The 57,671-nt window shown below is 64.7% G+C and carries 49 protein-coding genes and 1 tRNA gene (2 of these 50 running past the window's edge); 14 read left to right on the top strand and 36 right to left on the bottom strand.

The window, feature by feature from the left end; genetic code table 11:
- The 15 genes from D0T21_RS23555 to D0T21_RS23485 all read right to left on the bottom strand — a co-directional run.
- Positions 1-401, bottom strand: partial view of an ATP-binding cassette domain-containing protein gene (locus tag D0T21_RS23555; protein ID WP_116992944.1) — the 5' end (the start) only. It extends 1,507 nt beyond the left edge of the window; the window shows 401 of its 1,908 coding nt (coding positions 1-401); the start codon lies at positions 399-401; the stop codon falls past the left edge of the window.
- 139 nt (positions 402-540) lie between these two features.
- A tRNA-Arg gene (locus D0T21_RS23550) sits at positions 541-615 on the bottom strand.
- 66 nt (positions 616-681) lie between these two features.
- Positions 682-1,395, bottom strand: coding sequence for a PEP_CTERM-anchored TLD domain-containing protein (locus tag D0T21_RS23545; protein ID WP_116992943.1), 714 nt, complete (start codon positions 1,393-1,395; stop codon positions 682-684).
- Positions 1,396-1,516: 121 nt separating this feature from the next.
- Positions 1,517-1,906, bottom strand: a complete 390-nt coding sequence (locus tag D0T21_RS23540; RefSeq protein WP_116992942.1) for a RidA family protein — start codon at positions 1,904-1,906, stop codon at positions 1,517-1,519.
- Positions 1,906-3,075: an acyl-CoA dehydrogenase family protein gene (locus tag D0T21_RS23535; RefSeq protein WP_116992941.1), complete on the bottom strand. Its 1,170-nt coding sequence runs from the start codon at positions 3,073-3,075 to the stop codon at positions 1,906-1,908. Before D0T21_RS23535 ends, D0T21_RS23540 begins: the two co-directional genes overlap by 1 nt.
- A complete protein-coding gene (locus D0T21_RS23530) occupies positions 3,075-3,929 on the bottom strand; it encodes an enoyl-CoA hydratase family protein (RefSeq protein ID WP_116992940.1) in 855 nt (284 codons plus the stop codon). The genes D0T21_RS23535 and D0T21_RS23530 overlap by 1 nt, the downstream gene beginning before the upstream one ends.
- Before the next feature lie 11 nt (positions 3,930-3,940).
- Entirely contained in the window at positions 3,941-4,474 is a 534-nt protein-coding gene (locus tag D0T21_RS23525; protein ID WP_116993071.1) for a MarR family winged helix-turn-helix transcriptional regulator, read from the bottom strand.
- A 14-nt stretch (positions 4,475-4,488) separates the two neighbouring features.
- Entirely contained in the window at positions 4,489-5,388 is a 900-nt protein-coding gene (locus D0T21_RS23520) for an SDR family NAD(P)-dependent oxidoreductase (RefSeq protein ID WP_229211615.1), read from the bottom strand.
- Between the two features lie 4 nt (positions 5,389-5,392).
- The gene (locus tag D0T21_RS23515) at positions 5,393-7,765 is read right to left on the bottom strand and encodes a bifunctional salicylyl-CoA 5-hydroxylase/oxidoreductase (RefSeq protein WP_116992939.1); all 2,373 of its coding nucleotides are present in this window, start codon (positions 7,763-7,765) and stop codon (positions 5,393-5,395) included.
- A 10-nt stretch (positions 7,766-7,775) separates the two neighbouring features.
- Positions 7,776-9,425, bottom strand: a complete 1,650-nt coding sequence (locus D0T21_RS23510; RefSeq protein WP_116992938.1) for an AMP-binding protein — start codon at positions 9,423-9,425, stop codon at positions 7,776-7,778.
- 90 nt (positions 9,426-9,515) lie between these two features.
- Positions 9,516-10,232 (bottom strand): response regulator, encoded by a 717-nt coding sequence (locus D0T21_RS23505; protein ID WP_116992937.1) that lies wholly within the window; start codon positions 10,230-10,232, stop codon positions 9,516-9,518.
- Between the two features lie 125 nt (positions 10,233-10,357).
- Complete coding sequence (locus D0T21_RS23500) at positions 10,358-15,313, bottom strand: two-component regulator propeller domain-containing protein (protein ID WP_229211614.1); 4,956 nt, start codon at positions 15,311-15,313, stop codon at positions 10,358-10,360.
- A 42-nt stretch (positions 15,314-15,355) separates the two neighbouring features.
- Positions 15,356-16,528, bottom strand: a complete 1,173-nt coding sequence (locus tag D0T21_RS23495) for a patatin-like phospholipase family protein (RefSeq protein ID WP_116992936.1) — start codon at positions 16,526-16,528, stop codon at positions 15,356-15,358.
- A 70-nt stretch (positions 16,529-16,598) separates the two neighbouring features.
- Positions 16,599-18,389, bottom strand: coding sequence for a gamma-glutamyltransferase (gene ggt / locus D0T21_RS23490; protein ID WP_116992935.1), 1,791 nt, complete (start codon positions 18,387-18,389; stop codon positions 16,599-16,601).
- An 81-nt stretch (positions 18,390-18,470) separates the two neighbouring features.
- Positions 18,471-19,229 (bottom strand): 3-hydroxyacyl-CoA dehydrogenase, encoded by a 759-nt coding sequence (locus D0T21_RS23485; RefSeq protein ID WP_116992934.1) that lies wholly within the window; start codon positions 19,227-19,229, stop codon positions 18,471-18,473.
- Here D0T21_RS23485 and D0T21_RS23480 point away from each other — a divergent pair.
- Positions 19,228-20,343: an acyltransferase gene (locus D0T21_RS23480; RefSeq protein ID WP_116992933.1), complete on the top strand. Its 1,116-nt coding sequence runs from the start codon at positions 19,228-19,230 to the stop codon at positions 20,341-20,343. The genes D0T21_RS23485 and D0T21_RS23480 overlap by 2 nt on opposite strands.
- A gap of 86 nt (positions 20,344-20,429) precedes the next feature.
- Here the strand turns inward: D0T21_RS23480 and D0T21_RS31820 are convergent, their stop codons facing one another.
- From D0T21_RS31820 to D0T21_RS23410, 13 genes are all read right to left on the bottom strand, one after another.
- Positions 20,430-21,482: a S41 family peptidase gene (locus D0T21_RS31820; protein WP_158568042.1), complete on the bottom strand. Its 1,053-nt coding sequence runs from the start codon at positions 21,480-21,482 to the stop codon at positions 20,430-20,432.
- 61 nt (positions 21,483-21,543) lie between these two features.
- A complete protein-coding gene (locus tag D0T21_RS23465; RefSeq protein ID WP_229211613.1) occupies positions 21,544-22,281 on the bottom strand; it encodes a LytTR family DNA-binding domain-containing protein in 738 nt (245 codons plus the stop codon).
- 11 nt (positions 22,282-22,292) lie between these two features.
- Positions 22,293-23,327, bottom strand: coding sequence for a sensor histidine kinase (locus tag D0T21_RS23460; RefSeq protein WP_229211612.1), 1,035 nt, complete (start codon positions 23,325-23,327; stop codon positions 22,293-22,295).
- A 367-nt stretch (positions 23,328-23,694) separates the two neighbouring features.
- Complete coding sequence (locus tag D0T21_RS23455; protein ID WP_116994546.1) at positions 23,695-24,192, bottom strand: hypothetical protein; 498 nt, start codon at positions 24,190-24,192, stop codon at positions 23,695-23,697.
- Between the two features lie 90 nt (positions 24,193-24,282).
- Positions 24,283-24,765, bottom strand: a complete 483-nt coding sequence (locus tag D0T21_RS23450) for a hypothetical protein (RefSeq protein ID WP_229211611.1) — start codon at positions 24,763-24,765, stop codon at positions 24,283-24,285.
- Positions 24,726-25,130: a hypothetical protein gene (locus D0T21_RS23445; protein WP_116992928.1), complete on the bottom strand. Its 405-nt coding sequence runs from the start codon at positions 25,128-25,130 to the stop codon at positions 24,726-24,728. The genes D0T21_RS23450 and D0T21_RS23445 overlap by 40 nt, the downstream gene beginning before the upstream one ends.
- An 81-nt stretch (positions 25,131-25,211) precedes the next feature.
- Positions 25,212-27,449 carry a sodium-translocating pyrophosphatase gene (locus D0T21_RS23440; RefSeq protein ID WP_116992927.1) on the bottom strand — a complete coding sequence of 746 codons (2,238 nt, stop codon included), beginning with the start codon at positions 27,447-27,449 and terminating at the stop codon, positions 25,212-25,214.
- Positions 27,450-27,629: 180 nt separating this feature from the next.
- Complete coding sequence (adk, locus tag D0T21_RS23435; protein ID WP_116992926.1) at positions 27,630-28,286, bottom strand: adenylate kinase; 657 nt, start codon at positions 28,284-28,286, stop codon at positions 27,630-27,632.
- A gap of 215 nt (positions 28,287-28,501) precedes the next feature.
- Positions 28,502-29,248 (bottom strand): 3-deoxy-manno-octulosonate cytidylyltransferase, encoded by a 747-nt coding sequence (gene kdsB / locus D0T21_RS23430; protein ID WP_116992925.1) that lies wholly within the window; start codon positions 29,246-29,248, stop codon positions 28,502-28,504.
- 3 nt (positions 29,249-29,251) lie between these two features.
- Entirely contained in the window at positions 29,252-29,428 is a 177-nt protein-coding gene (locus D0T21_RS23425) for a Trm112 family protein (RefSeq protein WP_081632595.1), read from the bottom strand.
- Positions 29,409-30,482 carry a tetraacyldisaccharide 4'-kinase gene (gene lpxK / locus D0T21_RS23420; protein ID WP_116992924.1) on the bottom strand — a complete coding sequence of 358 codons (1,074 nt, stop codon included), beginning with the start codon at positions 30,480-30,482 and terminating at the stop codon, positions 29,409-29,411. The genes D0T21_RS23425 and lpxK overlap by 20 nt, the downstream gene beginning before the upstream one ends.
- Positions 30,483-30,917 carry a biopolymer transporter ExbD gene (locus tag D0T21_RS23415; protein WP_116992923.1) on the bottom strand — a complete coding sequence of 145 codons (435 nt, stop codon included), beginning with the start codon at positions 30,915-30,917 and terminating at the stop codon, positions 30,483-30,485.
- Positions 30,918-30,926: 9 nt separating this feature from the next.
- Positions 30,927-31,532: a MotA/TolQ/ExbB proton channel family protein gene (locus D0T21_RS23410; RefSeq protein WP_116992922.1), complete on the bottom strand. Its 606-nt coding sequence runs from the start codon at positions 31,530-31,532 to the stop codon at positions 30,927-30,929.
- Positions 31,533-32,891: 1,359 nt separating this feature from the next.
- On the opposite strand from D0T21_RS23410, the gene xseA reads away from it, so the two are divergent.
- The 4 genes from xseA to D0T21_RS31815 all read left to right on the top strand — a co-directional run bounded on the left by xseA (position 32,892) and on the right by D0T21_RS31815 (position 36,929).
- Complete coding sequence (gene xseA, locus D0T21_RS23405; protein ID WP_116992921.1) at positions 32,892-34,253, top strand: exodeoxyribonuclease VII large subunit; 1,362 nt, start codon at positions 32,892-32,894, stop codon at positions 34,251-34,253.
- A gap of 83 nt (positions 34,254-34,336) precedes the next feature.
- Positions 34,337-35,962 carry a hypothetical protein gene (locus D0T21_RS23400; RefSeq protein WP_116992920.1) on the top strand — a complete coding sequence of 542 codons (1,626 nt, stop codon included), beginning with the start codon at positions 34,337-34,339 and terminating at the stop codon, positions 35,960-35,962.
- Positions 35,959-36,555, top strand: coding sequence for a CPBP family intramembrane glutamic endopeptidase (locus D0T21_RS23395; protein WP_116992919.1), 597 nt, complete (start codon positions 35,959-35,961; stop codon positions 36,553-36,555). The genes D0T21_RS23400 and D0T21_RS23395 overlap by 4 nt, the downstream gene beginning before the upstream one ends.
- A gap of 5 nt (positions 36,556-36,560) precedes the next feature.
- Entirely contained in the window at positions 36,561-36,929 is a 369-nt protein-coding gene (locus D0T21_RS31815; RefSeq protein ID WP_147328161.1) for a hypothetical protein, read from the top strand.
- Positions 36,930-36,931: 2 nt separating this feature from the next.
- Here D0T21_RS31815 and D0T21_RS23390 read toward each other — a convergent pair whose 3' ends face one another.
- The 3 genes from D0T21_RS23390 to D0T21_RS23380 all read right to left on the bottom strand — a co-directional run bounded on the left by D0T21_RS23390 (position 36,932) and on the right by D0T21_RS23380 (position 43,205).
- Entirely contained in the window at positions 36,932-39,148 is a 2,217-nt protein-coding gene (locus D0T21_RS23390; protein WP_229211610.1) for a glycoside hydrolase family 3 C-terminal domain-containing protein, read from the bottom strand.
- Between the two features lie 58 nt (positions 39,149-39,206).
- Positions 39,207-41,855, bottom strand: a complete 2,649-nt coding sequence (locus D0T21_RS23385) for a TonB-dependent receptor (protein WP_116994544.1) — start codon at positions 41,853-41,855, stop codon at positions 39,207-39,209.
- A 123-nt stretch (positions 41,856-41,978) separates the two neighbouring features.
- Complete coding sequence (locus tag D0T21_RS23380) at positions 41,979-43,205, bottom strand: RICIN domain-containing protein (protein ID WP_116994543.1); 1,227 nt, start codon at positions 43,203-43,205, stop codon at positions 41,979-41,981.
- A 246-nt stretch (positions 43,206-43,451) separates the two neighbouring features.
- Between D0T21_RS23380 and D0T21_RS23375 the strand changes: the two genes are divergently transcribed.
- Positions 43,452-44,318, top strand: a complete 867-nt coding sequence (locus D0T21_RS23375; protein WP_116992915.1) for a GyrI-like domain-containing protein — start codon at positions 43,452-43,454, stop codon at positions 44,316-44,318.
- Here the strand turns inward: D0T21_RS23375 and D0T21_RS23370 are convergent, their stop codons facing one another.
- Positions 44,319-45,311, bottom strand: coding sequence for a glucokinase (locus tag D0T21_RS23370; RefSeq protein ID WP_229211609.1), 993 nt, complete (start codon positions 45,309-45,311; stop codon positions 44,319-44,321). It lies immediately after the preceding gene.
- 233 nt (positions 45,312-45,544) lie between these two features.
- On the opposite strand from D0T21_RS23370, the gene D0T21_RS23365 reads away from it, so the two are divergent.
- Positions 45,545-46,525 carry a LacI family DNA-binding transcriptional regulator gene (locus tag D0T21_RS23365; RefSeq protein ID WP_116992913.1) on the top strand — a complete coding sequence of 327 codons (981 nt, stop codon included), beginning with the start codon at positions 45,545-45,547 and terminating at the stop codon, positions 46,523-46,525.
- Between the two features lie 126 nt (positions 46,526-46,651).
- Positions 46,652-47,230 (top strand): superoxide dismutase [Fe], encoded by a 579-nt coding sequence (gene sodB, locus D0T21_RS23360; protein WP_116992912.1) that lies wholly within the window; start codon positions 46,652-46,654, stop codon positions 47,228-47,230.
- 102 nt (positions 47,231-47,332) lie between these two features.
- Here sodB and D0T21_RS23355 read toward each other — a convergent pair whose 3' ends face one another.
- From D0T21_RS23355 to D0T21_RS23345, 3 genes are read right to left on the bottom strand one after another with little or no spacing between them, the layout of a single operon-like run.
- The gene (locus D0T21_RS23355; protein WP_199538589.1) at positions 47,333-48,088 is read right to left on the bottom strand and encodes a hypothetical protein; all 756 of its coding nucleotides are present in this window, start codon (positions 48,086-48,088) and stop codon (positions 47,333-47,335) included.
- Positions 48,089-48,101: 13 nt separating this feature from the next.
- Complete coding sequence (locus tag D0T21_RS23350) at positions 48,102-48,803, bottom strand: ABC transporter ATP-binding protein (RefSeq protein WP_116992910.1); 702 nt, start codon at positions 48,801-48,803, stop codon at positions 48,102-48,104.
- Positions 48,804-48,811: 8 nt separating this feature from the next.
- Positions 48,812-51,295, bottom strand: a complete 2,484-nt coding sequence (locus tag D0T21_RS23345; protein ID WP_199538588.1) for an ABC transporter permease — start codon at positions 51,293-51,295, stop codon at positions 48,812-48,814.
- 181 nt (positions 51,296-51,476) lie between these two features.
- On the opposite strand from D0T21_RS23345, the gene mgrA reads away from it, so the two are divergent.
- Entirely contained in the window at positions 51,477-52,514 is a 1,038-nt protein-coding gene (mgrA, locus tag D0T21_RS23340) for an L-glyceraldehyde 3-phosphate reductase (RefSeq protein WP_116992908.1), read from the top strand.
- Between the two features lie 3 nt (positions 52,515-52,517).
- Here the strand turns inward: mgrA and D0T21_RS23335 are convergent, their stop codons facing one another.
- Entirely contained in the window at positions 52,518-52,841 is a 324-nt protein-coding gene (locus D0T21_RS23335) for a hypothetical protein (protein WP_116992907.1), read from the bottom strand.
- Between the two features lie 166 nt (positions 52,842-53,007).
- Here D0T21_RS23335 and D0T21_RS23330 point away from each other — a divergent pair, with 166 nt between their 5' ends.
- The 5 genes in view from D0T21_RS23330 to D0T21_RS23310 are tightly spaced (at most 51 nt apart) and all read left to right on the top strand, a layout consistent with a single transcriptional unit that may run on beyond the window.
- Entirely contained in the window at positions 53,008-53,328 is a 321-nt protein-coding gene (locus tag D0T21_RS23330) for a DUF4148 domain-containing protein (RefSeq protein WP_116992906.1), read from the top strand.
- 15 nt (positions 53,329-53,343) lie between these two features.
- Positions 53,344-54,786, top strand: a complete 1,443-nt coding sequence (locus tag D0T21_RS23325) for an efflux transporter outer membrane subunit (protein ID WP_116992905.1) — start codon at positions 53,344-53,346, stop codon at positions 54,784-54,786.
- A 51-nt stretch (positions 54,787-54,837) separates the two neighbouring features.
- Positions 54,838-55,335 (top strand): MarR family winged helix-turn-helix transcriptional regulator, encoded by a 498-nt coding sequence (locus D0T21_RS23320; protein ID WP_116992904.1) that lies wholly within the window; start codon positions 54,838-54,840, stop codon positions 55,333-55,335.
- A gap of 14 nt (positions 55,336-55,349) precedes the next feature.
- Positions 55,350-57,509, top strand: coding sequence for an FUSC family protein (locus D0T21_RS23315; protein ID WP_116992903.1), 2,160 nt, complete (start codon positions 55,350-55,352; stop codon positions 57,507-57,509).
- Positions 57,499-57,671 carry the 5' portion of a DUF1656 domain-containing protein gene (locus tag D0T21_RS23310; RefSeq protein ID WP_116992902.1) on the top strand. The gene runs 28 nt beyond the window's last position, so only the first 173 of its 201 coding nucleotides appear in the window; the start codon lies at positions 57,499-57,501; its stop codon lies off the right edge, out of view. Before D0T21_RS23315 ends, D0T21_RS23310 begins: the two co-directional genes overlap by 11 nt.

The raw sequence follows: 57,671 nt of genomic DNA, 5'->3' as shown, positions 1-57,671 counted from the left end.
CTCCAGGCATCGGCCGCATCCAGCTTGACCTGGATGTCGTGCATGCGCTCCATGACCGCGTCGTCATCGCCCTGGCCAAACTGGCCGGTCAGCGCATCGTATTCCTTCAGCAAGTCCTGCAGGTCGCCCATGCCGGAGGCCACGGCGTCGAACACGCTCATTTCCGGATCGAACACCGGCTCCTGCTCCACATAGGCGATTTTCAGCCCCTGCTGCATGACCAGCAAGCCGTCGTCGAGCTTGAAGCGGCCGGAAATAATTTTCAGCAAGGACGACTTGCCGGTGCCGTTGCGACCGATCAGGCCGACGCGCTCCCCCGTTTCCAGGGAAAACTCTGCATGATCGAGGAGCGCGACGTGGCCAAACGCCAGTTGCGCGGAAGAAAGGGAGATGACTGCCATAATGGATACGCCGGTACCGGCAGTGCGCAGTTTGAAAACGCGCCACGGCCGCTGAGATGAAAGAAGCCGGTATTGTACCGACTGTCGCCGCGTCCGTACGATATTTGTACGGGCGGGCCGGCGCAAAACGCCGCACGACTGGTGTCGCCAACAGGAATCGAACCTGTATCTGATTCTTAGGAGGAACCTGTTCTATCCGTTGAACTATGGCGACACGCTTAACGCAGCGCCATTGTACAGGCTAACAAATGGCAAGAACAGGGGCAATGCCCTGTCCTGTTCAAGCACGCCGGCGACGACGAACCAGCGCGATCCCGGCCAGGCCGGCCAGCAGCATCGCCGCGGAACCCGGTTCGGGCACGGCGGTGATGCTGTACACCTGCATCGCGCCGTAGGTCACGTTGGCGCGCACATAGTGCGAGCCGTCCAGCAAACTGGTATAGGCATTGGAACCGGTATCGTCGACATAGGAATACATCAGCGATTCGCCATGGGTCAGATCGGCGCCGACATACAAATCATTACCGTAGCCAAACGTCGGCCCGTAATGGATGTCGTTGTAGGTCTGATAGGAGCCGACGCTGTCGAGCGCGTAATTCTTCGGGGTCTGCAGGTGCATCACGCCACTCGTCAGATTAAACAGGAAGGCCGTGCGGTCAGCCTGCGGCACCGTCACATTGTAGTCGCCCTTGACCGACCAGCTTTGCGGGTTATAGCCACCGACCAGCCAGGTCTGCCCACTGGCGTTGTGCGCCTCCATCACGGCGAAGGTACGGCCCTTGCCATCAACCGCTGCATGGAAATTCGCCGACGTGTCGCCCGCGCCCTTGGTATAGATGCTGGTCAACTTGATCTGGCCCTGGCCCAGCCAGGCAGCCAATTGTGCCTTGTCGCTTGCATTGAGCAATGAGGTATCGGCATGAGCCGACGTGCTCAAGCCCACCGATGCCATCGCCAGCGCGGCCAGGACACTGCGATTGATGTATTTCCCCATGATTTCCTCGGCAGATGTATAAATTAAAATCTTGTACTATGTGATTGTTAAATATAGCACAAATCATCGCGAGGCTTTATTTTTGGTGCTTTTTAATTTATTTTGTGCATTTCCTAATACATTACGGCACTACGGCGGTCACCTCGATTTCCACCCGCGCCCGGTCCTCGACCAGCCCGGCCACCTGCACCGCCGTCATGGCCGGGAAATGCAGGCCGATGATCTCGCGATAGGCCGCGCCGACCTCCTTGTAGGCGCCGACGTACTCCTTTTTGTCCAGCACATACCAGGTCATGCGCACGATGTGCTCGGGCCGCGCGCCGGCCTCGGCCAGCACCTCGACCGCGTTGCGCAGCGCCTGGCGCACCTGGCCGGCGAAGTCGTCGGTGTGGAACACGCCCTGCCCGTCCCACCCTATCATGCCGCTGACGCACACCGTGCGCCCGCTGGCGGCCACGCCGTTCGAATAGCCACGCGGCCGCGCCCATCCCGGCGGTTGAAGAAATTCCATCATTGTTCCTTGGTGTTTGCCGCGCGCAGCAGTTCGCGCGCGATGATCAGTTGCTGTACTTCGGTGGCGCCCTCGTAGATGCGCAGCGCGCGGATCTCGCGGTACAGCCGTTCGACCGGCTGCTCGCTGACCACGCCCAGGCCGCCGAACATCTGCAGCGCGGCGTCGATCACCTGTTGCGCCGTTTCGGTGGCGGTCAGCTTGGCCATCGCCGCCTCCTTGGTCACATTGCGGCCCTGGTCGCGCTGCCAGGCGGCGCGGTAGGTCAGCAGCGCGGCGGCGTCGATGCCGGTCGCCATCTGCGCCAGCTTCGCCTGCGTCATCTGGAAGTCCGACAGCATCTGGCCGAACATCTTGCGCTGCATGGCGTGCGCCAGCGCCTCGTCCAGCGCGCGCCGCGCGAAGCCCAGCGCCGCCGCCGCCACCGAGGTGCGGAACAGGTCCAGCGTGGACATCGCCACCTTGAAGCCCTGCCCCGCAACGCCGATGCGCTGCGTGGCCGGTACGCGGCAATCGCGGAACACCAGCCGCGCCAGCGGATGCGGGGCGATCACCTGGATGCGCTCGGCGATCTCGAAACCCGGCGTATCGGCATCGACGATGAAGGCGCTGATGCCGCGCGCGCCCGGCTGTTCACCGGTGCGGGCGAACACCACGTAGAAATCGGCGATGCCGCCGTTGGATATCCAGGTCTTCTCGCCGTTGAGCACATAGTGGCCACCTTGCTGATCCTGGACCGCCGCGCACTGCATGGCGGCGACGTCGGAGCCGGCCTGCGGCTCGGACAGCGCGAAGGCGGCAATCGCCTCGCCGCGCGCCACCCGCGGCAGGTACGCCTCGCGCTGGGCCGGCGTGCCGTGCAGGCTGATGGCGCCCGAACCCAGGCCCTGCATGGCGAAGGCGAAATCGGCCAGGCCATTGTGGCGCGCCAGCGTTTCGCGGATCAGGCAGATGGCGCGGGTATCGATGCTCTCGCCCGCCGCGCCGGCGATCGCGTGCTGGAGCCAGCCGGCGTCACCCAGCTGGCGCACCAGCCGGCGGCAGGCGGCATCGACGTCGGTCTCGTGATGCTGGGCGATGTGCTGCGCGGCCCAGGCATCGAGCTCGCGCTCCAGCACAGCATGGCGCGGCTCGAAGAACGGCCATTCCAGATAGGTTTTATCGCTCATCAGTCGCCTTCGAATTCAGGTTTTTGCTTGGCCACGAAGGCGTGGTAGGCGCGGTGAAAATCGTTGGTCGCCATGCAGATCGCCTGCGCCTGCGCTTCCGCCTCGATGGCCTCGTCGACGCCCATATTCCACTCCTGCTGCAGCATCTTCTTGGTCATGCCGTGGGCGAAGGTCGGGCCGTCGGCCAGGCCTTGCGCGAACGCGCGCGCGGCGGCCAGCAGCGCTTCCGGTTCCTGCAGGCTGTTGAAGTAGCCCCAGCGTTCGGCCTCCGCGCCGGACATCGAACGTCCGGTGTACAGCAGCTCGGCCGCGCGGCCCTGCCCGATCACGCGCGGCAGCAAGGCGCAGGCGCCCATGTCGCAGCCGGCCAGGCCCACCCGCGTGAACAGGAAGGCGGTCTTGCTGCGCGCGGTGCCGAGGCGGATGTCCGAGGCCAGTGCCAGGATCGCGCCGGCGCCGGCGCAGATGCCGTCGACCGCCGCCACGATGGGCTGAGGACAGGCGCGGATGGCTTTCACCAGGTCGCCCGTCATGCGCGTGAACGCCAGCAGGCCGGGCATATCCAGCTTGGTCAGCGGGCCGATGATGTCGTGCACGTCGCCGCCGGAGCAGAAGTTTTCGCCGGCGCCGGTGATGACCACGGCCTTGACGTCGTCCGCATAGGCCAGCGCGCGGAACAGGTCGCGCAGCTCGGCGTAGGAGTCGAAGGTCAGCGGATTTTTACGCTCGGGACGATTCAGCGTCAGCGTGGCGACGCCGCCGCTGACTTCAAACAGAAAATGGCTGGCCTGGTAATCGGCCAGCGCGGCGCGGTTGCCTGGTAGTTGCTGGGCTTCGCCGGGAAGATATCGCATGGTGGGGTTCCTTATTTTTCGTCCGAGGCGTTCAGGTGCTGCTTCATCTGCGACAGCAGGTCGATCAGCTGGGTCTTGTCGGCGCCGGACATGTCCTGCAACAGCTCCGCGATCCAGCCTTCGTGTTCGGCGGCCATGGTGGCGAAGGCCTTGCGGCCGGCCGTCGTCAGCTTGACGCTGTAGGCGCGGCCGTCCTTCGGGTCCGGCACGCGCACCACCAGCTTCTCCTGCTCCAGCTGGTCGGTGATGCCGGTGATGTTCCCTCCGGTGACCATCATGCGCTTGGACAGCTCGCCCATGCGCAGGCCTTGCGGATAGCGCTCCAGCTGCGCCATCAGGTCGAAGCGCGGCAAGGTGATGCCGAAGCTGGCGCGCAGCCGGCTGCGGATTTCGTTCTCGATCCTGACGGTGCAGGACAGCATGCGCAGCCACAGCTTGAGCGACTGGTGATGGTCCTGCGTCAGGCGGCTGGCCAGGTCCAGCACCGGCGCATCGTCGTCATCGACCGGGTTTGGTTCGTTATCGTTGTCTGAAAATGGTGGCATAGTTTCCTCGTACTTCACATTACTTCGCCGCCGGCGACGGCGACGGATTGTCCATTCATGGCGCCTGCTTCGGGCAGGCAAAGCCAGGCCACGGCGCTGGCGACTTCCTCGCTTTGCACCAGCCGCTTCTGCGGATTGCCGGCGGCCAGTTCGGCGCGCGCCTCGTCCTCGCTGCGGCCGGTCCTGGCGACGATGTTGGCGACCGCCTCGCGCACGATGTCGGTTTCGGTGTAGCCGGGGCAGACGGCGTTGACCGTCACGCCCTTGGTCGCCACTTCCAGCGCCAGCGCGCGCGTCAGGCCGATCACGCCGTGCTTGGCCGCGACGTAGGCCGACACATAACGATAACCGACCAGCCCCGCCGTCGACGCCACGTTGACGATGCGGCCCCACTTCGCCTCCAGCATGCCGGGCAGCGCGGCCTGGGTGCAGTGGAAGGTGCCGGTCAGGTTCACGTCCAGCATGCGCTGCCACAGCGCGGCGTCGGTCTTGCCGAACGGCGCGGGCGCGGCCTGGCCGGCGTTGTTGACCAGGATGTCGATGCGGCCAAAGCATGCGGCGGCGGCGGCAAAGCCGCTGCGCACCGATGCTTCATCGGTCACGTCCAGCACCTGCATGGCGACCGCGCCGCCCAGCGGCTGGGCGATGGCGCTCATGGATTCGACGGCGGCCAGCAGCGCCTGCGCATCGCGGCCCGCCAGCGTGACGCGCGCGCCGCGCAGCAGCAAGGCCTGCGCGCAGGCGGCGCCAATGCCGCGCGCGCCGCCCGTCACCAGCGCATGCTTGCCTGACAGCGGCAGGCCGCCGACACCTGCACCGCCCCCCGTGATCGTGCCCGCCCCTGCACTGCCGGCCGAGGCGGAACCCGGCGCCAGATAGGCGTCGCGCGCCGCGGCCTTGTTTATCTCGCTCATACGTTCATCCTTCCAGCAACTTGGCCGCAACCTGCTGCGGCGTCAGGCCGGTATTGGCCGCCGCCAGCTGGCGTTCGCGTTCGAGATTGCGTTCCAGCTGCTGCTTGGCCGGCACATACTGCTTGGGCCAGGCGATGGCGGAATAGCCGATCTTCGCAGCCTCCGCCAGCGTCCACGCCGGATTAGCCAGGTGCGGGCGGCCGACGGCGCACAGGTCGGCGCGGCCGGCGGCGATGATGCCGTTGGCGTGGTCGGCCTCGAAGATCGAGCCGACCGCGATCGCGGCTATGCCCGCCTCGTTGCGGATGCGGTCCGCGAACGGCGTCTGGAACATGCGGCCGTAGACCGGCTTTTCCAGCTTGCTGACCTGGCCCGACGAGCAGTCGATCATGTCGGCGCCAGCGGCCTTGAACAGACGGGCGATGTGCACCGCGTCGTCCGGCGTGATGCCGCCTTCGACCCAGTCATGTGCGGAAATGCGCACGCTCATCGGCTTGTGCTGCGGCCAGGCGGCGCGCATCGCGGCGAACACGCGCAGCGGATAGCGGCAGCGGTTTTCAAGACTGCCGCCGTATTCGTCGCCGCGCTCATTCGTCAGCGGCGAGATGAAGGACGACAGCAGGTAGCCGTGGGCGCAGTGCAGTTCCAGCCAGTCGAAGCCCGCCGCATCGGCCGCCTGCGTGGCGCGCACGAAGTCGGCTTCGATGCGATCCATGTCGGCCAGCGTCATCGCGCGCGCGGTCTGCGATACGCCGGCCAGGTACTGCTGCGGCGAGGCGGAGACCAGCGGCCAGTTGTCCTGGCTGCCCGGCAGCGGCTGGTCGATGCCATCCCACATGGCGCGGGTCGAACCCTTGGCGCCGGCGTGGCCCAGCTGCAGCGCGATCTTGGCGTCGCTGTGCTGGTGGACAAAATCGACGATGCGCTTCCAAGCCTGCGTGTGCTCCGGCGCATACATGCCGGGACAGGCTGGCGTGATGCGCGCGTCGGCCGACACGCAGGTCATTTCGGCGAACACCATCGCCGCGCCGCCCAGCGCGCGCGCGCCGAGATGGGCCAGGTGATAGTCGCCGACGACGCCGTCCACCGCGCTGTATTGCGCCATCGGCGAGACGACGATGCGGTTTTTCAGAACGACGTCGCGTACCTTGAAGGGCGTGAACATCGGCGGCGCAGCCTTCGCTGGCGCCAGGCCGGCCTGCTCGCCGGCGCGGGCGGCGAACCAGCGCTCGTAGTCCGCCACATAGGCCGCATCGCGCAGGCGCAGGTTCTCGTGCGACAGGCGCTGGCTGCGGGTCAGCATCGAATAGGCGAACTGCGGCGCTTCCATCGCCGTGTAACGGTCGACGTTCTCGAACCATTCCATCGAGTTGCGCGCCGCGCTTTGCAGCTTGATGACTTCCACCGCCCGCGCCGACTGGTACGCCGCCAGCGCAGCCTTGGCATCCTTATGCTGGCCGAAGCAGCGCGCCAGTTCGATCGCGTCCTCCAGCGCCAGCTTGGTGCCGGAGCCGATAGAGTAATGCGCCGAATGTGCGGCGTCGCCCATCAGCACCACCGGCACGTCGCCATTCCAATGCACCCACTGGCCGCAGACGATGCGCGGGAACTTGATCCACATGCCGGAGCCGCGCAGATGCGCCGAATTGGACATCAACTCGTGCCCGTCCAGCTGCTCCGCGAACAGCTGCTCGCAATAGGCGATCGACTGCTCGGCGCTCATGTCCTCCAGCCCCGCCGCGCGCCACACCGATTCCGGCGTCTCGACGATGAAGGTCGAGGTGTCGCCATCGTACTGGTAGATGTGCGCCTGGAACCAGCCGTGCTCCGTCTGTTTGAAGGCGAAGGTGAAGGCGTCGAACTTCTTGCGCGTACCCAGCCACACGAAGCGGCACTGGCGCGCTTCGATCTGCGGCTGGTAGCTATCGGCGTAACGTGTACGCGTGCGGCTGTTCAAGCCATCGGACGCGATCACCAGCTGCGTGTTGTAGCGGGCGGCGATCTCCTGGTCGTCCATCACCTCGGTCTCGAACACCAGCGACACGCCCAGCTCCTCGCAGCGCTGCTGCAGGATGTTGAGCAGGCGCTTACGGCCGATGCCACAGAAACCGTGGCCGCCGGACGTGACCTTCTCGCCCTTGAAGAAGACGTCGATATCATCCCAGTGGTTGAACGATTGCAGGATCGCGCGCGCGGTCGCCTCGTCGGAGTTCATCAGGTTGCCCAGCGTCTGGTCGGAGAACACCACGCCCCAGCCGAAGGTATCGTAGGGACGATTGCGCTCCACCACCGTGATCTGGTGGGACGGATCCTGCTTCTTCATCAACAGGCTGAAATACAGGCCGGCGGGGCCGCCGCCTATGCAAACAATATTCATGCGATTCTCTTTATTCGGTACGTAGCTTGAAGCGCTGCAGTTTTCCGGTTTCGGTGCGCGGCAGCGCGGTCAGGTAGCGGATCGCGCGCGGATACTTGTACGGCGCGATCTGACCTTTGACGAACTCCTGCAACTGCGCCGTCAGCTCCGGCGAAGCCTCGTGGCCCGGCTTGAGCACCACGTGCGCTTCGACGATCTGCCCGCGCTCCTCGTCCGCCCGGCCGATCACACCGCATTCGGCCACGGCGGGATGGCGCAGCAGCGCGTCCTCCACTTCCGGCCCGGCGATGTTGTAGCCGGCCGAGATGATCATGTCGTCGGTGCGCGAGCGGTAGTAGAAGTAGCCGTCGGCGTCCATCTCGTAGGCGTCGCCGGTCAGGTTCCAGCCATTGAGCACGTAGTCGCGCTGGCGTTCGTCCGCCAGGTAGCGGCAGCCGGTCGGACCTTTCACCGCCAGCCGGCCGATCACGCCCGGCCCGACCGGATTGCCGTCGTAGTCGAGGATGCAGGCCTGGTAGCCCGGCACCGGCTTGCCGGTGGCGCCGGGCCGTATCTGCTCGCCCGCCGCCGAGATGAAAATGTGCAGCAGCTCGGTGGCGCCTATGCCGTCTATCATCGCCAGCCCGGTGGCCTGGCGCCAGCTCTCGCGCGTCGCCAACGGCAGCGCCTCGCCGGCGGAGACAGTCTTGAGCAGGCTGCCGATGTCGTACTTGTCGGCCAGCGGCGCCATTTGCCGGTAGAAGGTGGGCGCCGTGAAGCACACCGTGGCCCGGTATTGTTCGATCGCCTTGAGCAGGGTTTCCGGCGTCAGTTTTTCCAGCAGCACGGCGGTCGCGCCGACCCGCAGCGGGAACAGCAACAAGCCACCCAGGCCGAAGGTAAAGGCCAGCGGCGGCGTGCCGATGAAAACGTCGCTGCGCTGCGAAGCCAGCACCGAACGCGGGAAGCAGTCGCAGATCGCCATCACGTCGCGATGGAAATGCATCGTGCCCTTGGGGATGCCCGTGGTGCCGGAGGTGAAGCTGATCAGGCACACGTCGTCGGCCGCCGTGTCCACCGCGTCGAAGCTGGCCGGCTGCTGCGCCATCAATGCTTCCAAGGTGCCGTCGGCGCCGCCGAACCACAGCGTCTTCGCCCGCACGGCGGCGGGCAAATCCACCGCTTCCATTTCCGCGCGCAGGCCGTCGGCGCACAGCACGGCGTTGATCTCGGCCTTGCCGGCGATCGCGCCCAGCTCGCGCGCGCGCAGCAGCGGCATGGTCGGCACCGCGATGCAGCCGGCCTTCAGCACCGCCAGCACGCAGGCCGCCATCATCGGGTTGTTCGCGCCGCGCAGCAGCACGCGGTTGCCTGCCTCCAGCCCCAGCGGGCCGCGCAGCACGTGGGCGATGCGGTCGATCTGTTCCAGCAGTTGCGCATAGGTCCAGCTGAGGTGTTCGCCGCGCACCGCGACGCGTTCGCCGGCGCCTCCAGCCAGCGCGCCGTCGAACAGCTCCGCCACGCAATTGAGGCGCGGCGGGTATTGAAGCTCGGGCAGGTCGAAGCGCAACTCCGGCCACTGTTCCGGCGGCGGCAAGTGCTCGCGCGCGAAGCGGTCGGTATGCGCGCTGTCGCCGTTGGCAACGGAAGCGCTGGCAGAACTGGCTGTCGGTCTGGTCATGGTCGCCCTGAAGTTGAAGGTCGTTCGGTATCCCCTGCTCGCCCAGCAGATACTTTAAACCTAAACTATCTCAACATCAAGTGCTATCGCTCAGGCGGAGACGCCCTGCCGTACCAGGCCGGATTGATGGATCACGGCGCGCACCACGTCGGCCAGTACCGCTTGCACGGCCTCGTTGGACAGGCCGCCCGGATCGAAGCCCTTCAGCGCAACGGCCGCGCCGTCCAGCCCAAGCGTGACGCAACCGGCGTGCAGACGGTCGATGCGCGCCTGCGCCTCCTGCTGCTGGGCCCTGGCCAGCAAGACCTCCAGGTCGCCGCTGGCGGCGGTCAGCTGGTTCTGGAAGCCGCTCAGGTAGACCAATAGTCGCTCGGCGTTGATGCCCAGGCGGCGCATGGTGGTGGCGGGATCTTCGGCGTGGTGGTCGTAGCCGCTGGCCGCCTGGTCGAGGAACCCCACCAGGTGCACGCGCACCTGCTCGGCCTGGAATGGCTTGACGATATAACCGGCCGCGCCGGAATTGGTGGCCTCCTGCACGGTATCCTTGTCGTTGGCCGACGTCACCAGCACGAAGGGCATGGTGTTGATTTCCGCATGCCCCTTCACGCGCTGGAGCAGCTCCATGCCGGACAGGCGCGGCATGCGCAGGTCGCAGAAGCAGATCGCAGGACGCAAGCCAGCTTCCAGCTGCTGCCAGGCGTCGGCGCCGTCTTCCGCTTCGACGATATCGAACTTGCCACAGCTGTCGATCAGGTGCATCAACACCATGCGCGAGACGACATCGTCGTCGACTACCAGAACTTTCATGAGACTCCCTGTGCCCTTAACAACTACTTTAGTGTGACCTCAGTACGGCACTTTCCAACGATATTACATGAAAAACCGGGCTTGTACGTCCTGGACAGATAAGGATTTATACGAATTGCCGCAGCTTACAAAGTGCTAGCCGCGCCGGCCCGCAGCAGCAACGCGCGCAGCTGGGGCATGGCTTCGACAATGCGCGGCCAGTTGCCATGATCCGCATCGAGCTCCAGTTCCCCGCACAGCGCCTGCAGTTCCTGCTCCTCCAGATAGCCGGCGCTGCCCTTCATGCCGTGCAGCAGGCGGCTGGCGACTTCGGCGTCGCTCTGCTCGACGGCGCGTTCCAGCTCCGCCAGGCGCAGCGGCGCATCCTGGTGGAAGGCGCTACGCAGGCGCAGCCTCAAATCGCTTCCGCCGCTGTGCTGCGCCAGCCGGGCCGGCTCCTCGGCGGCCGGCGCCACGCCGAACAGCGAGTCCAGTTCCGGCGTGCCCAGCGCCGGGTTGTGGCGCGGCTCCATGCGCGGCAGCTGGAAGCCCCGTTGCAGCTGGCGTTCGATCGCGCGGCTAAGCTGGAAGTGCAGCTTGTCCTCATCGATCGGCTTGGTCAGGAAATCGTCCATGCCGGCGGCCAGGTAGCGGCTGCGGTCTTCCTCGCTGGCGTTGGCGGTCAGCGCGATGATCATCAGTTCCTGGTCGCGCACCGGCGCCGCTTCGGTGCCGCCCGACCGTATCATGCGGGTGGCGCTGGCGCCGTCCATTTCCGGCATGCGGCCGTCCATCAGGATCAGGTCATAGCGCGTCAGCGAGCAGGCCTTGACCGCCAGCGCGCCGTTGGCCGCGATGTCGACCTTGTGACCCAGGTCTTCCAGCATCATGCGGATGATGATCTGGTTGGTCGGGAAGTCTTCCGCGCACAGCACCTTGAGCTGGTGGCTGTGCGGCTCGCGCGGCACGTGCGGCACCATCGGCGGCGGCACGCCGTTCGCCAGCGGCAGCTCGAAGGAGAAGGTGCTGCCCTCGCCCGGTGTGCTGACGGCGTTGATGCCGCCGCCCATCAGCTCGACCAGCTGGCGGCAAATCGCCAGTCCCAGGCCGGTGCCGCCGTAGCGGCGCGTGGTGGAGGCGTCGGCCTGCTCGAACTGCTGGAACAGGCGCGGTATCGCCGCCGCCTCGATGCCGATGCCGGTGTCGGAGACGCTGAAGCGGATGCGGTTGAGCGCTCCCTTGAAACCGGCGCGGGCCCGTTCGTCGTCCTCCTGCGGCACTCGTTCGACGCGCATCCGCACCGACCCGTGCTCGGTGAACTTGAAGGCGTTGCCGACCAGGTTGACCAGCACCTGGCGCAGCCGGGTCGGATCGCCGACGACGAACTGCGGCAGGCCCTCGCCGAACTCCAGGCTGAATTGCACGCTGTGCGCGGCGGCCTGCTCCTCGAACAGGCTGACCACGTTCTCCACCGCCGACGACAGCGAGAAGTCGATGTTCTCGATGGTCAGCTTGCCGGCCTCGATCTTCGAGAAGTCCAGCAGGTCGTTGATGATCGACAGCAGCGACTGCGCGCTGGCCTGGCCGCGCAGGATCTGCTCGCGCGTGCTGACCGCCAGCCGGCTGTCGCGCAGCGCGAAGCCCAGCATGCCGATCACGCCGGCCAGCGGGGTGCGCATCTCGTGGCTCATATTGGCCAGGAATTCGGATTTCTGGCGGGTGGCGTCTTCCGCCTTCTGCTTGGCCAGGCGCAGGCGCTCGTCGTTCTCCTGCAAGGCGCGGTTGGCCAGCGCCAGCTCCTCGGTGTGCAGCCGCACCTGGCGTTCCTGTTGCAGCAACTGGGCCTGGGTCTGGCGCAGGGTTTGCAGCGTTTCTTCCAGCTGCTGGTAGGCGCGCGCGTTTTCCAGGCCGGCGGCGGCGTGCGATGCCAGCGTTTGCAGCATGTCCATGTGCACCTGCTGGTAGCGGTGCTTCTCGACGCTCTGCACGCACAGCAGGCCGACCACCTTGTCGTTGGCCACCAGCGGCGCATACATCATCGATTGCGCCACGGCCGCCGGCAGGCCGTCCTCGCGCAGGCAGGGCACCAGCGTGTCCAGGCCCGATTCGTCCATGTAGTTGCGGAACTCGGCCTGGAAGTCGTTGATGAACACCGGCTTGCGCTGCGTCAGGCACCATACGGCCAGCTGGTTGGGCTCATCCAGGCGGCGCTGGTAGGGCAAGGTGCGCACGCCGGCGTCGATGGCGAACGGGAAGTCGATCACGCCCTGCTCCTCGCGCACGAAACCGATGCCGAATATCTGCGCGTCCATCAGGTGATGTACGTGGCGGTACAGCGTGCGCATCGAGGTTTCCATGTCCAGCGTGGCGCTCATCTCGCGACCCAGCTCGCTCAGCACCGAGATGTTGCGGTGCGCCTGTTCGACGTTTTCCTTCTGCCGCTCGACTTCCACCTTTTGCCGCTCGGTGTCGACGCGGCGCTGCTCGGCCTCGGCGCGCTGGGCTTCCGCCTCCAGGCGGCGCTGCTCCAGCTCCTGCTTCTGCTGTTGCAGCAGCAGGTTCTTCTGCTCGACTTCCGCCGTGCGCGAGCCGACCAGCTCCTCCAGCCGCTGCTGCTGGTGGTGCAGGCTGCGCACGCGCGCGGCGTAGGCGGCGTAGGCGGCGCCCAGCAAGGCCAGGCCGATCACGCCGCGGAACCACCAGGTCTTCCAGAACGGCGGCAGAATGGTGATCTCCAGCGTGGCGGCGCTGTCGTTCCAGATGCCGTCCTTGTTGGCGGCCTTGACGCGGAAGGTGTACTGGCCCGGATCGAGATTGGTGTAGGTGGCGAAGCGCTTGGTGGAGTCGGTGACCACCCAGTCCTCGTCGAAGCCCTGCAGCTGGTAGGCGAAGCGGTTGCGCTGCGGCGCCGCGTAGTGCAGCGCCGCGAACTCCAGCGAGAACACGGAATCGCTCTCGAGCAGCGTCAACGCGTTGGTGTATTCGATCGCCACCCTCAGCACGTCGGGATGTTCGCCCTGCCCCGGCTTGAGCGACTTGTTGAAGATCTGGAAATCGGTGATGGCGACGGTCGGCGCCACGCTGTTCTCGCGCACTTCCGGCGGCGCGAACGCGGTGATGCCGTTGAAGCCGCCGAAGTACAGCGTGCCGTCCGGCGTGCGCAGCGCGGCGCCGTCGAAGTAGGCGCCCTCGATGGTGCCGTCGGCGCCGCCGTAGTTGCGCACCAGTCCCGTGCCGGTGTTCAGGCGCGACAGGCCACTGTTCGTGCTCAGCCAGAGGTTGCCCGCGTCGTCGGGCAGGATGGAGGCGATGGCGTCGTCGGCGATGCCGTCCTTGCGCAGGTAGCGGCGGAAGCGGATGCCGCCGTCGGCCGCCACTTCCATCTTGTTCAGGCCCGCCGCCGTGCCGACCCAGATGGTGCCGCGCCCGTCCTCGTACAGGTAGTGCACCTCGTCGTGACTGAGGCTGAATGGGTCGGCCGGGTCGCGCCTGAAGTGGCGGAACTTGCCGGTCTTGCGGTCCAGCAGATCGAGGCCGTTGAAGGTGCCGATCCACAGCTGGCCCTTGCGGTCTTCCAGGATCGGGCGCACCACGTTGTCGGCCAGGCTGCCGATGTCGGAAGGATCGTGGCGGAAGGTGCGTACCTCCATGGTCTGCGGGTCGAGCCGGTGCAGGCCGCCGCGCGAGGCGATCCACAGGATGCCGCTACGGTCGCCGACGATGTTGCGGATGGTGTCGCTGGCCGGGTCGCCGCGCACGAAAGACAGCGCCTTGATCGCGCCGTTCTCCACGTTCAGGTGATTGACGCCGGCCCGACCGCCGATCCACATATTACCGTTCTTCTCGCGCCACAGCGCGGTGACCTGGTCGTCGCTCAAGCTGTTGGCGCGCTGCGGATCGTGGCGCCACACCTTGCCCTCGCCGCTGACCGGATCGTACAGATTCAGGCCGCCGCTGCTGCCCAGCCACAGCTGGCCGCGCGCCTCGGCGACGATGGCGCGCACCTTGTTGTCCGACAGCGTGTTCGGGATGTCGGCCTGGCGCACGATGCGGGCGAAGCCGCCGCTGCCCAGGTCCACCCGGCTGGCGCCGTCGTTCCAGGTGCCGACCCAGAAGGTGCCGACGCGGTCGCGGAACAGCGCCGAGATCTGGTTGTCCGCCACGCTGTGGCTGTCGCTGAACTGGTGCATATACTGCACCAGCCGGTTCTCCGACGGCAGCCAGCGCAGCAGGCCGTCGGCCTGGGTGCCGACCCAGACGTTGGTTTCGGCGTCGACGTACAGCGTGGTGACGCTCATGCCCGGCTTCATGCCTTCGCGCGGGCCGAGGCGGCGGCGCTGCGGCTCCTTGCCCAGCAGGCGCCATTGTTCCAGGCCGCCCAGCGTGCCCACCCACAGCGTCTGCGCGCTGTCCACCTGCAGCGCCAGCACCGCGTTGTACTTGCTGTCGCCGCTGGCGTCGATGGTGAAGTGCTGGAAGCGCGAGTCGCCCGGCGCCAGCATATCGAGGCCGGTAGCGGTGGCCACCCACAGGCGGCCGGCGGCGTCGCGCGCCAGCGCGTTGACCTGGTCGTTGGCCAGGCTGCCGGCATCGGCCGGATCGTGGTGCCAGCTGGTGAAGCGCTGGCTGGCCGGGTCGAAGTGATGCAGGCCGTCGGCGCTGGCCAGCCACAGGCCGCCCTGGCCGTCGTCGGCGATGGCGCGCACGTGGCGGTTGCCGTTGCCGCGCTGCGGCGATTCGTGCGGCAGGAAGTGGGTGAAGCTCTTGGTGGCGGCGTCGTAGCGATCCAGGCCGCCGTCGGTACCCACCCACAGCTGGCCGCTGCGGTCCAGGTGCAGCACGCGCACCCAGTTGTCGGCCAGGCTGCGTGGATCGGAGACGGCGCTCTTGTAGGTGATGGTGCGGTAGCCGTCGAAGCGGGTCAGGCCGGCCTGGGTGCCGAGCCAGACGAAGCCCTGCTTGTCCTGGGCGATGGCCAGCACCGATTCCTGCGCCAGCCCGTGTTCGACGCTGAGCTGCTCGAAGCGCAGCGTGCGCGGCGGCGCCCCCGCCCATGCAGCGGCCGCGCCCAGGCCCCACAACAGCAGGACGGGCAGCAGCAAACGGCTACAGAGGCGTATTAAAAACAGCAAGGGAAGCCCCGTTTATCCGAAGAAGGCCAGCACATCGTCCTTGCGCGCTTGCGTGTCGCGCTGTCCGAGGCGGATCAACTCGCAAGTATATGTCGATTCGAACAATAGGTACGACGCGAGTGCTGCGCCACGGGTTTCGGTGGCCCCTATCCCCGACAGCATGGTGCGTATCGGCGCCGGCAAACTGGCGATGTGGCGGCTGGCGATATCGTCGAGCCGCTCGGACGGCGCGATCACCAGCAGCTGGACCGGCTTGAGCGGCGTCTTCTCCAGCAGCTCCGGCGGCAGCATGGACAAGGTCTTGTTGATGCGTTCCAGCCGCTCGATGTCGACCGCCAGGCTGTCGAGGAAGATCGACGACATGGCGTGGCCGGCGATCTGCGCCAGGCTGGGATAGCGCGCCGCGCTCTTTTCGGCGGCGCTGCGGGCCGGTTCGGTCAGGCGTCCGGCGCCGACCACCAGCACCTTGCTGGCGCCGAGGTGGATGGCCGGCGAGATCGGCGCCAGCTGGCGCATAGAACCGTCGCCGCAGTATTCGCGGTGGCCGCCCATGAACAGCGGCGTGGCCGGGAAGATGAACGGGATCGCCGACGACGCCAGCAAGTGCTCGACGCCGATCTGGTCCTGCAGGGCCACGCGCTGCATGCGTATCCAAGGCGCGATGTCGGCGGCGGTCTGGTAAAAGGTCAGGTGGTTGCCGGCGGTGTAGGACGAGGCGGTGACGGCCAGCGCATGCAGCAGGCCTTCGGACAGCACCGCGTCCAGGCGCGGCAGGTCCAGCATGCGGTGCAGCAGGCCGACCAGCGGTGTGTTGTCCAGCAGCGAGGCGGGCGGCGCGGCGCGCCATTTGCGCAGCAGCCAGCCGAACGACAGCAGCGACAGCCAGCGCGCGCCGGAACGGATCACGCCCAGCGAATCGGCGCGGTAGACCTGTTCGACCTCGATGTTCTGCCAAACGTCGAGCAGCTTCTGCACGCCCTCGCCGAAGTTATCGGCGCGGCAGGCCAGCGCGGTGGCGTTGATGGCGCCGGCCGAGGTGCCGCAGATGATGTCGAACGGATTGCGCGCAGGCGGCCAGCCCGCTTCCCACAGTATCTCCGAAATCGCCTGCAACACGCCCACCTGGTAGGCGGCGCGGGCGCCGCCGCCCGTCAGGATCAACCCTGTTTTCTTTTGAATTCCCATGCGACAAGATTAGCAGGGTCTGCCGGGTTTGGGCAGCGTTTGGCCGCAGTTTGAAGGCATTATTCGGCCATTAATCGCCTAATACGACACCTTCGCGACGGGGGTCGGCGCCGCCGAACCACTCTTCCTTGCCGTTGACGGTGCGCCGCTGGATGCCCTGCAAGCCGGAGTTGAGCTCGAACTCGCGCACCTGGTGGCCGCGCGCCTTGAGCTGTTCGACCACCGCCGGGCTGACCCGCCCCGCTTCCAGTTCGGTCGGCCCGTTGCGGCTGCCGAAGTTGGACAGGCTGATGGCCTGCTGCACGTCGAGCTTCCAGTCCAGCGTGCCGACCAGCACCTTGGCCACGTAGTTGATGATGGTCGAGCCGCCCGGCGAGCCGGTGGCCAGCACCAGCTTGTGCGTGCCCTTGTCGAACACCAGCGTCGGCGACATGGCGCTGCGCGGGCGTTTGCCGGCCTGCACGCGGTTGGCGATCGGGCCGTTTTCGTCCTGCGAATCGAAGGAGAAGTCGGTCAGCTGGTTGTTCAGCATGAAGCCGTCGACCATCTGGCGCGCGCCGAAGGCGTCTTCCACCGAGGTGGTCATCGACAGGCCGCCGCCGAATGCGTCCACCGCCACCAGGTGCGAGGTGGATGGCTTGTCGATGGCGGTGTCGGCGCCCCACGCGACCTGCATGGTGGCAGGCACGCCGTAGTTGGCGCGGCCCATGGACTTCTCGCCGATCAGCGACGCGCGCTGCTTCAGGTAGCCCTTGTCCAGCAGCGCGGCCACGCCCTTGCCGGGCAGCGGCACGAAATCGGTGTCGGCGGCGTAGCGATTGCGGTCCGCGTAGGCCAGGCGGCCGGCCTCGGTGAACAGGTGGATGCCTTCGGCCGTCAGCGCGCCGTTGACCGGTTTGTACGGGCTGATGTCCTTCACTTCCAGGATGCCCAGCATCTGCGCGATGGCGATGCCGCCGGACGAAGGCGGCGGCGCGCCGCACACGGTCCACGCCTTGTAGTCGCTGCAGACCGGTGTGCGCTCCTTGGCCTGGTAGCCGGCGATGTCGGCGGCGGTCAGCTTGCCGGGATTGGTCGGATGCGCGGCCACCTTGGCGGCGATGTCGCGGGCGATGCGGCCCTGGTAGAAGGCGTTGGCGCCGCCGTCGGCGATCTCGCGCAGCGTGCGCGCCAGTTCGGGATTCTTCAGCAGGTAGCCGACCGGACGCGGCTTGCCGTCTTCGCCGAAGAAGTAGGCCTTGGCGACCGGGTCACGCGCCAGGTAGCGGTCGTAGCTGAGCAGCGCGTTCAGGCGTGGGCTGACATTGAAGCCGTCTTCAGCCAGCTTGATGGCCGGCGCGAACAGCGCTTTCCACGCCAGCTTGCCGTGCTCCTTGTGGGCCAGCTCCAGCATGCGCAGCACGCCGGGGGCGCCGACCGAACGGCCGCCGATCACGCCGATTTCGCGCGAGACGGCCTTGCCGTCCTTGTCCTGGAACAGGTGTTCATCCGCCGAGGCGGGCGCGGTTTCGCGGCCGTCGTAGGATTGCACGCGCTTGCCGTCGGAGTACAGCAGGAAGGAGCCGCCGCCGATACCGGACGATTGCGGTTCGACCAGGGTCAGCACCAACTGGGTGGCGATGGCGGCGTCGATCGCGCTGCCGCCCTGCTTGAGCATCTGGTAGCCGGCCTGGGTGGCCAGCGGATTGGCCGCCGCCACCATGAATTTTTGCGCGGACTTGCCGACTTTTTCGGCGTAGCCGGTGGCGATTTCGGGCGCCACGTCGGCGCCGGTGCGTTGTGCGTAGGCTGGCGCGTGCAGCGCGGCCAGCAGCGGAAGGGACAGCGCAAAGCTCAGCGCCAAAGGCTTCATACGGAACATGGACTCTCCAAAATAAGAGGCGCGCGGCCAGGGCCGCGCGCCCGATCACTCTGGCATCCTACACGAAATCGAGTAAACCGTTTACTTCGGCTGCATGCGGATGGCGCCGTCCAGGCGGATGGTTTCGCCGTTCAGCATGGTGTTCTCGATGATGGCCTTGGCCAGGTGGGCGTATTCGTCCGGGCGGCCCAGGCGCGGCGGGAACGGCACCATATTGCCCAGCGCGGTGCGCACTTCTTCCGGCATGCCCATCAACATCGGCGTTTCGAAGATGCCGGGGGCGATGGTCATCACGCGGATGGCGCTGCGCGACAGGTCGCGCGCCATCGGCAGCGTCAGGCCGGCGACGGCGGCCTTGGAGGCGGCGTAGGCGGCTTGGCCGATCTGGCCGTCGAAGGCTGCGACCGAGGCGGTGTTGATGATCACGCCGCGTTCACCGCTGTCGGTGGCGGCGGTCTTGCCCATCGCGTCGGCAGCCAGGCGGGCCATGTTGAAGGTGCCGACCAGGTTGATGTTGACGGTGCGCTGGAAGATGTCCAGCGGGTGCGGGCCGTCCTTGCCGACGGTCTTGATGGCGGGCGCCACGCCGGCGCAGTTGATCAGGCCGCGCAGCGTGCCCAGTGCGACGGCGGCGTCGACCACGGCCTTGCCGTCGGCTTCCGAGGTGACGTCGCACTTGACGAAGACGGCCTTGAGCTCGGCGGCCAGCGCCTCGCCCGGTTCCACCTGCACGTCGGCCAGCACGACCTTGCCGCCCTGCTCGGTGATCATGCGCGCGGTAGCCGCGCCCAGGCCCGACGCGCCGCCGGTGACGATGAATACATTGTTCTGAATTTGCATGTCTGTCCCTATCTCGTTTTTATTTGACGTTTACGTAAACGTCACCTTCGCAATTGTAGCGAATTTTTCATCGATGGATACGGAAAAAGCGCAAGATCCCGCTTTCCCCAGCGTGCTACCGTTTGCGAGCATCTGCCGAGGGAAAGATATGAAAAATACAAGTTCAGCCCTGGACGCCAGGGTCAGTCTCAACTTTTCCGTTGCCAAGGTTGTCGCGATATTCACCGTGCTCCTCGGCCATTGGTTTTCGCCGTCGATCTTGTGGATACCGGTCACGATAGGCCTGTTTATCTTCGCCTACTCCTCCGGATACTTTACTGCGCGCCTATACGGGCCGGATCTCAACATCCGCAGTTTTTGGAAAAGGAAGCTGGAGCGGCTGGGCGTACGCTACTGGGTCATCCTGGGATTCCTGGCCGTGGTGGTCATGGTTCGCGGCGGGACGCTGCTTCACCCTCACACCTTGGTGCATCTGTTCGGATTGTCGGGGGTATTGAACTGGCTGGATATCCGCAACCGCAGCGGGCTGGGCGCCGGCCTTTGGTTCTTCACGCTGTTGCTGGTGTTCTACCTGGCCTACCCCATGCTTGCCAAGCTCTGCCAGTCGAAACAAGGTGCTTTGGCGGTCGCGGTGGGCTCAACCATCATTGCCGTTTATCTCGAAGACAGATCCCGTATCGGCCATGAACTCTGGCTGACATCGCTTGGATTTGTGCTCGGGGTGGCGTATGGCGCGCACGAACCGCGACCGCGCGCCTGGCAGGCGGCCGTGGTCGCGGGACTCGGATGCATCGCGTTGCTGGTGGCAAACCGCGCCGGGTTCAAGGGAGCCAATACCGCGCTGATCGCCATGACCAGCATCGCCTGCAGCGTTTGGCTGACAAGCGCCGTCAACTTCCGCTGGCACGGCTTTTCGCGGCTCGCAAAACTCGAGGACTATCTCCTCGAAATCTTCTTGATACACACTTACCTGTTTATGCACCCCACCCGCAACACCCTGCTGGACCTGCTTATCTCGACCATGGCCATCGTTGCCGTGGCCGTTGGCCTCAACCGGGTCGGAAATTGGGTGTCGTCAAAAGTCCTGCCGCGTCAAGCGACCGTGTGCGCTTAGCCCCGCCCCAGGGAGAGCCGCAAAAAGAAAAAGTCGTGTCGGAAACCGTCGGTCGTGACGGCTTCAAGGCGCGCAAGGCTGATCGATTAACGCTCCCCCCTGAGGGTATAGACTGGCTTCTCGGTTTCTCCCTTCTCCACCATGGTGAGAAGGCGTTGCAGTTCCGTGCGCTCGTTATCGTCCTTTGCGGATAACACCAGGTTGCGCAGGATGGCGACATGCGCCGTTTGCAGCGCCTGCGCCGCAGGCACTGCAATGTCCGGTTTCACGCCAACGTGTTCCCAGTTGGTCTTGGTGACGAAGTTGATCATGCGCGAGCTCGGGATAGCGACAGCAATGTCGTTCCCTACGCTGTACCAGCCAACGGGATTTGAACCTCCGCCGGTGGCCTCCCCAATCACTGTCCCGCGCTTCTGTACCTGCATGCCATACGCAAAATCCTCCCCGGCGGAAAACGTGCGCGCCGAGGTCAACACGTACACGGGCTTGTCGTAACGCTGTGCGACCGTCGGCACTGTCCAGTACTGCTGCGTCGTATTGTCCGGGCGATTGTACATGTCAATCAGGTGTCGCTCGTCGCCGAGCGGGAAGAAATGGCTGATCAGATAGGCCACGCTGGCCGGGCTGCCGCCACCGTTGCGGCGCAGGTCGAGGATCAACGCATCCGTCCCGGCCATGAGCTGCACCGCCGCCGTATACGCCTGGCCGGCGAACTCGGGTGCTCGGAAGGAGCGCAGCTCAATATAGCCGACGTTGCCGGGAAGGCGTTCGATTTTCTGGAGCCCATAACCCTGCCGTGCGTTCCGGTCGCGCCGTTCTTCGATTTCGGCGCGGGTGGGCGCCTCGGAGGGAATGCCGAATTCACTAAAGCCTTCGACAACCCTGGCGCCGAAATGCTTGTCGCCGCTGAATTCGCGCAAGTCCTTCGCCAATGCCTCACTGAGCGCTTGCGCGCTGGTGGCGGACGCGTAGCCTCCCTTGGCATGTTTGCTTGCAAGTGCACGGCCGACCCGTTCGGCTACGTCGGGCTCGATGTAATTCGCGCTAATTTTCGCTACCAACGTCTGCACAATCGCAGCGCGATCGGACTCGTTCAGCGGAGCGACCTCGGCCGCGAGGGCTGGAATCGACCACAGCATGCTGAACACCAAGCCTGCAACAAACTTCTTTCTACAGAACATACATCTCCTCCTGGTTAGACTACGAATCTGATCTTGTTTCAAGCTGTTGCAGTGCTGCCGCCAGGGCAGGCATATAGGTGCGGCTGGCGCGCAGCACACTGCCGTCGCGCAGGCGCAGCAGCGCATCGCGGTTGGTCAGCGAGCGCAGTTCGGCGATCATGTCCAGTCGCACGATGGACGAGCGGTGCACGCGGTGGAATTGGGACGGATCGAGCTGCATCGCCAGGTTGTGCAGGCGTTCGCGCACCAGCCACGTCTTGCCATTGGCATGCAGGGTGGCATAATCACCGTCCGCCTCGATTCGTTCGACCTCGGCAACCGGCACCAGCACGGTGCGCGACCCGACTCGCACGCTGAACGTACGCGCCTGCGGCGCCGGCGCCACGGCGGCACGCCCACGGCCACGGTACGGGAATGCCTGCTGCGCGCGGTCGAGGGCTTCGTCGAAGCGTTCGTCATCCACAGGCTTGAGCAGGTAATCGAGTGCGGCCAGTTCGAAGGCTTGCACGGCGAAGCTGTCGTAGGCCGTGAGCAGGATCGCCATCGGCCGCTGCGCCGGTGGCAGTGCGGCCAGCACCTCCAGGCCGCTCCGCTCCGGCATCTCGACATCGACAAACACCAGGTCTGGCTTCAGCGTCACGATCCCTTGGTAAGCGCTGGCGCCGTCACCGAATTCGCCCGCCAGCGCGAACCCAGCGTGGCGCGCAAGCCTGACTTTGACCGCCAGCCGCGCCAGCGGCTCGTCGTCGACAATCACCACCCGGATCGTCATGCCGCCGCCTCCATGCCGCGCCGTGGCAGCGCCATGCGCACATGGAAGCGCCCGTCCGTGCCCCATTCCGCGTCCACCTGCTGATCCGTGCCGTACAAGCGGCGCAGGCGTTCCCGGACGTTGGACAGGCCGATGCCGCTCCCCACATGCGGCCGCCGCTGACCGTCGTTCCGCACGTCGATGAAAAGACGCTCGCCATCGCGCCCGACCAGAATTTCGAGCAGGCCGGGGCTGGCCAGCGGTGCGATGCCGTGACGGATCGCGTTCTCCACCAGCGGTTGCAGGATCAGGTAAGGCACGACGCTGCCCAGCAGGTCGGGGCCGACCTTCATCGTCAGGCGCAGGCGTTCGCCGAGCCGCGCCTTTTCGATGGCGAGGTAGGCGTCGAGCAGGGCCAGTTCATCGGCCAGCGCATGCTCGTGGCGGCCATCGTGCGCCAGAGTGGCGCGCAGAAAGTCGGACAGCGACGCCAGCATGCGGTTGGCCTCCCGGTTGGACTGGGCCGACACCAGCGCGGACACCGCGTTCAGGGAGTTGAACAGGAAGTGTGGATTGACCTGCAGGCGCAGCGCGTGCAACTCGGCATCGCGCGCGGCGCCTTGCGCCTGGGCCAGATGCAATCGCACCTGTTGCAGCGACAGGTAATAGGCCGCCATTGCGTGGACCGCACAAAAGGCGATCAGCGCCAACCAGCAGCTATCCAGTCCCCGTGCCAGCATGCCCCATTGATAGCCCGTTTCCATGCCGAGCGCGATCCCGAACCGCTGCCCCAGTAGGGCGTTCGTAATGGCCATGGCATAGGTGATCACCAGCAGTATCAATCCCATGCGCAGCCAGGACCAATCGCGACGCCACATGGCCCGCTGAAGCAGCGTCAGCGGAATAAGCCATAGCAGGCAGGCGACCAGGAACAGCGTACGAAAGGCTACGATATAGTGATCACTGACGGCGGGCAGGCCCAGAATGACCATGCAGGCTGACACTGGCAGTGCGGCCAGCACGGGAACGAGCAAAGGGGTTTCGACTTTCACGCGGGGTTTCCAGAAGTACAATTCTGCAATTCTAGCGTTTCAATCACCCAACGAATAGAAAGCAATACACGCATGGAACGTCCAGAGGTAAGAAAGCCTTCACCTTAGACGATGGCCTGGCGGCGGTCGAGTCAATTGCGGCGACCCGTGCATATCTTGCAGCCGAGTCGGTCGGAGATTGAGGTAAGGGACACGTGTGCCTATGCAGCTTTTGGTTTAGGATCAGCGTGATTGAGGTCACCACGAACGTCTGCAACTGGCCGAAAACAGTCGACGGTCCAGCTGGCACGCAATTTCAAACGCAGATCTCTTTACTCAAAGACTGGATAGCAGGTAAGCATGAAACTCCTTCTAGGCTAAACCGACTTCAACGGTTAATGACGGTCACAAGTTGATTCGCACGTTTCGTTGATTGGGCATCTGATACGGGGAAATGCAGCCTGAACGACAGGACTTGCGACGGCATATTGTCGGCGCTAAGGTTCAATTCGTAAAACACCGGCTGCCCATCGCTGGCGGTGGAAGCGTAGCGGACTTGGACAAACTTCTGGACTTTAAACGGGATGTTTTTTTGCCGAGGCACTTCCAACTTGATGCTTTTCCCGTCGGGCAGCGTTGCGATAGGATGTATCGTCGAAAAACCGCCCAGACTAGCGTCAACGCGCTTTAGGGCGCGTTCGGTCGTCCGGATATTTTGCGTTGCCTCTGGCGCGAACATCGCCGCCGCGTCCTTAAATCGCTGATGCTGCAGCGCGTCCACGAATTTGTCGGCGACCACGGCCGGGCTTACGTCACCATAGGCGGCAGGGGAAACGATCAACGTGCAAACCACCAGTGCGCCAAGGCTGACGATGTTGAACTTCATGTGCGATACGCCCGTATTCATTGAGAAGCACGCAGGATACTTGATCGCGGGGTACAAAAGTTACTCACATTCTCACATCAGGCCAATCAGTTAGCATTGCAGCCAGACGCCGTTGCGATTGCAGACTTTGCCGGAGGGTGAGATTGCCGTGCCGGGACCGGCGTTGTTGATGCGCGCGCCGCTGGCGTCGTTGCAGCCGGTGGAGCCGCAATTGTTCAGTGCCTTGGGCGCATTGGGCGGATTGAGCAAGGTTTGCAGCGACGGCGATGGCGGCGCGGCCGGCATCGCGACTTGCGGCGCCTGCTTGACGACCGGCATGCGTTGGATGATCTGCGGGACCGGACGGCGCGGCATCGGCTTGCGCGCCGGTGCGGTGCGGCAGGGCTCGACGGCCAGATGCAGGCCGTCGGCACTCAGCGTACAGACCGGCAGCTTGGCGTATTCACGTAACTCGGCGCTGCCCGGCGTCGGCGCCTGGGCGGCGGCCAGCGCACCCGGCAGCGCCAGCATCAGGCACAGGACGGCGCGCGGCGTCATGGCGGCGGCGTCACGGTTGACGTCATCACCCGCCAAGGCAACAGGCAGGCGGTGATGTTGGGATAGTAGCCGCGCGGATTGTCGCAGTAGTACAAGCGCTGCGAGGAGGCTCCGGCATCGGGCGGAGGCAGGTACAACGGCGCATCGGCGTAGTAGCCGGGCGGATAGTAGTAGCCGTCGTAGTAGGGACCGTAGTAGCCGTAGCGCGGCCAGTACAGCGGCGCACCGATAAAGATGCCGCCGCGTACGTAGCCGTGGCCGTGATGATAGCCGTGGCCACCTCCTCCATGGAAATGACCATGACCGCCGCCTCCGTGGCCGCCTCTCTGCGCCCAGGCATTGGGACTGATTAGCACTCCCAGCAGGAAGGCCAGCGTCAGCGCCGGTTTCAACATATTCATGGCATCACCTCGCGAAGTGCTACACCTTCATTATTAGCAGGTGTAGCACCGGAGGGAAGCGAATGAAACAATTGGTAACGCTTACTTGCCTGGCGCTGGCGGCGGCTGGTCGGCGGGAACGCCCTGGCCCGGTGGCTGGCCTTCGGTCATCGGCGCGCCGGCCGGTGGTGGCGGTGGAGCGTCGGCCGGCTTCATCATGCCGGCGCCCGGCGCCATCATCATCAGCGGTGGCGCGGTGATCGCCGCGACCGGAGCCGGCACCGACACCGCCAGCCAGCCCGAGGCAGGCAGCAGCGGCACCAGCAGCAAGGCCACGATGTTGATGATCTTGATCAGCGGATTGACCGCAGGACCGGCCGTGTCCTTGTACGGATCGCCCACGGTGTCGCCGGTGACGGCCGCCTTGTGCGCGTCCGAACCCTTGCCGCCGAAGTGGCCGTCTTCGATGTATTTCTTGGCGTTGTCCCAGGCGCCGCCGCCGGTGGTCATCGAGATCGCCACGAACAGGCCGGTCACGATGGTCCCCATCAGCATGCCGCCCAGCGCGGCCGCCCCCAGCAGCATGCCGACCACGATCGGCACCACCACCGGCAGCAGCGACGGGATGATCATTTCCTTGATCGCCGACGCGGTCAGCATGTCGACCGCCTTGTCGTACTCCGGCTTGCCGCTGCCGTCCATGATGCCCTTGATGTCGCGGAACTGGCGGCGCACTTCCACCACCACGGCGCCGGCGGCGCGGCCCACGGCCTCCATCGCCATCGCGCCGAACAGGTAAGGAATCAGGCCGCCGATGATCAGGCCAACGATCACCATCGGGTTCGACAGGTCGAAGGTGATGCTCTTGCCGGTCGACTCCAGCGCGTGGGTGTAGTCGGCGAACAGCACCAGCGCGGCCAGGCCGGCCGAGCCGATCGCATAGCCCTTGGTGACGGCCTTGGTGGTGTTGCCCACCGCGTCCAGCGGATCGGTGATCGCGCGCACCGATTCCGGCATGCCCGACATCTCGGCGATGCCGCCGGCGTTATCGGTGATCGGACCGTAGGCATCCAGCGCCACGACGATGCCGGCCATCGACAACATCGAGGTCGCGGCAATCGCCACGCCGTACAACTGGCCCAGCTGATACGACACCAGGATCGCCGCACACACCGCCAGCACAGGATAAGCGGTGGACTTCATCGACACGCCCAGGCCGGCGATGATGTTGGTGCCGTGGCCGGTGGTCGAGGCTTCGGCGATATGCTTGACCGGCGCGAAATCGGTGCCGGTGTAGTACTCGGTGATGTAGACCATCAACCCGGTCAGCACGATGCCGACCACGGTGCAGCCCATCATCTTCATGCGCATGGCCTCGTCCGGCCAGATCTGCCAGGTCACCACCACAAAACCGAGCAGCGACAAGCCGGCCGCCCACCACAAGCCGGTGTACAGCGCCGACATGATCTTCTTGCCCGGCTTGGCCTTGACCATCGAGCAACCGATGATGGAAGCGATGATGGACACCGCGCCCAGCAGCAACGGATAGACGATGGCCGAAGTCGGCGCCGAGGTAATCAGCAAGGCGCCCAGCAGCATGGTGGCGATCAGGGTCACCACATAGGTCTCGAACAAATCGGCCGCCATGCCGGCGCAATCGCCGACGTTGTCGCCGACGTTATCGGCGATCACCGCCGGGTTGCGCGGGTCGTCCTCGGGAATGCCCGCCTCCACCTTGCCCACCAAATCCGCGCCGACGTCCGCGCCCTTGGTGAAGATGCCGCCGCCCAGACGGGCGAAGATCGAAATCAGCGACGCGCCGAAGGCCAGGCCGATCAGCGGCTTGATCACATCGTGCGGATTGAGCGGCGGATTCGGCGCGCCCGGCGCCATCCCCGTCAGGAACATATAGAACAGCACCACGCCCAGCAGGCCCAGGCCGACCACCAGCATGCCGGTGATGGCGCCGCCCTTGAAGGCGACGTCGAGCGCCTCGTTCATGCCCTTGGTGGCCGCCTGCGCCGTGCGCACATTGGCGCGCACCGAGACGTTCATGCCGATGAAGCCGCAGGCGCCGGACAGCACCGAGCCGATCAGGAAGCCGATGGCGGTCTTCATGTCGAGCAAGGCAGCAATGAGGATGAGCAGCACCACGCCGACGATCGCGATGGTGCGGTACTGGCGCGCCAGATATGCGGCGGCGCCCTCCTGGATGGCCAGTGCAATTTCCTGCATGCGGGCATTGCCCGCGTCCTGACGCAAAATCCAGCTTCGAGACCATAAACCGTAAATCACGGCGATAACGCCGCACGCAACTGCAAACCAAAGACTAGCTGCCATAGTGTCCCCTTATTTTTATTGATCGAGCCTACAAACCCACACTTCAGAAAACCAACGCCCGCCGGGTAGGCAAGCGCAGCAAACTAAACCTGCGAACTGCAACACTTCATAAAACGGGATGGCATCCAGCCGATTTCGGGCGCAAAAAAAGCGGACACTCGGTCCGCTCTACTTTAACGCTTATTCCGCGAGCGCGGCAAACGCGCTGTCGCGAATTTGCTCTACCGGACCGACGCCGACGATGCGGCGATACTTCGGCGCACCCGCTTGACCGGTTTGCGCCCAGGTATTGTAGTAACCCAGCAGCACTTCGGTCTGGTTGTGATAGACGTCCAGGCGCTTCTTGACGGTCTCTGCCTTGTCGTCGTCGCGCTGCACCAGCGCTTCGCCGGTGACATCGTCCTTGCCTTCGACTTTAGGCGGGTTGAACTTGACGTGGTAGACGCGGCCCGAACCCGGATGGCAGCGACGGCCATCCATGCGTTCGATGATCGATTCGTCCGGCACGGCGATTTCCAGCACGTAGTCCACCGCCACGCCGCTGTCCTTCATCGCGTCGGCTTGCGCCACGGTGCGCGGGAAGCCGTCGAACAGGTAGCCGTTGGCGCAATCCGGCTCGGCCAGACGGTCCTTGACCAGGCCGATAATGATGTCATCCGATACCAAACCACCAGCATCCATTACCTTTTTGGCTGCCAGGCCCATTTCCGTGCCCGCCTTGATCGCGGCGCGCAGCATGTCGCCGGTGGAAATTTGCGGGATGTTATATTTTTCTTTGATGAAATTAGCCTGGGTGCCCTTGCCGGCTCCTGGTGCTCCTAAAAGAATAAGACGCATGAAAAATTCCTAAAACAGATATGGATGGGTTAGTTGGTATCGGATCGTACGAAACTTACCACAAAACTTCGTCTCAACGCCAATTTGTGACGGCTTGGGCCGTTCTTAGCTGACGAAACCGGGTTACAGAGAGATATTCCGTATGAATATCGCACCGTTGTCTTCGTTATATCAGTCGTAACTGACTACTGGCTGACGTGCCTGTTTGATACAAATCAATAGAACTGCCGGACGCGCACCAGGTCTTCCGGCGTATCCACCCCGGCCGCCGGGGCCGCGTCGGTCACATGGACCGCGATGGGATAGCCGTGCCACAGCACGCGCAACTGCTCCAGTGCTTCGATCGATTCCAGCGGCGACACTTCCAGCGCCGGGTAGGCTTGCAGGAAGTCGTTGCGGTAGGCGTACAGTCCGATGTGACGGAGCGGTACGTAACCATCCGGCAGCGTTGATTTAGACTGCGCAAACGCGTCGCGGTTCCAGGGTATGGTCGCGCGCGAGAAATACAGGGCCCGGCCGGTCTTGTCCAGCACCACCTTGACCACGTTGGGGTTGAAGGCGTCGTCGGCGTCGTGCAGCGGGTGGGCGCAGGTGGACATCGGCACCTCGGCGTTGATGCGCGCGGCGGCCGCTTGCAGCAGCGCCGGGTCGATCAGCGGCTCGTCGCCTTGCAGGTTGACGACCACGGCGTCGGCCGGCAGGTTCAGCGCGCGCGCCACTTCGGCGATGCGGTCGGTGCCGGACGGATGGTCGGCGCGCGTCATGCACACTTCCACGCCGTGCTGTGCGCAGGCGGCGCGGATGTCTTCATGGTCGGTGGCGACGATGATGCGGCTGGCGCCGGCCTGCTGCGCGCGCTCGGCCACGCGCACCACCATGGGCTTGCCGCCCAGGTCGGCCAGCGGCTTGTTCGGCAATCGGGTCGAGGCCAGGCGGGCCGGAATGATGACAATGAAGGACACTGCTTAATCCGCCTTGTCCTGCAAGGTGCGCGCCTCGTCGGCCCACATGATGGGGATGCCGTCGCGGATCGGATAGGCCAGGCGGTCGCCCTTGCATATCATTTCCTGGGCTTTTTTATCGTACTCCAGGGGGCCTTTGCAGACCGGGCATACCAGGATATCAAGCAATCGAGCGTCCACGACATTTCTCCACAATTTGTTCGGCCAGCGCGCCGTCGAGGTGCGCCGTCACCGGGACGACCCATAGTCGCGGGTCGTCTCTGAGTTCTTCAATTTGCGCACATTTTACTGCATCCTTCTCGGTCATCAAGATCAGGTCCGCGTCGAGCGCGGCAAACGGGCGGTCCTGGAAGTCGTGATGGTCGGGCAAAGGCAGCTCCGTGATGCGCAGGCCGGCGGCCTTCAGCATGCCGAAGAAGCGCGCCGGATTGCCGATGCCGGCGGCGGCGGCCACGCGCAGGCCGGCGCCGGTGCTCGCTTCGGCCAGTTCGGCGAAAGTGCGGCGCTGGCCGCGGTCGCGCAGTTGCTCGGCGTGGGCGCCGGTCAGCGTCATCTGGAGCGGCATGGCGGCTGCGCCTACCGATGCGGCCAGCTGCGGGCTTAGCTGCGGGGTGTTGATGACGGTGAAGTCGCGCCGGCGCGAGACCGGCTCGCGCAGCGGGCCGGCCGGCAGCAGCCAGCCGTTGCCGGCGCCGCGGCCGTCGAACAGGATGATTTCCACGTCGCGCTGCAAGGCGTAGTGCTGCAAGCCGTCGTCGGTCAGCAGGATGTTCACGCCGGGATGGGCGGCCAGCAGCGCGCGGCCGGTGGCGGCGCGGTCGCGGCCGACCATCACCGGGCAGCCGGTGCGCTGCTTGATCAGCAGCGGCTCGTCGCCGACCTGGGCCGGTGTGGACGCCTGGGTCACCTCACGCGCGTTGCCGCCGTCGCTGCCGTGGCCGCGCGAGATCACGCCGGGCGTCATGCCGGCCGCCTGCAGGGCCTGCACCAGCCAGATCGTCAGCGGCGTCTTGCCGGTGCCGCCGATATAGATATTCCCCACCACCACCACTGGCACCGGCAGCCGCGAGGACTTCAGCACGCCGGCGCGGAACATGGCCGCCCGCAGGCCGCTGAGCGCGCGGAACAGCAGCGACACCGGCCACAAGGCGCAAGCCAGCGGCCCGCGCCGCAGCCAGTTACGCGTCAGCGTCGTTTCGAGCGCTGACGATTTGGAGGGAGAAGATGTGGACACTTATTTTGCGGCACTGGTCTGCGCGGCAAAGGTCAGCTTTTCGTAGCCTGCGATGCGCGCCGCTTCCATCACGTTGATGACCATCTGGTGCATCGCGAACTGGTCGGCGTTGACGATCACCACCGGCGACTTGCCGCCCGCCCCGCCCTTGTCGGCGGCGGTCTTCATAGCCTGCGCGAAGCCGGCCACGTCGTGGAACGACACCGGATCGCCGTTGATGGTGTAGTTGCCCTTGGCGTCCACCGTCACGTTCAGCTCGAACGGTTTGTCGGTCGCCTTCTGCGCGTCGGCAGTCGGCAGGGTGATCTGCAGCTCGGTGAACTTGCTGTAGGTGGTGGTCACCATCAGGAAGATCAGGATCACCAGCAGCACGTCGATGAACGGGATCAGGTTGATCTCGGGGTCCTCGCGGTGCCGGCCTTTGCGGAAATTCATGCGGCGTCCTTACTTGCGCTTGCAGTGCACGACATCGACAAACTTCACCGCCAGCTGTTCCATCTCGATGATGAAGCTGTCCACCAGCGCGCGGAAGTGACGGTAGAAGACCAGCGTCGGCATCGCGATCGCCAGGCCGAAGCCGGTGTTATACAGGGCCACCGAAATACCGTGCGCCAGTTGCGCGGGATTGGCGCCGGTGGCATTCTGCGCGCCGAAAATCTCGATCATGCCGACCACCGTGCCGAACAGGCCCATCAGCGGCGCCAGAGTCGCGATGGTGCCCAGCGTGGTCAGGAAGCGCTCCAGCGTGTGGGCCACCGCACTGCCTGCCTCCTCAATGGATTCCTTCATCACGTCGCGCGGCGCATCGATGTTGCGCAGCGCGGCCGACAACACCACGCCCAGCGGCGAACTTTTCTCCAGCTTTTCGATGACGTCCGGCGTGATGTTGCCTCCGCGGTAGACCTGTACCACTTCGTCCAGCAACTTTTTCGGCAGGATCTTGCTGCGACGCAGATAAAGCAAGCGTTCGATGATCAGCGCTGTCGCGACGATCGATGCGACCAGCAACAACCAGATAGGCCAACCGGCAGCTTGTAATATGGCGAGCAAAAGGAACTCCTGTCTAGATAAACACCCGAAGGCGCAATGTATCTTGTTGGGCCGTCCTCGGCAAGTGGTGGATGACTCCCGGACCGCCCCGGCAAGGCAGTCATCATACAAGTTCGAAAGTTCTGCACATTTTCTGTGGACAATTGTGTGTGCAATGCCCACCCACCCTATCCAAGCCATTGATTTCAAAGAAGATAATTTCAAAGCTTAAAAATAGCGCAGCCGGAGGCCTCAGGCCCGCTTTTTGCTCAGCAAAAGTTATGCCCAGTTATGCCCATATTCTGTTGATAAGATTGTGAGCAAGGCACGCCATGACCATCCAAGTCATTGATTTTAATCAAACTTATCCTCTTGCGTAAAAATCTGGCATATGACCATATCCACGCCATATGCATTGCCTTTCCGCCAATTTCGGCCACCAAAAGTGGCCAATGGCCGAAGCTGGCCGACTTCTGCACAAATAATGTGGATAAGATTGTTAGCAAGGATCCCGACTGTATACAAAGTCCTTGATTCATAAGGGTATTTTTACCATGCGTAAAAAAAGCGCAGTGAAAAACCGCCAAAAACGCCGGCCGGCGGCGCCGATTTGGCTGTGGACTTCTGCACACATAATGTGGATAAGATTGTGAGCAACGCCTTCCACATAGTGAAAGATCGTTGATTTATAAGGGAATTTTTGCCGTGAGTAAAAATCGTGCAGACCTCGGTTTTTGACCGCTTTTCATAGCTAAAACCGAGTTTTCCACCGCTCCGATCAGGTCCGCGACCGATAATGCCTGCCTATCGCCAAAAAGCCGACACTTCTGCACATTTTGTGTGGATAAGATTGTTAGCAAGGCTGCACAGTGCAGGCAAAGCCTTTGATTTATATCGTTTTTATTGCTCTGCGCAAAAATGAAGCAAGCGATTTTTTATCCCCAGCCCGGCCGGCGACCGACGCGATGGCCGGCATCGCCCGCATTCACCGTCATGCGTCGCCTGGGGGCAAGTCGGGAGTTTTGCACATCTTCTGTGGATAAAAGTGTGTGTAATACCCTACTTCACTACTTAAGTCATTGATTTGTCACAATATACTTTCTCTGCGTAAATTTTAAGCATGATAAAATCAACAAGAAGAAAATAGCTATCGATCACAAAAGTTTCACACATCTTTTGTGGATAACTTTGTGCGTAACTGCCGGTGGCTGCGGCAAAGTGCTTGATCCGTAAGGGTTTTTCCTTCTTGCACGCAAATACGGCAGAAATGTTTACCCTTTAAAATCATATACCTACCTATAATACTTACCGCTTTAGATGCTCTATGACCGCTGTATTACAAAAATAACAAAGTGTGGATAGTTTCCTTTTTTGAAACCTATGAACTTCGACGACCGTAACGACACCGCCCCCGCCGCCGCCCCTGTCATCAGCGTTACCGCGCTTAACCAGGCGGTTGCGCGGCTGCTGGAGCGCAGCTTCCCGCTGACGTGGATCTCCGGCGAGGTGTCCAACTTCACCAAGGCCAGCTCCGGCCACTGGTATTTCACGCTCAAGGACGATGCGGCCCAGGTGCGCGCGGTGATGTTCCGCGGCCGCGCCCAATACGCCGGCTTCATTCCGCGCGAAGGCGACAAGGTCGAAGTGCGGGCGCTGGTCACCTTGTACGGCGCGCGCGGCGACTACCAGATCAATGTGGAAGCGATACGCCGCGCCGGCGTCGGCTCGCTGTTTGAAGCCTTCCAGCGGCTCAAGGAGAAGCTGGACGCGGCCGGCCTGTTCCACCCGGAGCGCAAGCGCGCCTTGCCGCTGTTCCCGCGCACGGTGGGCATCGTCACCAGTCCGCAGGCGGCCGCGCTGCGCGACGTGCTGACCGCGCTGAAACGGCGCGCGCCGCATGTGAACGTGGTGCTGTATCCGACGCCGGTGCAAGGCCAGGGCGCCGGCGACAAGATCGCCGCCGCCATCGATACCGCCTCGCTGCGCAACGATTGCGATGTGCTGATCGTCTGCCGTGGCGGCGGCAGCATCGAGGACCTGTGGTCCTTCAACGAAGAAGACGTGGCCTACGCCGTGGCCAACTGCCGCATGCCGGTGATCTCCGGCGTAGGCCACGAAACCGACTTTACGATCTGCGATTTCGCCGCCGACCTGCGCGCGGCCACGCCCACCGCCGCCGCCGAACTGGCCGTGACGCCGCGCGCGGACTGGATGGCGTCGCTGCGCGCCGACGTGATCGACCTGCGGCGCGCGATGCGGCGCAGCGTCGGCGAAGCGTCGCAGAACCTGGACAACTACACGCGGCGCCTGCTCAGCCCCGGCGCGCAGATCCGCCAGCAGCGCCTGAAGCTGCTGGCCTTGTCGACCGCGATGACGCACGCCAACCGCGCCCCGCTGTCGCAGGCGCGCTTTCAACTGGACCGTTTGAGCGGCCGCTTGGGCGCGCGCAAGCCGGATGTGACGGCGGCGCGTTCGAAGCTGTCCGACTTCCAGCATCGCGTGACGATGAGCGTCTCCACCCAACTGGCGCAGCGCCGCGACGCGCTGGCGGCCCTGTCCTCGCAGCTGGAGCTGCTGAACCCACAGCGCACGCTGGAACGCGGCTACGCCATCGTCACCGACGACCAGGGCGCCATCATCCGCGCACCGGCGCAACTGAAGCCGCGCAGCACGCTGACCATGCGCCTGGCGGAAGGCAGCGCCAAGGTGGGCGTGGAATCGGTGCAGCCCTCGCTGGACTAGATCGATCGGGTGGCGCCGACAAGCGCTTGTACCGTGATTGTATTTATGATATTTTTTGCGGCCATACACAGCTTTCATACGCCATGAAGATATCGCCTGTTTGGCTGCACCTGTTGGGCGCAGCATTGCTGCCGCTCAGCGCCCACTCGGCAACGGTGAACGTCGACATCAAACTGATCTCCGCCGACGCCCTGGAAGTAAGCTTCGCGCTGCCGGAGCATTGCACCGCCCTCGCCTTCCTCAAGGATGAACGAGGCGGCCAGGAGATCCGCGCCGCATGGCAGAAGCAAAACGATTGCGCCGCCCCGGAAGGCAATCTGCTGAAAAGCGCCGGCGCCTGCACCGCGCGCTTCCGCGTGCCGGCGACGATGCAGAAGATCAGCGGCTACCCCGGCTCCTTCCCCGCGCCCGGCGGCATGTACGTCCACAGCTCCAACTACGCGCTGGCCGACAGCTGCGGGCCGGTGCGCTACCGCTACCTGGCGCCGGACATCGTCATGGACGGCCAGCGCTACCACGACTCGGCAAGCGCTCCCGCCGCCACCGGAGGCGACACGCCCGCCATGCTGATGCTGGCGCCGCAAACTTCGACTTCGCTGGACTATTTCGATCCGCGCCTGTCGGCGGCGACGGTCGCCCAAATCCGCGAGGTGGCCGATGGCACGATCGCCTATCTGAGCAAGCAACTGCCGCTGGCACGCTTCACCCGGCCGGTGATTGCCGCCATCGCCGCCAGCGAACCTGGCGGCCCCAATGTCGGCGGCGACGCCAGCAACATCCTGCGACTGACTTTGTTCAACTGGCCGCAGGTACAGGGGCCGGATGAAAAATCCAAGTTGACGGTGCTGGTATCTCACGAATTCAGCCACCGCTTCCAGCTGCGCGACGCGGTCGATGTCTATCCCGATGCGCGTCTGATCAACGAAGGCGGCGGCGAGTTCCTGCGCTGGCTGACATCGGTGCAGCAAGGTTGGCTCACGCGCCAGGAAGCGGCAGCGCAACTGGACAAGGCGCTGGCCGAATGCATCCTCTACACCGAAGGCAAAAGCTGGCGCGCGCTGACGCCGCGCGAGATCGGCGGCCAACGGCTCGAATACCTGTGCGGCTTGCCGGCCTACGTCTACAGCCTGGCGGCGCGCCAGGGGCCTGGGACCGCGCTGGCGCGCTTCGACCGCTTCTATCATCAGCTGCGCCAGGGCCAGGTGCCCGACTTCGCGCAGGCGCTGGAATGCGGTGACACGCCGGCCTGCAAGCCGCAGGTGCTGCCGCCATTGCTGACCTCCACCGCGACCATGGAACAACAGTGGAACGAGGTGCTGCCCAAGATCGCGCTGGCGACGCCGCGTCCACCCAGCCAGTCCTTGCGGGACCGCATGGTACTGCGCGCCGTGGTCAAGCTGATGGTCGACGATTGCGCCGGCCGCAGCGGCACCACCGAGACGCCGGAAGGCATCATCCTCGATGGCATGACGGTCTGCAAATCGATCCACAAGGACAGCTACGCGACCAGCATCGAAGGCCATCCGGTATTCGGCGACGCCGCCACCGGTCCGGCCATGACCAACGCCTGCCTGGCGCGGCATGAAGTGGCGTTCGGCCTGAAGGACGGCGGCAAGCTGGTAGTGCCCTGCCAGACGCCGTATCAAATGCGCACGGCGTTCTACGCCATCGACATCGACAAAACCTTGTCCCAGTTGCTGCGCGAATGAGCCAGGCCATAAAGCAAATCGGATTGCGCCGGCAGTTGACCACTTGTGCGCTATTGTCCGGCGTGGCGGCACTGATCATTTTTTGTTTTCATCAGCCGCCCTACCTCGCATCGCTGCTCGCCGGCCTGCCGTTGCATTTCCAGGTCGCCGCAGGCTTGGGGATAGGCTGCGCGTACTGGGTCAGCACACAAATCGGCTACCGCTTTGCAGCCAACTCGAAAACAACGAAAAGTACCGTGGAGAGTTACAGCCGCATGGATCTGAGCGGAAGGAACCCGATCTGGATTTCGCTGGCGGCGGGCTTCGGGGAAGAACTGCTGTTTCGCGGCTCGCTCCAACCGCTGACAGGCGTCTGGCTCGCGTCGGCGATTTTTGTGATTGCTCACACGCGAGCCTATCGCTTCAACGGTTTGAACAAGCGCGTGCTGATACAGGCCTGCGCAATTTTCGTTGGCAGCATGGGCTTCGGCCTGATCGCCATGTACGTCGGACTGGTCGCCGCGATGATCACCCATGCCGCCGTAGACATTGTTGGCTTGTATGTGATCAAAGGAGAGATACGCAAGCTCCAGCCCCAGTCCTGCCAACGTTAGACGACATGCAAATTCGACCTTTTCCCTGGAAATCGCTATTCCTGGCTCCTTTTGCCAGCGTACCTGCCTTGACGATTGCAGGCTTGGGAAGCTCTGGCGCGGGCTTGGCATCCGACTTTGGTTCGGGGGTTTTTTTCGGGCTTTTGCTTGCGGCTCCGGCTTCCTTTTTGGGTATGCTGTTTATCGGCATTCCGACGTTCTTAATTTTACGGCCTTACAAGTATGCATTGATGCTGGCTACTTGTGCGTTGGGTTTCGCTGTACCGTTTCTAATGTTTTTTGGCGACGCCCCCGTCAGAACAACCTTGGGGGCAGTTGCTGCAGGCGTCGCAGTGGCTTCTGCTGCATACTTCTTGCGGCCACGTAATGCCTAACCTTACGGCTTGAACGTTCGCGCCTCCAGTGCGACGTTGATGCTGGCCGCGCCGGCATCGCCTGCGCTGTGCGCCAGCAGCACCTTGTAGCTGCCCTTGGCCACGCGCCAGCTCTTGCTGCGGCTGTCGTAGGTCGCCAGCAGGCGCGGATCGACCGTCACGCTGACTTCCCTGCTTTCGCCAGGCGCCAGTTCGACTTTGTCCCAGCCGGCCAGGCGTTTCGGCGCTTCCCACTTCACGCCCTGCGGCGCCACGTACAGTTGCGGCACGTCCTTGCCTTTGACCGCGCCGGTGTTGGTCACCTGGAAGCGCAACTGCAGTTTGCCGTCCTTCTGGCTGGCCATCAGACCGGAATACGCGAACTGCGTGTACGACAAGCCATGGCCGAACGGGAACAAAGGCTTCAGGCCCTTGAGGTCGAACCACTTGTAGCCGATCGCTGCGCCTTCGTGATAGGTGACGGCAAAGCGGGTTTTCTCGTCCTTCGGATCGCCGTCCAGCACCGGCCGTGGCAGCTGGGATGCCGACGCCGGATAGGTCACCGGCAGGCGGCCCGACGGATTGACTTCACCAAACAGCACGCGGGCGATAGCCTCACCGCCGCTGGTGCCGGCGTACCATGCTTGCAGTACGGCGGCGCTCTGCTCCAGCCAAGGCATCAGCACCGGACCGCCAGTCTCCAGCACCACCACCGTTTTCGGATTGGCCTTGGCGACGGCCGCGATCAGCGCATCCTGATTATCAGGCAGCGACAGCGACACCGCATCGAGCGCCTCCCCTATCCACTGCTGCGCGAACACCAGCACCACGTCGGCATCCGCCGCTGCGCGGGCGGCGGCTGCGGCATCCAGGCCATCGAGATAAACCACCTTGGCGCCCGGGGCGCGCGCCTGGATCGCCTTCAGCGGCGACGACGGATGGTAGACCACCGGACCGGGCCAGCTGGTCGGCGCGATGCCGGTGACGGCGCTGCCGCCAACCGGATACACCAGCGATGAACCGCCGCCGGCCAGCACGCCCACATCCGCATGCGCGCCGATGACGACGATCTTCTTCGCGCCGGCCTTCAGCGGCAGCACGCCGCCGGCATTCTTCAGCAGGACCATGCCGTCCTCGGCGTCGCTGCGGCTGACCAGCGCATGCGCCGCGAAGTCGATCGCGCCGCCCTCCGCCACCGGATGATCGACCACGCCCTTGTCAAACATGGTGCGCAGGATGCGGAACACCATATTGTCCAGGCGCGCCTGCGGCACGTGGCCGTTGGCGACCGCCTCCTCCAGCGCGTTGCCGAAGTAGGCGCTCTTGTCGAACTCCCAGGCCGATTCCTGATCGAGGCCGTTGTTGGCCGCAGCCACGGTGCTGTGCACCGCGCCCCAGTCGGACATGACGTAACCCTTGAAACCCCAGTCCTGCTTCAGTACCTGGTTGAGCAGGTAATCGCTCTCGCAGGCGTAAGCGCCGTTCAGGCGGTTGTAGGCGCACATCACAGAGCCGGGATCGGCCTGCTCCAGCACCAGCTGAAACGCCAGCAGGTCCGACATGCGGTTGCTGGCATCGTCGATACGGCTGTCGAGGATGACGCGGCCGGTCTCCTGGTCGTTGACGGCGAAGTGCTTCATCGTCGCGATCACGTGATTGGACTGGATGCCCTTGATCTGCTGCGCCACCATGGTGCTGGCCAGCAGCGGATCTTCACCGGCGTATTCGAAATTGCGGCCGTTGCGCGGCTCGCGCAGCAGGTTCACGCCGCCGGCCAGCATGACGTTGAAGCCGGAGGCGCGCGCCTCGGCGCCTATCATCGCGCCGCCGCTGTAGGCCAGCTTGCGGTCCCAGGTGGCGGCGGTGGCCAGGCCGGACGGCAGCGAGGTGCGTTCACGCGGCGTCTTGCCGGCCTGGCTGGCGACACCCAGGCCGGCGTCGGTCTCGAACAGCGCCGGCAGGCAGAGACGCGGCACGCCGGCGATATAGCCAGCAGATAAAGGCAGCGCGGCCGGATTGCGTTTCTTGTCGGCGAAGTCGTTGCCGAACCAGCCCATCACCCAGCCCAGTTTTTCCTGCTGCGTCATCGCTTGCAGCGCCAGCGTCGCGCGCTGGTCGGCGCCCAGTTTGGCGTCCAGCCACGGACGGTTGGTCGGAACGGTGTCGGCAGCGTAGGCCGGCAGCGCGCCTGCAATCGCCAGCGCCAGCGCCAGCAAACGAAGATTCAAGGCAGATTTCAAAGTGTCTCCTTATTGTCGATGCAAACCACGGCGTCCAACGACGCCGTGGTGTCCCGCCTTAGTAGTTGATGCCAAGCCGCACGCCGACTGTGCGCGGTTCGATATAGCTGGCCTGCATCTGGCCGCCGGTCGCCGAGCCGCCCCAGGTTTTGGCCCAGGTATCGCTGACGTTGCGCACATAGCCTTCCAGGTTCCACCTGTCGTCCGGGCTGATCAGCTTGAGTGAAACGTCGCCCTTGGCATAACCCTTCTGCGACAGCCCGATATGCGGGTCGTCGAAGTTGAGCAGGTCAAAGTATATCTTGCTCTGGTAGCGCATCCCGCCCCAGGCCACCAGCTTGTAGCCGCTGTCGAGATTGAAGTCCTGTGACAGGTTCAGGCCGAAGGTGTATTTCGGCGCGTTCGGCAGCGTGTTGCCTTCGAGGTTGCGGGCGCGGCGGCCGCGCAGGCGCGCCTCCGGTCCGCTGTACATCTCGGGGCACTTCGAGACCGAATTGAACTCGATGCGCTCGTTGCACAGGTAGCCGTCGTTGTAGGAATCGTAGTCGTGGATGGTCGGCTTGATGTAGCTGGCGAAGCCGCCCAGCTTGGCGCCGGCCCACGGCTTGTAGTCCCATTCGATTTCCAGGCCGGGGATGTTGACCTTGGCCACGTTGACGGTCTGCCAGCCGTGCTGGATGTCGCACGCCGGATCGGAGGTGCATGGGCTCTTCGGTATCACCTGGGCGAAGAAGTTGTCGCCGGTGATCTGCATGTCCTTGTAGCGCTGGAAGAACGCCACCACCGACAGGCCCAGACGGTTCTGCAACAGCTTGGCCTTGTAGCCCAGCTCGAAGTTGATGACCGTCTCCGGACCATATGGCGTGTACGTGATGTTGGGGGTCGGCCCGTTCACGCACACCATGCCGCCGCACAGGTCGTGCTTGTCGCCGAAGCCGCCGGACTTGTAGCCGGTCGAGATCGAACCGTAGGCCATCTCCTGCGCGTTGATCTGCTTGCTCAGGCCCAGGCGCCAGGTGAGTTTGCGCCAGCTGTCGGCGTGGTCGTTCGGGGTCGGATCGCCGAAGCCGAGCAAGGCTTGCGGGCCGTTGTTCGGGCCCATCGCCGTGGTCAGGTCGTTGCCGTTGTGCGGACGCCAGCCGGGCGAGCCGGGCACGCCGGGATTGATCAGGCCGAGGTAGTAGGCGTTCGGGAAGCCGCCGCCCCAGCTGGCGCCGCCGTAGTTCAGGCCGCCCTGGTCGGATTTGCTGTCGCGGCTGAAGCGGGCGCCGGCGGTGCCGGTCCAGGTCGGCGCGAAGGTCCAGTCGGCCTGCGCGAAGGCGGCCTTGGCGTCGATCTCGCGGTCGGGCTGGGCGTAGTACTGGGCGATCGGCGCGCCGTAGGGGCCGTAGACCAGGGTCTCCTGCGAGAAGTCGATCTGGTTTTTCTCGTGCATCCAGAACAGGCCGGCGACGTATTTGAGCGCGCCGAAAGTCTGCTTCAGCTGCAGCTCATTGACGGTGGACTTGTAGCGCGAATCATGGGTGCGGGTGGCGCTGTCCTTGACCGGCCAGGTGCCCCAGTTGCCGCCCGACGGCAGCGGCAGGCTGGCTTCGACCTGGAACGGCAGCGGATGGAAGCCGTTGTCGTCGTCGTGCACCTGGCTGCGCTGCTGGTCGGCCCAGGCGAAGCCGTAGTCCAGCGTGGTGTTGGCGTTGACGTTCCAGGTGGCTTGCGAGCGCACGGTGTTGATCGTCATGTCGGTCTGGCCCGGCACGTTGATCAGCACATCCCACTGGCCGCGCGTGCAGGCGTAGCGGGTGCCGGCGGCCTGGTCGCAATCGCGCACGTTGACGTAGCCGGCGCCGTTGTTCTGGAATTTTTCCGCCGTCAGCAGCCATTCGACATCGCGCCCGAACTTCATGCGCGCGGCCAGCCGGCCGGCCCATTCGTCCTGGTTGTTGTAGGCGTGGGCGGCGTCGACCTTGGTGTTGTAGCGCTGGTCCACCAGCGGCGTCCCGGCCGGGAACACTGTACCGAAGCCCCGGTCGGCGTAGCCGGTGAAGTCCTGCAGCTGGTTCAGGCGGCTGTCCTTTTTCACTTTCATGAAGGTGGCGCGCAGGGCCAGCCAGTCGTTGACGGCGATGTTCTGGATCATGTTGAGCTGCTTCATGTGCAGGCTGCCCATCTCGTACGAGCTGCTGCCGTAGGTGCTGCCGAATTCCGGCTTGGCCGGAATGATGTTAATGCTGCCGGCGGTGGAGTTGCGGCCGAACAGCGTGCCTTGCGGGCCGCGCAGCACTTCCACCTGCTCGAGGTCGAACATCAGCGCCTGCGCGCCCTGCGGACGCGGCGAGTACAGCCCCGCCACGTGCAGGCCGGCCGACGGGTCGCCGATCTCGGTGAAGTTGGTGGCGCTGATGCCGCGAATGGTGATCTGCACCGCCGAATCGTTACCCTCGCTCATCTGTACATTGGGCAGCTCGCCGGAAATGCCCTTGAGCGTGGTGATGCCTTGGCGGGTTAGCTTGTCCTGGGTGAAGGCGGTGACCGCCAGCGGGGTTTTCAACAGCGAGGTGGCGTAGCGGGTGGCGGTTACCTTCACCTCGGCGATGCCGTCCTTGTCGACGTCGGCGCCGACGATTTTCGGTGCGGCAGCTGCATCCTCCGCTGCGGCAAAGGCGTGCTGCGCCGTCAGGCTGAAGGCGCTGGCAATTGCCAGGCTCATTAATGTTTTCTTGGTCATCGCGTGCAAAATATGTCTCCTGCTTTTATAGGTGTAAAAAAGCCGGCCCCTGCATCGAGGCCGGCAACTTCGCGGCGGGCGAAGCGATGAACTTGTTGCTGGCCCTTATTGGGCGATCAGCTTGAACGACTGGGCCGGTGTGCCGTTGCAGTCCCAGATCTGCAATTGCACGCCGTTGGCGGTGGAGGCGGCCGGCACGTCCAGGCACTTGCCGCTGGAGCGGCCGACGAATTTGTAATAGCCGTCGCCCTGGTCCACCGCCTGCCATTGCTGGTTGCTGCCGCCGCCGTAGGTCCACAGCTGGACCGGCGAGCCGTTGGCCGTGCCCCAGCCAGCCACGTCCCACGCCAGCGCCGGCGCCTGCTGGCTGCTGACGCGGTAGTTGCCGCTGTCGGTGGGCGTGAACTTCCACTGCTGGTTGGCGGCGCCACGGCTGTCGCAAGCCCATTGATGGACCACGGCGCCGTTGCTGGTCGAGAACTCGGCGTCGTCGATGCAGGAGCCGCTGTTCTTGTTGACCACGCTGTACCACTTGCTCGGGTCGATGCCCTTGACCGGGTCGGTGTGGAACTGCACGTCGAAGGCGCTGCTGGTGAAGCCGGCGCCGTTGCGCCAGATCTCGGTGCCGGCCTCGACGTCCAGCAAGTACCAGTTGTTGTTGACCACGTTACGCCCGACCGAGTCGCGGAAGAACGGCACCAGGTCGAAGTTGACCTCGTTCACCGGCGAGGTGGCGACGTAGGAAACGATGTTCCAGCCCGGCCAGCCACCCGGATTTTTCCAGTCGATCCACACGTCCCAGTTCATGCCGTTGAGGTTGACGTTGCCGGTCTTGCTGCCGGCCGGTTGCGCCGGGCCGTTGTGGTTAATCCAGATCATGATCTCGGCGCCGTCCGGCTGGCCGCTGGCCGGCGCGGTCGGGCCGGATGAGAACCAGATGTCGTAGGCCACGTCCCAGTTGCCGGCCGCGCCGGGCGCGATGCGCCAGCGGGTCGGCGCGTAGGTCAGCGCCTTCGCCTGCAGCGGCAGGCCGCTGTCCTTGGTGCACGAGCCCCAGTGGCAGCCCTTGTAGATGGCCGGATAGGAAGCCGGCGTGCTGTCCGGCGACGACGGCGCGCTGCTCAGGCTCCATTCGCCGGTGTCGGGATTGACGTTGATGCACTGGGAACCGCTGGCCTTGTCGTTCCAGAAGTTGGTGATAACGGTGTAGGTCTCGCCCAGCACCGGATACGAGGCGTAACGCTCGCAGCTCGATGCGGCCATGCCGGGTGCGCTGTAGGCGAGCGTGATGACTGCCGCAAGCATCAGTCTGGATTTCGTGGTGAATGTCATTTGCTTAGTCTCCATAATGTTTTTGTAAGAGATCTCCCTGTCTGCAATGCCAAACAACAACATTGCATACAGAGAAAGCATAGTCAGATCGCCGGCCCTCCACCCGTTCAAAGTTGCGCAGCGTGGAGGAGTGTCTTTTCAACCACAACACATGTAACGGTGCTGGTTTTACAAGAAAGAGATGACTATGATGGAAACGTTTCACTCATCTTTACATTTTACCAATCTGTAGGACGGAACAAGTTTATGCACATGCCCTCCCCCACATCCCGGCCGCTGGAATACCGGCTGAACCAGGTCCTGGACTACATCGATGGGCATCTGGGCCAGAACCTCAATCTCGACTGCCTGGCCGCGCGGGCCCATTTGTCGCGCTACCATTTCCTGCGCAGCTTCCAGCAGTGGAGCGCCGAGGCGCCGCATGCCTACGTGCGCCGACGCCGGCTGGAGACCGGGGCCTCGCAGCTGCTGTATTCGTCCGATTCGATCGCCGCCGTCGCGCAGAATTGCGGCTTCGACACCGCCGACGGCTTCGCCCGCGCGTTCCGCCAGTACTTCGGCCTGTCGCCGTCGCGCTGGCGCGACCAGCGGCGCGACATGGCCGCCGCCAGCAGCCAGGGTCCGGTCGCCGGCCAGAGCGGGCCGGTGCGCATCGTCCGCCTGCCGACCGCGCGCGTGGCCTACACGCGCCACTTCGGCCCCTACGATGTGGACAGCGCGGCGCAATGGTCGCAGCTCGACAGCTGGTGCCGCCAGCATGCGCTGCCGCCGTCGCCGCGCTTCGGCATGGGGCTGGACGATCCCGATATCACGGCGCCGGAAAAGTGCCGCTACGACGTTTGCGTGGAAGTGCCCGAAGGATTTGTGGCGCCGGCCGGCATGCCGATCAAGACCATCGCCGGCGGCGCGCATGCGGTGCTGCGCTTCATCGGTCCGCGTGTGTTGAGCAAGGACGCCTGGCACCGGCTGCTGCGCGACGGCGTGCTGTATGGCCGCTACAAGGCCGCAGCCCGTCCCTGCTTTGAACGTTACGAAGCGGATCGGCTCGACGCCTGCGTGGAGGCGCAGGATTGCGAGCTATGCCTGCCGCTGGAGCCGCAGATGGATTTGTGATCAGCCGGCCGACAGCATGGCCGACATGCCGATCAGCGTGGGATATTGTTCGGTGATGACGAAGGTGGGGATGTGCGACAGATAGTCCGAGAAGCGGCCCTTCTGTTCGAAGCGCGCGCGGAATCCCGAGCGCTCGAAGAACTCGCTCATCTGCGGCACGATGCGGCCGCCGATGTAGATGCCGCCCTTGGCGCCCAGGGTCAGCGCGACGTTGCCGGCCACGGTGCCCAGCATGTCGCAGAAGGCGTCCAGCGTCTCCTCGCACACGGGGCACAGGCGATGCAGGCCGCGCTCCATGATCTGCGCGGTGTTCAGGTTCTGCGGCTCGACGCGGGCGCGCTCGGCCAGCGCGCGGTACACCAGCGCGATGCCGATGCCCGACACCAGCCGCTCGCTCGACACATGCTCGTGATGGCGGCGCGCATAGCGCAGGATGTCGATCTCGCGTTCGTTCATCGGCGCGAAGGTGCTGTGCCCTCCCTCGCTGTCGATGGCGATCCAGCGGTCGCCGGCAGGCACCAAGCCGGACACGCCCAGCCCCGCATCCGCGCCCACCAGGCCGATGGCGGCGCCGCTGCGCGCCACGCCGCCGCCGATCTGGCGCTTGTGATCCGGCGCCAGGTAAGGCAAGGCGCTGGCCAGCGCGGTGAAGTCGTTCACCACCACCAGCGATTTCAAACTGAATTGCGAACACACCGCCTCGATCGAGAACGACCAGTGGTGGTTGGTCATGGTCACCCAATCACCGTCGATGGGATTGGCGATGGCGATGCCGGCGAAGCGCGCCTGGTAGCCGCCCGCCGCCACCGTGGCCGTCTGCGACAGGTAGGCCACCAGCGCCGCGCCCAGGGTCGGATAGGCCGCGCAATCGGTCACCCAGATCGCCTCGATGCGGTTGGGGGCAGTCTCCAGGCCGAAGCTGGCGCTGGTGCCGCCGATGTCGGCCAGCAGGCGCGGGCCGTGTGCGAGGTGCGAAAAAGATTCGCGTTTCATGGTCTCTTCCTTGTTATTACCGGCGGCTTGATTATATGTCACGTCGCTTATGAAAACGTTTTCAAGCACTGTTTTCATTAAATAACGTATCCCGATGAAAGTCAATGCGGGATCAGGGGCGGATTTGGCGGAAAGCCGCAAAATGTATGGTAATCTTCCGGCGAAAAGGTTTTCAGATAAGAATAGGACTCGCCTTGGCAGACACCCCCCACTCCTCCGGCCCATCGACCCTGATGGATGTTGCACGCCAGGCGGGAGTGTCGCCCAGTACCGTGTCGCGCATCCTCAACGGCACCGCCAAGGTGTCGGACGACAAGCGCCTGGCCGTGCTGGCCGCCATCGACAAGATGAAGTTCGCGCCCAACCAGATGGCGCAGGGCCTGAAAAAAGGCCGCTCGATGACCATCGGCATCGTGGTGCAGGACATCTCCTCCCCCTTCTTCGACGAAACGCTGCGCGGCGTCGACGACGGCTTGAAGGGCACCGGCTACGCCTCGGTGATCGTCAGCGGCCACTGGAACGCGGAAGAGGAGGCGGACCGCATGCGCCTGCTGCTGGCGCGCAAGGTCGACGGCATCATCCTGCTGTCGGGCCGCATGTCGGACCAGGCCGTGCTGGGCTTTTCCAGCCAGCGCCCCATCGTCTCCACCGGCCGCGCGCTGCAAACCCGCAGCGCCCTGGGCTTCAAGCTGGACAACGAATCGGGCGCCTACCTGGCGGTCCACCACCTGATCGAGCTGGGCCACCGCAAGATCGCCTTCATCTCCGGCCCGGCCAACAACATCGACGCCGCCGAGCGCCTGGCCGGCTACACCCGCGCGCTGAGCGAGGCCAACATCGAGCTGGACGCCAACCTGATCGTCGAGGGCAATTACCACGAGTCCAGCGGCATGCTGGCCATGAACCGCCTGTTCGACACGCACCAGCAATTCACCGCCGTCTTCGCGGCCAACGACCTGAGCGCGTACGGCGCGCGGCTGGCGCTGTACCGCAAGGGCATCCGCGTGCCGGACGACATCTCGCTGGTCGGCTTCGACGATTTGCCCGGTTCCTCATATACCACGCCGCCTCTAACGACTATACGCCAGCCCTTGTATGACATCGGCCGCATCGCCACCCAGGCGCTGCTGCGCATCATCAACGGCGAGGAAGCACGGGGCGAAGTGCCGCCGCTGGAGCTGATCGTGCGCGAAACCACGCGGCGCGTGCGCTGACCGAGTAGCCACACGGAAAACTGGTCTTTTCTGCACCGAAGCCCCAACCGCTTTACAATGACGGACGTTTCGGCAAAAATCACCCTCGATCTTTTTCACATCGTCAAACCAACAAAAGGAAGAACAATGGAACATACCCTGCCACCACTGCCATATGCAATCGACGCCCTGGCGCCGCACATCTCGCAAGAAACGCTGGAATACCACTACGGTAAGCATCATCAAACCTATGTGACCAACCTGAACAACCTGATCAAGGGTACCGAGTTCGAAAACCTGTCCCTGGAAGAAATCGTCAAGAAATCGTCCGGCGGCATCTTCAACAACTCCGCCCAGGTATGGAACCACACCTTCTACTGGAACGGCCTGACCCCGAACGGCAAAGGCGCACCATCGGGCGCGCTGGCCGACGCGATCAACGCCAAGTGGGGTTCGTTCGACAAGTTCAAGGAAGAGTTCACCAAGTCGTGCGTAGGCAACTTCGGTTCGAGCTGGACCTGGCTGGTGAAAAAGGCCGACGGTTCGCTGGACATCGTCAACACCTCCAACGCCGCCACCCCGCTGACCACCGACGCCAAAGCGCTGCTGACCTGCGACCTGTGGGAACACGCCTACTACATCGACTACCGCAACGTGCGTCCTAAGTATGTAGAGACCTTCTTCAAGCTGGCCAACTGGGACTTCGCAGCCGCGAACTTCGCTTAAGCGACCTAAGCCGCTAACCCGGGGTCAGGTCCCCCATTTGAGCATGAGCCCGGTTGTACTAGCCGGGCTCATGCTCAAATGGGGGACCTGACCCCGGTTTTTTTATTGTAGCTGCAGGGTTTTGACGGTTTTGAAATCGCTCTTCTCGCCGGCGCCGGAGGCGGTGTTGCGGCTCTCCTTGCGGATGGCGACCAGCCGGTTGCCGGCCAGCGCGTAGACGCTGGACTCTTCGTTCTTCGCCTCAAAGGTGACGACGATGAAGGCGCGGCCATACACATTCTGCGTGATGCGGCTGGCCAGCGGCGTGCCGTCGGCGCCGATCCATACATACAGCCGGCCGTCGAATTCCTTGACGTATTTGCGATCGCGGTCGCTCAGCGCGTCGATGCCCTGCGCGAAGGTCAGCATGCGCGCCGGCTTGCCCTGATAGGCGTCGGCCTTCTCGGTCAGGAAGCTGGTCTTCTCCAGCATGTGCGACAGGCTGCTGGCCGCCGAGATCATCGGCCGGAGGTCGGTCGGACTGAATTCGCGGGCGGCGTTCAGCGTCGGCGTCTTGGCGTTGGGGTTGCGCGCGACGGCCGTTGCTTCGGCATCCAGCTTGGCCAGCATCTCGCGGCTGTAACTGAGCTGCATGCCGCGCTGGCCGTCCTCGATGGCGACGATCGCCTGACCGCTGGTTTCATCGGCGTCCTTGCCTTCGCCGTTGCGGCGCCACACGCTCGAATCCAGCGTAGCCTTCAACGGCACCGGTTCCTGCAGCCGCTCCAGCGCGGCCTTCAGATCGGCCAGGCCGTCGGCGTGGGCGGCAATGCCGGCCAGCGCCAGCACCGGGATCAACATCAGGTGTGACAAACGCATTCGATCCTCTTTCTCAAGCGTGGCCCAGGCGGCCCGCAGTCATCGTAACGGTTCTACCGCAACGTGCGGCGACCGACAAATCATGGGTGACCATCACCAGCGTCGAGCCGCGTTCGCGATTGAGCGCGAACATCAACTCGATCACCGCCGCGCCGGTGGCCGCGTCAAGCGCGCCGGTCGGCTCGTCGGCCAGCAACAGCGGCGGCTCGCAGACAAAGGCACGCGCCAGCGCCACCCGCTGCTGCTCGCCGCCGGACATGTACTTCGGATAGTGGCGCAGGCGGGCCGACAAGCCCACCCGCTCCAGCATCGCCTTCGCCTTCTCGCTGGCCTGCCCTTCGCCGCGCAGCTCCAGCGGCAGCATGACGTTTTCCAGCGCCGTCAAATGCGGCAGCAGCTGGAACGACTGGAACACGAAGCCCACGTTCTGCTGGCGGAACACGGCGCGGCCGTCTTCGGTGAGCTGGAAGATGTCGGTGTTCTCCAGCTCCACCGTGCCGCTGCTCGGCAGGTCCAGCCCCGCCAGTATGCCCAGCAGCGTCGACTTGCCGGAGCCGGACGCGCCGACGATGGCCAGCGTCTCGCCGGCTTGCACCGTCAGGTCGATGTCGTACAGGATGGTCAGTTCTCCGGTGGCGTCGGCCACCCGCTTGCACAGGTTTTTTACCGCAATCGCAGGCCGCAACAGGCTGGCGGCGAGGTTCATATTCGTCATTGATACTCCTAAGTTTCCCGAAGACTGAGTAATGGCGGCTGGTTCAACACGCCGCGCAGACCCGCCCAGCCGCCCAACAGCGCGCACAGCGCACCGGCGGCCAGGCCGGCTATCCACAACAGCGGCGACCATTGCCATTCCAGGTGAAAGCTGAAGCGCGCCAGCGCCCAGCTGGCGGCAGTGGCGCCGCCAGCTGCCAGCAAGCCCGCCAGGGCGCCGGTCAGCAGATGTTCTATCAATTGGGCCTGCGACAGCTGCCTGCGCGTCGCGCCCAGCGCGCGCAGCAGGGCCGCCTGGCGCTTGCGCGCATCCAGCGATCCCGCCATCGCAGCGTACAGTACCAGCAATCCCGATATCAGCGTGAACCCGAACAGGAATTCCACAGCCGCGCTGACCTGCGCCAGCGTATCCTGCATGCGCTGGATGAAGGCGCTGATATCGAACACGCTCAGATTCGGATAGTCTCGCGCCAGCAGGTAAGCGAAGCGCCGGTCGTCGGCCGGCACATGCACCGTCGTCGCCAACGTCATCGGCATGCCGGCCATGAACTTGGGCGCCACCTCGAACGCGGCGCCCACCTGGTGCGCGCGCCAGTCGATCTTGCGCAGGCTGGTGGCCTTGACCTCCAGCGTTTCGCCGGCCACGTCGAAGGTCAGGCTGTCGCCCAGTTTGAGGCCGAGGATTTCGGCGATGCCCCGGTCCACCGACACCTCCGCCGCCGCACCGTCGTACCAGCGGCCGGCGGTGACTGTGTTGGGCGCCCGCAGCTGGTCGGCCTGTTCGATTTCGAGTTCGCGTTCCACCAATTCCTTCGCGCGCGGATCGTCCGATTTGGCTGGCTTGCCGTTGATGCCGATCAGCCGTCCACGGCTCAGCACATGCATCTGCGGCTGGCCGTAGTTCTTCAGGCGTGCCGCCAGCTCCTGCTGCTGGTCCGGCTGGATGTTGATGACGTAGTGATTCGGCGCGCCGTCCGGCGTGGCCTGATGCCATGCCGCCAGCAGGTCGCCGCGCACCACCGTCAGCAGCAGCAAGGCGGTCAGGCCCAGCGCCAGTGCGACGATCTGCGTGACGCTGGCGGCCGGGCGGCGGCGCATATCGGTGATGGCGAAGCGCCAGGCGGGATGATTGAACAGGCGGCGCAAGCGCTGCAGCGAACCGACGCCCAGCCAGGCCACCAGGCCGAACAAGCCTCCGCACAGCGCGAAGCCGACGGCCGCCATCAGGCCGAGCATGACATCGTCGGTCTGCCACACCAGCAAGCCGGTGAAGGCGGCGGCGCCCAGCGCATAGCCAACGACGGTGCGCGCCTGCGGCGCTTCCTGCTCGCGGCGCAGCAGGCGCACCTGCGACACATTGCGCAGCTGGAGCAGCGGCGGCAGCGCGAAGCCGAGCAGCAGCACCAGCCCCGCCGCCAGCCCTTGCAGCGCCGGCTGCCAGCCGGGTGGCGGCAGGTCGGCGTCGACCAGCTTGCCCAGCCATTCCAACAGCACGAAGTGGCAGCCGAATCCCAGCAGCACACCGGCCACGCTGCCGGCCACGCCCAGCATCAGGAACTCCAGCAGATACATGCGCGTCTGCTGCGCCTGCGTCTGGCCCAGGCAGCGCAGCACGGCGCAGGCGTCCAGGTGGCGCTGCATGAAGCGGCCTGCCGCCATCGCCACCGCGATCCCGGCCAGCAGCGCGGACAACAGGCTGACCAGCGACAGGAACTGCCGCACCTGGTCCTGCATGGACTGGCTGTCCTTGCCCATCGAGGCCAGCGAACTGATTTCGATGCCCAGCTTGGGCGCGGCGGCGATGCGCGCCTTGAGCCATTGTTCGAAGCCCGCCACCTGCACCGGTTCGCCCGCCAGCAGCAGGCGGTAGGTGGCGATGGCATGCTGTTGCAGCAGATTGGTGGACATCAGGTCGGCGCTGGAGATCATGGCGCGCGGCGCCAGCGTCACGAAGGATGCGGCGGCATCGGGCTCCGAGGCAATCACTCCTGCCACCGTCAGGCTGCGGTCGCCTATGCGCAGCGCGGAGCCGTTGTGCAGGTTCAGCGCCGCCACCAGTGTCGCATCAATCCACACGGTGCCCGGCGCGGGGATGGCCGTGGCCACCGCATCCGGCTGGCCGTCGCGGCGCAGTTTCATGTGGCCACGCAAGGGATAGGCATCGCTGACGCTCTTCAAAGCGACCAGCATCGACACGCCCTGCTCGTCCCGGCCGGCGACGGCCATGTTCAGCATGGCGACCGTGTCCGCGCTGCGCAGGCCGCGCCGCTGCGCTTCGGCGCGCACGTCTGCCGGCAAGGGCTGGTCGGAAGCGAGTACCAGGTCGGCGGCCAGCACCTGGTTGGCGTTGCGCGCGATGCCGGCGCCCATGCGCGCGGTGAAGAAGTTCACCGACGACAGCGCCGCCACCGACAGCATCAACGCCGCCAGCAAGAACCGCAACTCGCCCGCGCGCCAGTCGCGCAGCATCATGGAAAACGATAGTCTGAACATCTCGCCGCATCCGATATAAAAAAGGCAGCATGCCCAAACCTGGCCCGGCAAGCCGCCGGAATGCGACGAAACGCCAGCAGCGGCGATGGTTTGCAAGAATCGACGGCTGGATTGCACGGCAAAATTTCGCCGCCATGCCTATAATCGCGGACGCCCCCTTCCACCCTGGAGCCTATACAACATGACCTACCTCGCATCGCCGCAACGCTACGACGCCATGCAATACCGCAGTTGCGGCCGCAGCGGACTGAAACTGCCGCTGATGTCCCTCGGCCTATGGCACAACTTCGGCGACTCCAATCCGCTCGCCTCGCAGCGCGACATGCTGCGCACCGCCTTCGACCTGGGCATCACGCACTTCGACCTGGCCAACAACTATGGCCCGCCCTACGGTTCCGCCGAAACCAATTTCGGCCACCTGTACAAGGAAGACTTCAAGCCTTACCGCGATGAGCTGATCATCTCCACCAAGGCCGGCTGGGACATGTGGCCCGGTCCATACGGCCAGGGCGGCGGTTCGCGCAAGTACGTGCTGGCCAGCCTGGATCAAAGCCTGCAACGGATGGGCCTCGATTACGTCGACATCTTCTACTCGCACCGCTTCGACCCGGACACGCCGCTGGAAGAGACCATGGGCGCGCTGGCGCATGCGGTCCAGCAAGGCAAGGCGCTGTATGTCGGCGTGTCGTCGTATTCGGCGGAGAAGACCGCCGAGGCGGCGCACCTGCTGGCCGAGTGGAAGGTGCCGTGCCTGATCCACCAGCCGTCCTACAATATGCTGAACCGCTGGATCGAGGAAGACCTGCTCGACACGCTGGCCGCGCAGGGCATGGGCTGCATCACCTTCACCGCGCTGGCGCAGGGCATCCTGAGCGACAAATACCTGAACGGCATTCCGGAAGACTCACGCGTGAATCGCCCCGGCGGCGGCTCCCTGCAGAAGGCCCACCTGAGCGATGAAAACCTGGAACGCGTGCGCGGCCTGAACGCCCTCGCCAAAACGCGCGGCCAGACGCTGGCCCAGATGGCGCTGGCCTGGGTGCTGCGCGATCCGCGCATCACGTCCACGCTGATCGGCGCCAGCAGCAGCGCGCAGATCCGCGAGAACGTGGCGGCCTTGCAAAACCTGGCCTTCAGCGCCAAGGAGTTGGCCGACATCGATGTACTGGCCAAGGAAGGCGCCATCAATCTGTGGGCCGGATCGTCCAGCCACAAATAAGGCCTAGTTAGTCCGCGACCAGTCGCGCCGCTCCGGGCGTTCGTCCGGCGCGGCGTCGTGGAAGGCGCCGTCCACCACCGGTATCGTCTCGATGTGATCGAAGCCGATGTCGGTATCGGGCGGCAGCGATTCGATGTCCACGCCGGCGCGCTCGCCGGTGCCTTCGGCGTCGGTGTCGCTATCGAGGCCGATGTCCGGCTCGCCGGGGACGTCGCTGCCGCTGTCGGAATTGTCGCTAGGGCCCAGCGCCCGCGTTCCATGGCCGCGCCCCAGCGTGCGGTCGGTGCCTACCGGTATGTTGTCCGGGTCCAAGGTACTGTCAGACATGATCTGCTCCTCCCTGTGAAAACCCCCATTTGACCACCGTCGCCGTGGCCGTTCCGTGCGTGTCCGCGCATAAAAGCTATCGTGCCGATAGGAATTTTTTACTTTACAAATGTATTATTCATCTCTATAGTTAACTCATACCGCAGCCCAACCAAGGAGAAGCACCATGAGTATCACGACTAAAAACCTGATCACCGCCGCCGCTACCGCCGCATTTGCTATCGCCGCCACGGCCACCACCGTCACCAACGCGTTTGCGCAGACCACCGCGCCGGCTGCGGCCACCACCACTTCCGCCGCCACCACCACCGCCGCGCAAACCGCCGTCGCCAACGGCGCGCTGGCGACCGCCACCAAAGCCCAACCGGCCGGCCTGACCCGCGCCCAGGTGCAGGCCGAGTTCCTCGAAGCGCGCAAGAACGGCACGCTGATCGAGACCGAAGCCGACATGGATGTCGCCCAGACCAAGAAACACTTCGTCAAGTAATTGGAAGCCAGCCCCATGAAATCGCCACGCGCCGTCCAGTCCTTCGCCCTCGCAGCCTGCGTGCTGGCGGTGCTGGCCGGTTGCGCCGACATGGGCAAGATCAAGCCGCAGGCGGTCGCGCTGAAACCGGCCGAACTGAATCCCGGCAAAGCCATCGCCGCCGCCAGCGCGAATGTCGCCTGGCCCGAGCAGCAATGGTGGGAAGCGCTGCATGACGCGCAGCTGAACCAACTGGTGGCCGCCGCGCTGGCCGACAACCCGACACTGCGCGCCACCCAGGCGCGCGTGCGCCAGGCCGAGTCGCTGGCCGGCGTCGCCAAGGCCGGCACGCTGCCGCAGGTGAGCGCCTCCGCCAGCGCCGACCGCGAACTGTATTCCGCGCACAGCACCGTGCCCGCTCCATTGGCCGGCAACTACGCGTGGAAGAACACGGCCGCGCTGTCCGGCTCCTACGACCTCGATCTGTGGGGCCGCAACCGCGATGCGCTGGCCGCCGCGCTGGACGAGGTGCACATGGCGTCGGCCGAATCGCAAATGGCGCGGCTGACGCTGGAATCGGCCATCGTGCGCAGCTACATCCAGCTGTCGCTGGAATACACGCTACAGGACAGCGTGGCGCAGAACCTGGCGCAGCGCCAGCGCATCCTGGAGATCACGCGCAAGCGCCGGGCCGCGGGCCTGGCCAGCGAGCTCGAAGTCGCGAGCATAGAAACCACGCTGCCGGCCGGACGGCGCGAGCATGAGCAGATCGGAGAATCGATCGCCCTGCTGCGCAACCAGCTGGCGGCACTGATCGGCAAAGGACCGGGCGACGGCGATGCGATCGCCCGGCCGATGCTGGCCCTCGACGCCGGCCATGGCGACGCGGTGCCGGCCTCGCTGCCGGCGGAACTGGTCGGCCACCGGCCCGACATCGCGGCCCAGCGCTGGCGCATCGAAGCGGCCAGCGCGCGCGTCGCCGGCGCCAAGGCCGATTTTTACCCGAACATCAACCTGGCGGCGTTCGTCGGCTTCCAGTCGCTGGGATTCACGCACTTCCTGGACGCTAACTCCAGCATGCGCGGCGTGACGCCGGCCATCAGCCTGCCGATCTTCGAAGGCGGCCGACTGCGCAGTCAACTCGGCAACCAGACCGCCCTCTATGACGGCGCGGTCGAGCAGTACAACGCCGCCGTGGTGCAGGCGATGGCCGACGTGGCCAACGCGGTGGTGCGCATCGAGTCGGTCCGGCAGCAGGACAGGCTGGCGCAGCGCGCCCTGGCCTCGGCCCGCCGCCAGCAGGAGCTGGCCGAACGCGCCTACCGCGCCGGCATGACCGACGCGCTGAACGTGATTAACGCGCAGTTGACGCTATTGAACGAAGAACAGCAGATGGCGCAAGTGGCTAGCAAACAACTAGATAACTACACATTGTTGATGACCGCGCTGGGTGGCGGCATAAAACTGGAATTGCCATGATGCTTAGATAGTACAATCAAAGCCTTTGAAAAACAGTGTGAGGAGCAGGCAATGAGCAGTTTTGAAGCGACTAAAAAACGCCTGAAAAACATCCATGCCCGAATGCCGGAGTTCCCCGAGGATTTGATGCGCGTCTTGCGTATGACTTACCACATCCAGAAAAGGATGAAAGACCTGAGCAACGCGGCGCTGCGCAAATATGAACTGGTCGACGCCAGCTACATGGTGTTGGCCGTGCTATACGGCTCGGACGACGAGACATCGACGGCATCCACGCTGGGCGAGGCCTGCATGGAAAAGCCGGCCAATCTGACGCGGGTGTGCAACGACCTGGAATCGCAAGGCCTGATCTCGCGCGGCAACCGCCCCGGCGACCGCCGCTGCGTGATGATCACGCTGACCGACGCCGGCCGCGAGCTGGCCGCCAAGGTGCTGCCGGAAGTCTGGGCGACCACCACCCGCGCCTACGACGGCTATACGGCCGAAGAAGTTAAAGTACTTGAAGCGCTGCTGAAAAGGCAGCTGGATAATCTCGAAGCATTGACATAGCCTGAACTGACGCCATGAACCCTCCCCAAGCCGCCACTCCCCCCCAGGACCCAAGCGCGGCAAGGGGAGCGTTGCGCTGGCTGGCGGCGCAGACCGCCGGCTGGTTCAACACCGAGGGCGAGCGCTGGGTGTTCGTCGCCAAGACCATGCTGGCGTCCTTCTCCGCGCTGTGGCTGGCCTTCCGCCTCGGCCTCGACGCCCCCTACACCGCACTCGCCACCACCGTGATCCTGGCCCTGCCCAGCAGCGGCATGGTGCTGGAAAAGGCTTTCTACCGTTTTCTCGGCACGCTGGTCGGCTGCTCGGCATCGCTGCTGCTGGTGGCGCTGTTCCCGCAATCGCCGCCGCTGCTGTTCATCGGCGTGGCGGTGTGGATCGCCCTGTGCACCGGCGGCGCCGCCATGCACCGCAACCAGCAATCGTACAGCTTCGTCCTGGCCGGCTACACCGCCTGCATGATCGCCGTCCCCGCCATCGACGCGCCGGACCGCGTGTTCACGCTGGCCGTCACGCGCGTGACCGAGGTCGGACTGGGCATCATCTGCGCCGCCGTGGTGCACGATGTGGTCTTCCCGCGCCGCCATTCGCGCGCCGTGATGCGCACCGTGCAGGCGCGCTATGCCAGCTTCATCACCTTCTGCACGCAGGTGCTGGAGCAGCGCCTGACGCCGGCCGAGACGGAACTCAGCCACCTGAAGTTCGCCGCCGACATCGCCGCGCTGGAGTCGGGCCGCGCCGCCGCCTTCTTCGAGGCCGACCATCCTCGCTCGCATACGCGCCAGCTGCATGCCTTCAACGCCGCCTTCATGACGGTGCTGACCACCTTCTACACGCTGCACCGCCTGATCCACCGCCTGCGCGGCGCGGCTACGGCGCATGCGCAGCCGGTGCTGGAACTGGTCGAGCCGATGCACGCGCATCTGGCGCAAGCCATGGGCGACGAGCTGACGGCGGCACGCATGGCGCAGATGCGCGCCGGCCTGGCAAGCGACATCGGCGCCGCCCGCGCCCAACTGGCGGCAGCAGCAGGGACAACGACCGCGCCGCTCGAACGCGCGCAGCAGATCGACTTCGACACGGCGGTGGAACTGCTGGAACGCTACGTGCGCGACATGGAAGCCTTCACCGGCTTGTATCACGGCCTGGCGCAGGAAAAGCAGCAGCAGGTCAGCGATCCCGGCGCCTACACGCCGAAGACGCCGCCGGCCATCATCGCCGCCAGCGGCTTCCGCGCCGGCGCCACGCTGCTGCTGACGGCCGGCGTCTGGTACTGGCTGGCCTGGCCCTTTCTCGGCAACGCCATTTTGATGGCGACCATTTTCTGCGCGCTGGCCTCGTCGTCGCCGCGTCCGACCGCCATGGTGCAGCAGGTGCTGATCGGCTTCCTGGTGGCGACGCCGCTGGCCTTCGCCACCGAATTCTTCCTGGTCGCCCGCGCCAACGACTTCCCGACACTGATCATCGCCGCCCTGCCGATCTTCGTGCTTGGCAGCTATCTGATGACCAGCCCGCGCTGGGCCGGCGTGGGCATCGGCATCTGCATGTTCTGCGCCACGCTGGTGGTGCCGACCAACTTGATGCACTACGACGTGGAGAGCTTCATGAGCAGCGAACTGTCGCTGACGATGGGCGTGGCGGTGGCCTACCTGATGTTCAAGCTGGTCCTGCCGGAACACACGATGGGCCAGAAGGACCATGTGGCCGCCGCCCTGTGGCGCGAGGCGCAGGGCGCCTGCAGCGCGTCGCTGTACCGGCTGAAGCGGCGCTTCGACAACCGCGTGCGCGACCTGCTCAGCCAACTGAACGCAGCCTCCGGCCCGGCGCCCAACGAAGCCGCGCGCGCCGTGGTGCGCCAGGGACTGACCTTGCTGGAGCTGGGCCACGCCGTGATCGAGCTGCGCCAGCTGATCGCCAGCTCGCAGCCAGGCCCGGTGCCGGTGGCGCTGAAGCTGGTGGTGCGCCAGCTGGCCGCCTACCTGCGGGCGCCGGCGCGCGCCAGCGGCGAGACGGCGCTGCAATCGATACTGGACGCCGGCGCCAGCGTGCGCGCCGCCCTGCCCTCGGCCACGCCGGAACGCCAGCTGCGCCTGCACACCGCGCTGACCGACCTGCATTCCATTTACACGTCCCTGCTGGACCAGATCACTACAGGAGTAACCGGCCATGCCGCGTGAGATCGACTTTTTCGGCGTACTGCTGCCCGGCGTGCTGCCGCTGTTCCTCGTCAGCCTGGTGCTGCAAGTGGCGCTCGACAGCGCCTTGAGCCACCTCGGCGCCTACCGCCGCAGCTGGCATCCGGCGCTGGTGCGTCTGTGCCTGTTCGTCTGCATCTTCAG

It is taken from the genome of Duganella sp. BJB476 (assembly GCF_003416895.1).
GTDB lineage: Bacteria > Pseudomonadota > Gammaproteobacteria > Burkholderiales > Burkholderiaceae_D > Rugamonas.
Note: the sequence above shows the minus strand (reverse complement) of the source record. Positions and strands in the feature narration are given on the sequence as shown.

Excerpts from the sequence above, each read along its gene's own strand:
- D0T21_RS23545 (WP_116992943.1), bottom strand. The coding sequence starts at position 1,395 with ATGGGGAAATACATCAATCGCAGTGTCCTGGCCGCGCTGGCGATGGCA.
- D0T21_RS23540 (WP_116992942.1), bottom strand. The coding sequence starts at position 1,906 with ATGGAATTTCTTCAACCGCCGGGATGGGCGCGGCCGCGTGGCTATTCG.
- D0T21_RS23535 (WP_116992941.1), bottom strand. The coding sequence starts at position 3,075 with ATGAGCGATAAAACCTATCTGGAATGGCCGTTCTTCGAGCCGCGCCAT.
- D0T21_RS23530 (WP_116992940.1), bottom strand. The coding sequence starts at position 3,929 with ATGCGATATCTTCCCGGCGAAGCCCAGCAACTACCAGGCAACCGCGCC.
- D0T21_RS23525 (WP_116993071.1), bottom strand. The coding sequence starts at position 4,474 with ATGCCACCATTTTCAGACAACGATAACGAACCAAACCCGGTCGATGAC.
- D0T21_RS23520 (WP_229211615.1), bottom strand. The coding sequence starts at position 5,388 with ATGAGCGAGATAAACAAGGCCGCGGCGCGCGACGCCTATCTGGCGCCG.
- D0T21_RS23515 (WP_116992939.1), bottom strand. The coding sequence starts at position 7,765 with ATGAATATTGTTTGCATAGGCGGCGGCCCCGCCGGCCTGTATTTCAGC.
- D0T21_RS23510 (WP_116992938.1), bottom strand. The coding sequence starts at position 9,425 with ATGACCAGACCGACAGCCAGTTCTGCCAGCGCTTCCGTTGCCAACGGC.
- D0T21_RS23505 (WP_116992937.1), bottom strand. The coding sequence starts at position 10,232 with ATGAAAGTTCTGGTAGTCGACGACGATGTCGTCTCGCGCATGGTGTTG.
- D0T21_RS23495 (WP_116992936.1), bottom strand. The coding sequence starts at position 16,528 with ATGGGAATTCAAAAGAAAACAGGGTTGATCCTGACGGGCGGCGGCGCC.
- ggt (WP_116992935.1), bottom strand. The coding sequence starts at position 18,389 with ATGTTCCGTATGAAGCCTTTGGCGCTGAGCTTTGCGCTGTCCCTTCCG.
- D0T21_RS23480 (WP_116992933.1), top strand. The coding sequence starts at position 19,228 with ATGTCTGTCCCTATCTCGTTTTTATTTGACGTTTACGTAAACGTCACC.
- D0T21_RS23485 (WP_116992934.1), bottom strand. The coding sequence starts at position 19,229 with ATGCAAATTCAGAACAATGTATTCATCGTCACCGGCGGCGCGTCGGGC.
- D0T21_RS31820 (WP_158568042.1), bottom strand. The coding sequence starts at position 21,482 with ATGCTGTGGTCGATTCCAGCCCTCGCGGCCGAGGTCGCTCCGCTGAAC.
- D0T21_RS23455 (WP_116994546.1), bottom strand. The coding sequence starts at position 24,192 with ATGAAGTTCAACATCGTCAGCCTTGGCGCACTGGTGGTTTGCACGTTG.
- D0T21_RS23445 (WP_116992928.1), bottom strand. The coding sequence starts at position 25,130 with ATGAATATGTTGAAACCGGCGCTGACGCTGGCCTTCCTGCTGGGAGTG.
- D0T21_RS23440 (WP_116992927.1), bottom strand. The coding sequence starts at position 27,449 with ATGGCAGCTAGTCTTTGGTTTGCAGTTGCGTGCGGCGTTATCGCCGTG.
- adk (WP_116992926.1), bottom strand. The coding sequence starts at position 28,286 with ATGCGTCTTATTCTTTTAGGAGCACCAGGAGCCGGCAAGGGCACCCAG.
- D0T21_RS23415 (WP_116992923.1), bottom strand. The coding sequence starts at position 30,917 with ATGAATTTCCGCAAAGGCCGGCACCGCGAGGACCCCGAGATCAACCTG.
- xseA (WP_116992921.1), top strand. The coding sequence starts at position 32,892 with ATGAACTTCGACGACCGTAACGACACCGCCCCCGCCGCCGCCCCTGTC.
- D0T21_RS23400 (WP_116992920.1), top strand. The coding sequence starts at position 34,337 with ATGAAGATATCGCCTGTTTGGCTGCACCTGTTGGGCGCAGCATTGCTG.
- D0T21_RS23395 (WP_116992919.1), top strand. The coding sequence starts at position 35,959 with ATGAGCCAGGCCATAAAGCAAATCGGATTGCGCCGGCAGTTGACCACT.
- D0T21_RS31815 (WP_147328161.1), top strand. The coding sequence starts at position 36,561 with ATGCAAATTCGACCTTTTCCCTGGAAATCGCTATTCCTGGCTCCTTTT.
- D0T21_RS23385 (WP_116994544.1), bottom strand. The coding sequence starts at position 41,855 with ATGAGCCTGGCAATTGCCAGCGCCTTCAGCCTGACGGCGCAGCACGCC.
- D0T21_RS23380 (WP_116994543.1), bottom strand. The coding sequence starts at position 43,205 with ATGACATTCACCACGAAATCCAGACTGATGCTTGCGGCAGTCATCACG.
- D0T21_RS23375 (WP_116992915.1), top strand. The coding sequence starts at position 43,452 with ATGCACATGCCCTCCCCCACATCCCGGCCGCTGGAATACCGGCTGAAC.
- D0T21_RS23370 (WP_229211609.1), bottom strand. The coding sequence starts at position 45,311 with ATGAAACGCGAATCTTTTTCGCACCTCGCACACGGCCCGCGCCTGCTG.
- D0T21_RS23365 (WP_116992913.1), top strand. The coding sequence starts at position 45,545 with ATGGATGTTGCACGCCAGGCGGGAGTGTCGCCCAGTACCGTGTCGCGC.
- sodB (WP_116992912.1), top strand. The coding sequence starts at position 46,652 with ATGGAACATACCCTGCCACCACTGCCATATGCAATCGACGCCCTGGCG.
- D0T21_RS23355 (WP_199538589.1), bottom strand. The coding sequence starts at position 48,088 with ATGCGTTTGTCACACCTGATGTTGATCCCGGTGCTGGCGCTGGCCGGC.
- D0T21_RS23350 (WP_116992910.1), bottom strand. The coding sequence starts at position 48,803 with ATGACGAATATGAACCTCGCCGCCAGCCTGTTGCGGCCTGCGATTGCG.
- D0T21_RS23345 (WP_199538588.1), bottom strand. The coding sequence starts at position 51,295 with ATGTTCAGACTATCGTTTTCCATGATGCTGCGCGACTGGCGCGCGGGC.
- mgrA (WP_116992908.1), top strand. The coding sequence starts at position 51,477 with ATGACCTACCTCGCATCGCCGCAACGCTACGACGCCATGCAATACCGC.
- D0T21_RS23335 (WP_116992907.1), bottom strand. The coding sequence starts at position 52,841 with ATGTCTGACAGTACCTTGGACCCGGACAACATACCGGTAGGCACCGAC.
- D0T21_RS23330 (WP_116992906.1), top strand. The coding sequence starts at position 53,008 with ATGAGTATCACGACTAAAAACCTGATCACCGCCGCCGCTACCGCCGCA.
- D0T21_RS23325 (WP_116992905.1), top strand. The coding sequence starts at position 53,344 with ATGAAATCGCCACGCGCCGTCCAGTCCTTCGCCCTCGCAGCCTGCGTG.
- D0T21_RS23320 (WP_116992904.1), top strand. The coding sequence starts at position 54,838 with ATGAGCAGTTTTGAAGCGACTAAAAAACGCCTGAAAAACATCCATGCC.
- D0T21_RS23315 (WP_116992903.1), top strand. The coding sequence starts at position 55,350 with ATGAACCCTCCCCAAGCCGCCACTCCCCCCCAGGACCCAAGCGCGGCA.